We start from the raw sequence: 57037 nt of genomic DNA on the forward strand, positions 1-57037 counted from the left end.
CGCGCGAAACCGGGCCGATGCGCCTGCGCCGCTCGCGCCTCCCGTTCGCGTTCATGCGCCGGGCGTCGCGCCGCCCGTCAAGCTGGCAAAGGCGAGCCCACCGCCGCCGCGCGTGCCACCGGCCGCGCGTCCGGTGCAGGACACGCTCGATGGCGGATGGGACCGGCGCCTGGGCCGCGGCATGATCGGACCGGATGCCAGCCTGGACCTGCACGGTCACACGCTGGAGAGCGCGCATGCGATGCTGGAGGCGGGGCTGGCGCGAGCGATCGCGCGGGGCGACCGGCTGTTGCTGCTGATCACCGGCAAGCCGCCGCGTCCGGATGCGCGCGGCCCCTATGCCCGTGGCGCGATCCGTGCCGCGGTGCCGGGATGGATCGCGGCGTCGCCGCATGGCGACCGTATCGCGGCGGTCCGCAACGCGCATCCGCGCCATGGCGGGCAGGGTGCGCTCTACATCGTCCTGCGCCGGGATCGGCAGGTATCGCGACTTAAATCTTAACCAATGACCCCTAGCATTGCCGGTTGTCGCCAGTGGGGGCGGGCAAACGGAGGGTCGCGACGTCGCGATGAACGGATTTTCGCTCAAGAGCCGTGCGATCGCGTTCGCGATCTGCGCCGGGGCGTTCGTGTTCATCCTGGCGCTCGCTGCGACGTCGCGCGGGCATTATGACGTCGCGAGCGCCGCTCGCGCACTGATCGCCGCGATCATCTGCGCCGCGATGTGCTGGGCCTATGCCGAACGCTCGATCGCAGTGACGGCGGAAGCGATCGATGCGGCGATCGATCGGCTTGCCCGCGCCGCAGGGGGCGATCTGGAGAGCGAAATTCCGCCCCAGGTCGCGGAATGCGTGCCGCCGCTGGCCGAGGCGATGAACGGGTTGTTCCAGCAGCTTCACGCCAATCTTGAGAGTGTTCAGCGGCTGGCGCTGTTCGATCCGGTGACCTCGCTCCCGAACCGGGTGCATTTCCGCCGCAGTTGCGAGCGGATGCTGGCCGATATGCCCGCCGACACGATGGCGGCGCTGTTCTTCATCGATCTCGACCGCTTCAAGGCGGTCAACGACACGCTGGGCCATGCGGTCGGCGATCAGCTGCTCGCGATGGTCGCCAACCGTCTGCGCGCGGTGGGCGATCGGTTTTCGGTCGAGGATGCGCAGGGACCGTTGATCGGCCGCTTGTCCGGTGACGAGTTCACGATGTTCTTCCCAACCCTCGCCCAGATCGGCGACGCGGACCGGGTGGGACGCGCGATCCTGTTCGCGCTTTCCGAAACCTTTGACCTGGCCGATCAGGAGGTATCGATCGGCGCATCGGTGGGGATCGCGATCCGGCCGGTCCACGGCACCACGCTGACCGATCTCATGCGCGCCGCCGACGCGGCGATGTACCACGCCAAGGCGCAGGGGCGCGGCCGGGCCGAGCATTTCACCGAACGGCTGGCCGCCGAGATCGCCGAACGGGCGCAGCTGGAAAGCGACCTGCGCGGGGCGGTGGAGCGTCAGCAGTTCGAGCTGGTGTATCAGCCGCAGGTCGGCGTCGCCGGCGGCGGGATCGTCGCCGCCGAAGCGTTGCTGCGCTGGCGCCATCCGGAGCGCGGCCTTTGCCTGCCGGCGACGTTCATCGACAGGGCCGAGGAGACCGGCCTGATCGTCGAGATCGGCGAGTGGGTGATCGAGAATGTCGCCGCGACCATCGCCCGCTGGGGCGAGATGGGGATCGAGCAGCGGATGGCGGTGAATATCAGCCCGCGCCAGCTCGACCATGCCGCCTTCTTCCACCGGCTTCGCGCCGCGATGCAGGCGGCCGGTGCGCCCGCGCATCTGCTGGAGATCGAGATCACCGAAACGCTGGCGATGCATTGTTCGAGTGACGTGATCGAGGCGATCGCCGCGCTGCGCGCCGACGGGGCGACGATCGCGGTCGATGATTTCGGAACCGGCTATTCCAATCTCGCGCGGTTGCGTGACCTGCCGCTCGACCGGGTGAAGCTGGACCGCAGCCTGGTCGAGCATGTCGCCACCAGCGCCGAGGCGCGGACGATCGTCCAGGCGGTGATCGGCCTGATCCACGGGCTGGGCTGCGAAGTCGTGGCGGAGGGGATCGAGACGGCCGCGCAGTTGGAAGTGCTGCGCGTGATCGGATGCGACATCCTCCAGGGATTCTACATCGCCGAGCCGATGGCAGAGGCGGAATTCCTGGAATGGGCGCGGCAATTGCCCGCCTACCCGACCCGCGCCGCCGGCTGATCAGGCGAAGACGCGCCGCAGAATCTCTGCATAGATCGAGGTCAACCCATGCAGGTCGTCGATCGCCACCGCCTCGTCCAGCTTGTGCATCGTTGCGTTGAGCAGGCCGAATTCCACCACCGGGCATAGCCGCGACAGGAAGCGCGCGTCGGACGTTCCGCCACTGGTCGACAGATCGGCGGTCACCCCGGTTTCCGCGCGGATCGCGCCGCGCACGATTTCCGAAAGCGGGCCGGGTTCGGTCAGGAACGCCTCGCCATAGACGCGGCCATGGACACGTGCCGCCGGCGCGTGGCTGTGGACGATCGCCTCGATCCGTTCGACCAGATCCGCACCGCGATGCAGGTCGTTGAACCGGATGCTGATCCGTGCGGCGGCGTGTCCGGGAATGACGTTGGTGGCGCGGTTGCCCACCGCCAGATCGATGATCTCGATATTCGATGGCTGGAACCAGTCGGTTCCCCGGTCCAGCACGATCGCGTCGATCTCCGCCAGCGCGCGGACGAGCCGCGGGACCGGATTGTCGGCGAGATGGGGGTAGGCGACATGCCCCTGGCGTCCGGGAAGGTCGATGTCGATGACGGTCGATCCGCGCCGCCCGATCTTGATCGTGTCGCCCAGCCGGCTGGTGCTGGTCGGCTCGCCGACCAGGCACATATCGGGGCAGATGCTCGCCGTCGCCATCCGCTCCATGATCGCAAGCGTCCCGAACGTCGCCGGCCCTTCCTCATCGCCGGTGATCAGCAGGCTGAGCGTGCCGGTTGCGGGAAGGCGCGCAGTCGCGGCGGTAAAGGCGGCGATCGCGCCCTTCATGTCCACCGCGCCGCGCCCATAAAGCAGGTCGCCGCGAATTTCGGGGACGAATGCGTCGCTCCCCCAGCCATCGCCGGGCGGCACGACGTCGAGATGGCCGGCAAAGGCGAAATGGGGTCCCGGCCCCGCCCGGCGCACCGCCAGAAGATTCTCGACCGGCCCGTCGGGCGCGTCGCCGGCGACGAACCGGTCGATGGCGAAACCCAGCGGGCGCAGCGCATCGGCCAGCACGTCGAACACAGCGCCGCGCGCCGGCGTCACGCTGGGCGCGGCGATCAGGGACTTGGTGAGTTCGACGACGTCGGGCAAGGAAGCGCTCCCATGGATGGAGGCTCCATTGCCCAAGCTCGCGCTCGATACAATCCCGCAGACCAACGCCACCGGCTATCCACCCGAATATGCGGCGGTGGTCGCGGGGCGCTGGTATCGCCGGCTCGCCCCGGCGGCGGGGCTGGAGGATTTCGGCGTGAGCCATGTGGTGCTGAAGCCCGGCGCCTGGTCCGCGCAACGCCATTGGCATACAGGCGAGGACGAACTGGTGGTGATGATCGCGGGCGAGGCGGTGCTGGTGGACGACGGCGGCGAGACGGTGATGCGCGCCGGCGATATCGCCGCCTTTCCCAAGAATGACGGCAACGGCCATGTCCTCCAGAATCGCGGGGAGGCGGATTGCGTGTTCGTCGCGATCGGTCGATCCGCCGAAAGCGCCTGTTACTATCCGGACATCGACATGCACCTGGCGCCGGGCGCCGGGTATCGGCGCAAGGACGGGTCCGCATTCTGATCGCGTCGCGCCATTGCCAATCCCTGTCCGGATCGCCTAGCGCCCCGGGCGTGATCGGAGACTTTCATCGTCGGGACCTGGCCGCATTGCGCGAGGCGGGTCGCTATCGCGCGCTGGCGCCGCGCACGGGGGTCGATTTCGCCTCCAACGACTATCTGGGCCTGGCCGGCGACCCGGCATTGCGCGCGGCGGTGACCGATGCTGCCGCGCGCGGGGTGGCGGTGGGATCGGGCGGCTCGCGACTGCTGCGCGGCAACGACCCCGAGATCGAGGCGCTGGAGGTCGAGGCGGCGGCGCGTTTCGGGTGCGAGGCCGCGCTGTATCTGTCGAGCGGGTTCGCCGCCAACACCGCGTTGATCGCGACCCTGCCGCAGCCGGGCGACCTGATCGTCCATGACGCGCTGATCCATGCCAGCGTCCATGACGGATTGAGGCTGGCACGGGCCGATCACGTCGCCGCGGCGCATAATGATGCGCAGGCGTTCGAGGATGCGATTTCGGCGTGGCGCGCGCGGGGCGGCACGGGGACCGCGTGGATCGCCGTGGAGAGCCTGTACTCGATGGATGGCGACCGCGCGCCGCTGGCGGAACTGGCCGCGATCGCGGACCGGCATGACGCGATGTTGCTGATCGACGAGGCGCATGCGACCGGCGTGTGGGGCGCGGGCGGACGCGGGCTTGCCGCCGGACTTGACGGGCGCGCGAATATTGTGACGCTGCGCACCTGCGGAAAGGCGCTGGGGTGCGAGGGCGCGCTGATCTGTGGCCCGCGGGTGATGGCGGATTTCCTGGTCAATCGCGCGCGACCCTTCATCTTCTCGACCGCGCCGTCCCCCCTGATGGCGGCGGCAGTACGCGCCGCGCTGTCGCTCGCGCTCGACGACCCGCAGCGGCGCGAGGCGCTGTTCCACCTGATCGCGCATGCCGAACGGGTGCTGGCGCCGCTTGGCGTGACCGTGACCGGATCGCAGATCCTGCCGCTGGTGATCGGCGAGGATCGGGCGACGATGGCGCGTGCGGAGGCGTTGCAGCACGCGGGATTCGACGTGCGCGGTATCCGTCCCCCCACCGTTCCGCCGGGGACGTCGCGATTGCGCATCTCGCTGACCCGCAACGTCGAAGCGGACGATATCGACCAGCTGGCACGGGCGCTGCGATGATCGTCGTCACTGGCACCGATACCGGGGTGGGCAAGACCGTCGCTTCGGCGGCGCTCGCCCACGCGCTGAACGCGACCTATTGGAAGCCGGTGCAGGCCGGGCTGGACGAGGAAACCGACCGTCAGGTCGTCGCGCGGCTGGCCGGGGTGGCGACGCTTGCCGAGGCGTATCGCCTGACCACCCCCTGTTCGCCGCATCTGGCTGCGGAGATCGACGGGGTCTCGATCGATCCCGCTCGCCTGACACCACCGCCGGGGCGGGTGGTGATCGAGGGTGCGGGCGGGGCGCTGGTCCCGCTGACCCGCGACCTGCTCTATGCCGATCTGTTCGCGCGCTGGGGCCTGCCGGTGGTCATCGTCGCGCGGACCGCGCTCGGGACGATCAACCACAGCCTGTTGACGATCGAGGCGCTGCGCAGCCGCAGTGTGCCGATCGCCGGCGTGCTGTTTTCCGGGTCGGAGGTCGCCGACAGCCAGGCGACGATCTGTGCGATGGGGGGCGTCCGGTCGCTGGGCCGGCTGCCGCTGCTCGACCCGCTGACCGCGACTGCGGTGCGGGAAGCCGCGTCCGGCCTCGATCTGGCGGGACTGGCATGACCTCGCCCGTCTGGCACCCCTTCACCCAGCATGGGCTGGACGAGCCGATCCCGCTGGTCACCCATGCCGAGGGCGCCGCGCTGTACACCGCCGACGGGCGGCGGGTGATCGACGCGATTTCGTCCTGGTGGGTGACGACGCACGGCCATCGCCACCCGCGCATCATGGCGGCGATCCGCGAACAGGCGGACCGGCTCGACCAACTGATCTTTGCCGGCTGGACGCACGAGCCGGCGGAGACGGTCGCGCGCGAACTGGTGGCGATGATGCCGCGCCCGCTCGATCACGTCTTCTTCTCGGACAGCGGATCGACCAGCGTCGAGGTGGCGCTCAAGATGGCGCTGGGTCATTTCGCCAATCGCGGCGAGGACCGCAGCCGCATCGTCGTGATGGAAAGCAGCTATCATGGCGATACCGTCGGCGGCATGTCGATCGGCGCGCGCGGCGTGTTCAGCCGCAGCTACGCCCCGTTGCTGTTCGATGTCGAACGGATCCCCTTTCCCGAACAGGATCGCGCGGCGCTGACGCTCGATGCGCTTGAGCGGGCGTGCATGGCGCGGCCTGCGCCGGCCGCGCTGATCGTCGAGCCGATGATCCTGGGGTCCGGGGGCATGCGCATCTACCGGCCAGGCGTGCTGCGTGCGATGCGGGACATCTGTGCCGCCCATGGCGTGCTGTTCATCGCCGATGAGGTGATGACCGGATGGGGCCGGACGGGCGCGCTGCTGGCGTGCGAATGGGCGCAGGTCGTCCCCGACATCCTGTGCCTCTCCAAGGGGCTGACCGGCGGGTCGCTGCCGCTGGCGGTGACGATGGCGAGCGGCGAGATTTTCGAATCGCACCGATCGACGGACCGGGCGCGGATGTTCTTCCACTCCTCAAGCTACACCGCCAATCCGATCGCCTGTGCGGCAGCGGCGGCGAACCTCGCGATCTGGCGCGAGGAGCCGGTGCGCGAGCGGATTGCCGACCTGGTCCGGCGCCAGACCGAAATGTCCGCACCGCTGGAACGAAAGGTCAACAATCTCAGACAGATCGGGACGATTGTCGCAATGGAGGTTCAGGACGCACAGGGCGCCTATCTCTCTGCACTCGGCCCGCGCCTGCTCGCCTTTTTTCGGGAGCGGGACGTGCTGCTGCGCCCGCTGGGCAACACCATCTACGTCATGCCGCCCTATTGCATTTCGGATGCCGACCTCACGCGCATCTATGCCGTGATCGGGGAAGCGGTCGCCGCCGTCGCTTAGGCCCGGATCAGGCGATCCCGCGATGGGATCGTGCGCCGACGCTGGCGGTTCGTCATTCGGTAAAGGCCGTGCTAACCATATCTTCGAGTCTGCGGGGGTGGCGGCTTGATCGTCCTGTTTCGAATTCTGGTTGCGGCGGCGGCGCTCACCTTTATCGGCTGGGCGGCACCGCTGACGCTGTCGGCGGCCCAGCCGCGCCCGCTGGTCAAGCGGATCGCCATCACCTTCGACGATACGCCGCGCGGGGCCGGCGCGTTCCTGACCCTGGAGGAGCGCGGGCCGAGGCTGCTGGCGGCGCTGGAGAAAGCGGGGGTGATGCAGGCTGCCTTCTTCGTCAATCCGGGTCGTATCCAGAGCCAGCGCGACGGCGCGCTGGTCCGCGCCTATGAGACGGCGGGGCATGTGCTCGCGGATCACACCTATACCCATCCGGGTCTGTCGCGGGTCAGCGCCGAACGGTTCCTTGCGGATATCGACAAGTCGCAGGCGTGGCTTCGCGAACGGCCGACCTATCGCCCCTGGTTCCGCTTTCCCTATCTGGACGAAGGGGGGCATGATCTGGCCAAACGCGATGCGGTGCGCGCCGGGCTGAAGGCGCGTGGCCTGACCAACGGCTATGTCACCTGCGACGGCTATGACTGGAACATGGAACGGCTGACGCTCGCGGCGAAGCGGGCGGGGCGACCCATCGACATGGCGGCGCTGCGCGACCTGTATGTCGAGACGCATGTCGGCGCGGCGGAGTTTGCCGACCAGTTGGCGGTGCGCGCGACCGGGCGGCATCCGGCGCAGGTGCTGTTGCTGCACGAGACCGACCTGGCGGCGCTGTTCCTGCCCGATATGGTCGCGGGGCTGCGCAAGGCGGGATGGACGATCGTCACCGCCGATGAAGCATATGACGATCCGATCGCGCGGCGCGATCCGGAGGTCGCCTTCGCCAACGGGACGCGGATCCAGATGCTGGCATGGGAAAAGGGTCTGAAGGGGTCGCGCTGGTATGATCGCACCGACGGCAAGCTGGCCGACCGGCTGTTCGAGGCGCGGGTGATGCATCCCGGGGCGGCGGCGGGGGCCGTGGGAGTGGCGGCGCAGTGAAATGGCTGATCGCCGTGCTGATGTGCCTGTTGCTCGCGCTGCCGGTCTCTGCCGAAAAGCGGATCGCGCTGACGTTCGATGACGTGCCGCGCCAGCCGGGCGGATTCATGGACGCCGATGCGCGCGCCGGGCGCCTGGTTCGCGCGCTGCGTCGGGCGGGCGTCAGGCAGGCGGCGTTTTTCGTGACCGTCGGCAATCTCGGTCAGCCGGGAACCGGCAATGGTGCTGCGCATATCGCCCGATATGTGCGGGCGGGGCATGTCATTGCCAATCACAGCTTTGCCCATCAACGGTTGAGCGGGATGACGGCGGCGGCGTATCTGGCCGATATCGACCGGGCGCAGGTGTGGCTTCAGGGCAGGCCGGGGCTGCGCCCCTGGTTCCGCTTTCCGTTTCTGGACGAGGGCGGTCGGGACAAGGCGAAGCGGGACGCGGTGCGCGCCGGCCTGGCCGCGCGCGGCCTGTCGAACGGATATGTGACGGCCGAAGCATCGGACTGGAACATCGACGCGCTGGCCAGCGCCGCGCGCCAGGCGGGCAAGCGGATCGATATGGCGGCGCTGCGCGACCTGTATGTCGAAAGCCATGTGGAGGCGGCCGAATTCTATGACGCGCTGGCGGTGAAGACGCTGGGCCGGTCGCCGGTGCATGTCATGCTGCTCCACGAAACCGATCTGGCGGCGCTGTTCGTCGGCGATCTGGTGCGGGCGCTGCGGGCGAGAGGGTGGCGAATCGTGACCGCCGACACCGCCTATGCGGACCCGATCGCGAAGCTGCGGCCGGACACGCCGGCGGCTCAGGGGACATTGACCGAGGCGCTGGCATGGGAAAAGGGGCTGCCCGCGCCCCGCTGGTATGCGCGCAACGACCTGCGCATCGCCGACCCGCTGTTCCGCGAGCGCGTGCTGGGGGAGGCGCCTGCGGCTACATCGGCTCCTGACGTCCCTTGAGTTCGTCCTCCACCACGCGCTGCTGTGGGGAGCCGTAGCGCGGCTTCGTGTCGCGGACGGAGCAGCCCGGACTGTCTTCGCAGATCCCGACGGCAAAGGTGTTCAGCCCCTCTGCGCTGGTGCAGGCCGCGAACAGCAGCAGCGGAGCGAGGACAAGAAGGCGCGGATATCGCATGGAAGGTCCCCCGGGTGTCGAAGGCCGATGCATGGCATGACGGCGCGTGCGGTTCTCCCGACGAATTCGGTCGCGGGGGATCGCATGGGGGCCGCTTTGCGCTAGGCGTGGTCGATACCGAATCAATGTTGCGAGAGGAATGAGATATGGCGCGCGTGGGGTTCATCGGCCTTGGCAACATGGGCGGCGGGATGGCGGCCAATCTCGCAAAGGCGGGGCATGATGTGCATGCCTTCGACCTGAGCGAAGAGGCGCTGGCGCGCGCATCGGCGGCGGGTTGCCTGGCGGTTGGCAGCGCGGCGGAAGCGGCGAAGGGCGCCGAGGCGGTGGTGACGATGCTGCCCGCCGGCCGCCACGTCACCCAGGTCTATGAAGAGAGCGTGTTCGGCGCGGCCCAGCCGGGCGCGATCCTGATCGACTGTTCGACGATCGATGTCTCGACCGCGCGGCGCAATGCCGATGCCGCTCAGGCGAAGGGGTTGCTGGCCGTCGATGCCCCCGTTTCCGGCGGCATCGCGGCGGCCGCGGGCGGGACGCTGACATTCATGGTCGGCGGCGGCGACGCCGCGTTCGAGAAGGCGGAGCCGTTTCTGTCCGACATGGGCAAGGCGGTGATCCATGCCGGCGGCAACGGTGCGGGGCAGGCGGCCAAGATCTGCAACAACATGCTGCTCGGCGCGACGATGGTCGCGACGTGCGAGGCGTTTCTGCTGGCCAGAAAGCTGGGCCTGGATCCGCAGACATTCTACGACATCAGTTCGGTGTCGTCGGGGCAGAGCTGGTCGATGACGAGCTATGCGCCGCTGCCCGGCGTGGGGCCGCAATCGCCGGCGGACAACGACTATGCGGGCGGCTTCGCGGCCGCACTGATGCTGAAGGACCTGAAGCTGGCGATGGAGGCGGCGGAGGGCGCGAACGTGGCGACCCCGATGGGCGCGCGCGCGGCCGAACTCTACACCAAATTCGCCGATCAGGGGCATGCCGGAATGGATTTTTCCGGCATCATCCGCATGCTGGAAGCCGGCGGCGAAGGCTGACCGTTACGGAACCGCATCCGCTTCAAGCCCGTTAGGGGGGTATGGATGCGGTCACCATTTTGTGGAAACAGCTGAACGCGATGTGGACGTCGGCGGTGGCGTCGGTGCCGATGCTCGTCATCGCTCTGGTCGTTCTTGTCATCACCTGGATCGTCGCGCGGTTCGCCCGAAGGATCGCCGACAGGCTGACCGCGCGCACCCACATGCGCGCCAGCCTGCAACAGCTGGTCGAAACGGTTGTCGGTATCGGCATCTGGGTGATCGGCCTGATGGTCGCGGCGACGATCGTGCTGCCGGGGCTGACTCCGGCCAGCCTGCTGGCCGGGCTGGGGATCGGCACGGTGGCGATCGGATTCGCGTTTCAGGACATCTTCCAGAACTTCCTCGCCGGCGTGCTCATCATGATCCGCAAGAAGATGCGGATCGGCGACCTGATCGAATGCGGCGATATTCTGGGCAAGGTCGAACATATCAGCCTGCGTGAGACGCATGTCCGCAAGCTTTCCAACGAACTGACGATCGTTCCCAATTCGAAGCTGTTCAAGGAACCCGTGCAGATCATCACCGACGAGGATGAGCGGCGGCACGAGATTGTGGCCGGCGTCTCCTACGACACCGATCTGGACGCGGCGCGCGAGGTGATCCTGGAGGCGGTGCGCAGCGCCGAGGGGGTGAATACCGACAAGCGGATCGACGTGTTCGCGCGCGAATTCAATTCGAGTTCGATCGATTTCACGGTGCGCTGGTGGGCCGGATCAAAGCCGATCGACATGCATCGCACCCGTGACGCGGTGATCCGATCGATCAAGCGCGCGCTGGATGACAAGGGAATCGAGATTCCGTTCCCCTATCTCACCCACACGTTCAAGGAGCCGATGCGCATCGCGCCCGAGCCGGACGCGATGCGCGAGGCTGCGGAATAGGCGTTACCGCCCGCCCGCGGTCGAGGACCCGGCGCAGCTGTCGCCCGGTCCCGCGTCGAGGTCGAGACACCGTCCGTCGATCCCGTCCTTCGCCACCGGAAGGCCGATGACGGCGGCGAGGGTCGGAAGGATATCGACCGTCTCGACGCTGAGCGGCTGTTCGAAGCCGGTCATGCCCTTTCGCCAGAACAGGATCGGCACGCGCCGGTCATAATCCCAGAAGCTGCCATGGGTCGCCACCGCGCCGCCGGGGACCGGAATCGGCGTGACCCGTGGCTTCAGCGCGACCACGAAGTCACCCGAGCGCGGCGGATAGAAGGACGCCTTTGCCCGGGTCAGCAGCGACCAGGTTTCCGGCGGGCCGACAGGTTCGGGAGCGGCCATGATCTCTGCCCGGGTGAACACGGCGGCGACCTGGGGATGGGCGCGATAGGCGGCGATCGCCGCCGCCTGCACCCTGGCCCGTTGTTTCGCGTCGAGCTTCGGATCGAGATAGATGTCGCCGAAATTGCCGCCCCAGAGCAGCCGCTGTCCGGTAAGTCCGAGTTTCGGGGCGATCCGTTCGCCCATCGCCTTCGCCGACAGGCCGATATCCGCGCGCGCCGCCTCCGGTGCGCCGTGCAGCCGGTTGCGCTCCGGCAGGTCATGGCCGCCATGATCGGCGGTCAGCACGACGACATAATCGACGCCGCTCGCATCGAGCGTGTCGAAGAAGGTGCCGAGTTCGCGGTCGAGGCTGGCGAGCTGAATGCACATCTCGGTGCCTTCGGTGCCATAGCCATGACCGACATAGTCGGTGGCGGAGGCGCCGACGATCAACAGATCGGTGGCCGGCCCGCGCCCCAGCTTCATCTCGTCGAACTCGGCGGCGGCGAGCGCCAGGATCGCGCTGTCGAATTCGGGCGAGGCGCGAAACGCATTGCGGTCGCCAGCCTCTCGCGCGAAGCGGCCGGTGCCGACGGTCCGGGTGCCGGCGGTGATCGCCTGATCGTGCGGCTTGCAGAAATCGGGCAGCTCGCGCGCCGGCTGGGCCAGGGCGATGCGATCGGCGATTGCGGTGTTGGCGCGCGCGACGATCGGCTGAACAGGCCGGTCGGCATAGCTCACGAAACTCTTGCCGCCCCACCACCATATCTGGTCGGGGACATGGCCGCCCATCATCACCGCCGCGCGATCCTTTCCGGCGACCGAGACGACGCGATTGGCCGGGTTCGCCGCCTTCATCCGGTCGCCCAGCGTCGGCACCATCAGATGGCGGGGCGAAACCGTATAGTTGCTCGACGTGCTGCCCGGCACGGCTTCATCCTCGGCGCAATAAACGGTTTTGTCCTCCCGCGCGCTTTTCACGTCGATCCAGTCATTGGCGATGATGCCGGTATGTGCCGGTCGGTTTCCGGTCAGGATCGTCGAATGGCCGGGGCAGGTTTCGGTTGCCGCATGGCTTTGATAGCCCGACGGGAACACGGCGCCCTTTGCCAGCCGGGCGAGGCCGCCGGTGAAGTGACTGCGATATTCCGCGAACAGGTCTGCGGAAAACTGATCGACCGAGATCGCGACGACCAGCTTGGGCGGCGGCGATGGTGGGGCGGGTGTGGTGGGAGCGGTTTCCTGTGCGGCAGCGGGGGCGGCGAGCAACAGGGCGGCGGCGAGCGTGCGAAACATCTTTCCTCCGGATGGCAAATCGAGCCGCCGCCGCTATGTTCCTTTCGCTTCGAAACGGCAAGGACGCGTGATGCGCAGATTGGGTTTCCTGTTGATCGCGTGGCTGTGCGCGCTGGCCGCGCCGATGGCGCATGCGCAGCAGCCGGAGACGAACAATCTGCGTGTCGCGCTGGTCGCGGAAACCGACGCGCCGGCGCCCGGCACGCGCGTCACCCTGGCATTCGTCGCCGATCCCAGGCCGGGCTGGCATGGATATTGGAAAAATCCCGGGGATGCCGGTCTGGAGACGCGGCTCGACTGGACCCTGCCAAAGGGCGTGACCGCCGGCGATCTTCGCTATCCGGTGCCGACCCGCCTGATGATCGCGGGGATCATGAATTATGTCTATAAGGGACCCTATACGCTGCTGGCCGATCTGGTCGTTCCGCAGGGCCTGACGCCCGGTACGTCGCTGCCGGTCGCGGTGCGTGCCGACTATCTCGTCTGTACCGATCAGCTGTGCGTTCCGGAGACCAAGCAACTCGCGATCCGGCTGACCGTGGGCGACGGATCGATCGCGCCGGATCGCCGTGCGCGGTTCGATGCGTGGCGGCAACGCCTGCCCCAGCCGCTGGGAAGCGCGGCGGCCTTCGCGATCGACAGGGATGCGGCGCGGATCGCCATTCCCTTTCCCGCCGACGCACAGCTTGGCGAGGACGCCTATTTCTATCCGCTCACGGCCGATGCGCTCACCTACGCCGCGCCGCAGCGCCTGACCCGCGACGGCGACCGGCTGTTGATCGAGACAAAGGCCGGTACGCAGCCCCCCGCCCGGATCGACGGCGTGCTGGCGACCGCGCCGCATCGCGGGCTGGCGGTTCACGCGGAGCGCGGCGCCGTGGCCGCCGGGAACGGGGGCGCGATCGACTGGCCGGCGGCGTTGACCGCCCTCGGCGGCGCGCTGCTGGGCGGGTTGCTGCTCAACGTCATGCCGTGCGTCTTCCCGATCCTGAGCCTGAAGGCGCTCAGCCTGGCGAAGAGTGGAGAGAGTGCGGGCCACGCCCGGCGCGAGGCGCTGGCCTATACCGCCGGCGTGGTGCTGGTGGTGCTGGCACTGGGCGGTGTGATGCTGGGCCTGCGTGCGGCGGGAAGCAGCGCGGGCTGGGCGTTCCAGTTGCAGGATCCGCGGGTGATCCTGTTCCTGCTGCTGCTGGTGTTCGCCATCGCGCTCAATCTGGCCGGGCTGTTCGAACTGATGCCGCCCCGTCTGGCCGGAAGGCTGGCGGGTGCCGGGTCGGGCGGCGCGTTCATGACCGGCGCGCTGGCCGCGTTCATCGCGACGCCCTGTACCGGACCGTTCATGGGGGTGGCGCTGGGCGCGGCGCTGGTGTTGCCCTGGGTCGCGGCGCTGCTGGTGTTTCTGGGCCTGGGCCTGGGGCTGGCGCTGCCCTTCCTGCTGCTCGGCTTCGTGCCGGCGCTGCGGCGCGCGCTGCCGCGACCGGGCGCGTGGATGGGCGGGTTTCGACGGCTGCTGTCGATCCCGATGTTCCTGACCGCGATCGCCCTCGCCTGGGTGCTGGGCGGGCAGACCGGAACGGACGGCATGGCGTTCGGGCTGATGATGGCGCTGGCGATCGGCCTGGTCCTGTGGGGCATGGGCCGCCGGCAGATACGCGGGCTGGGCAACGGGATCGCGCTGCCGATGTGCCTGGTCGTCGCGGCGGTCGGCATGTGGCAGATCGCCCGGTTCGAAGGGCCGGGCGCCGCTCGCGCGATGGCATCGGGGGCGGAGCCGTTCAGCGAGGCACGCCTCACCGCGCTGCGCGCACGGGGCGCACCGGTCTTCGTCTATTTCACCGCCGACTGGTGCGTGACGTGCAAGGTGAATGAAAAGGCGGTGATCGAGACCGATGCGGTGCGCAATGCATTCGCGGCGGGCGGGGTCGCCGTACTGGCCGGCGACTGGACGGACGGCGATCCGGCGATGGGCCGCTTCATTCAGCGGCACAACCGCGCGGGCGTGCCGCTCTATCTCTGGTATCCGAAAGCGGCGGACGAACCACGGGTCTTGCCCCAATTGCTCACACGGGGCATGTTGACCGCGCTCGCCGGGACTTGAGCACGCGCCGGGACGCGCCGCGCCATCGTGCCGACGACGAACGGACATGCGCGACCGCGCGTAGCGGACACCGAATGCGCTTTTCTCCCCCGTTATAGGGGGCGGGGGAGAGGAGAAGGCCGGGGACGCGTTCCCCGGCCTTTTTCCGTGAATGACGCGGGTGTGACAGCAACCCCCTTGTGCAGCGCAGCGAAGCGTTGCAGCATGGGAACCGCAAGGCGCTGTGGCGGTTGGAGGATGAATGGGGGAAACGAAGCCATTCGATGAAATCTGGGGACTTGGCGGTCCGGATGCGCCGCGCGCCGAATTCGCCGAACTCGCCCGATGGATGGACGAAACCTCCGAAGCCGAACTCTCTCGCCGACAGCAGGCCGCCGAAGCCACTTTCCGACAGCTGGGCATCACCTTCGCCGTATATGGCGACACCGACGCGAGCGAACGCATCATTCCGTTCGACATCGTGCCGCGCATCTTCATGCACGACGAATGGCAGCGCCTGTCCGAGGGGCTGATCCAGCGGGTCGAGGCGATCAACGCGTTCCTTGAGGATATTTACGGCGAGCGGCGCATCCTGCGCGAGGGGGTGCTGCCGCCCGAGCTGATTCTGAACAACGACCAGTTCCGCCCCGAAGTCGCCGGGATCCGGCCGCCGCACGGGATCTGGGCGCATATCTGTGGCATCGATCTGGTGCGCACGGGGCCGGACGATTTCTGGGTGCTGGAAGATAACGCCCGCACCCCGTCCGGCGTCAGCTACATGCTGGAAAATCGCGAGGCGATGATCCGCCTCTGCCCGGAACTCTTTCGCAGCTTTCGTGTCGCGGCGGTGGACAGCTATAGCGACATGCTGCGCGAGACCATGCGATCGGTGGTCCCGGATCAGGGCAACGCCCATCCGGTATGCGTCGTGCTGACGCCGGGCCATTTCAATTCCGCCTATTACGAACACAGTTTCCTGGCCGACACGATGGGGGTCGAGCTGGTCGAGCCGGCTGATCTGGCCGTCGATGACGACATGGTGTTCATGCGGACGATCGGCGGGCTGGTGAAGGTCGATGTCATCTATCGCCGCATCGACGACGATTTCCTCGACCCGCTGGTGTTCCGTCCGGATTCGATGCTGGGCGTTCCGGGACTCATCGCCGCGTACCGCGCGGGCAACGTCGCGCTGATGAACGCGCCGGGCAACGGCATTGCCGACGACAAGGCGATCTACAGCTACATGCCGGAAATCGTGAAATTCTATTCGGGCGGCGAGGCGAAGCTGCCCAACGTCCAGACATGGCGGTGCCGTGAGCCCGAGGCGCTTCGCTACACGCTCGACAATCTCGACAGGCTGGTGGTGAAGCTGGTCGATGGATCGGGCGGCTATGGCATGCTGGTCGGACCGACCGCCAGCCGCGAGGAGATCGAGAAGTTCCGCGCCGCGCTGGTCGCGGAGCCGCATCGCTATATCGCGCAACCCACGCTCGCGCTCTCGACCGTGCCGACGATGACCGAAAAGGGGATCGCTCCCCGCCATGTCGATTTCCGGCCGTTCGTGCTGACCGGGTCCGACGGCATTCGCGTCGTTCCCGGCGGGTTGACCCGCGTGGCGCTCCGCGAGGGATCGCTGGTCGTCAATTCGAGCCAGGGGGGCGGGACGAAAGACAGCTTCGTGCTGCTGCCCGAGGGGCGGCAGACCCAGTCGCAGGTGCAGTCATGAGGATGTTGTCGCGCACTGCCGCCGCGCTCTACTGGCTTGGCCGCTATGTCGAGCGGGCCGATTTCACCGCACGGCTGGTCGAGGCGACGGTGCGGCTCGATGCGCTGTCGGCGCGACCGGCCGGCGAAGCGGCATGGGCGAGCGCGCTGATCGTCACCTATAACGAAGACGCGTTCGCGGCGACGGGCCAGAACATCACCCAGCAGCCGGTTGCCCATTTCCTGACGCTCGACATGACTCATCCCGGATCGATCGTCCGCTGCCTCGAACAGGCGCGGTATAATGCCCGGGCGGTGCGCACGGCGCTGACCCGTGAGGCATGGACCGCGGTCAACCGGCTGTGGCTGTTGTTCGCCAATCGCCTGAGCCCGGGCGGCGCCTCCGCGACGCTCAACCTGTGCGAAGGCGTGAAGGCAGAGGCGCGCGGGTTCGAGGGGGCTATCCACCGGATGATGCACAATCAGGCGACGATGCTGATCCAGCTCGGCGCCGCGATCGAGCGGGCGGACAACACCGCGCGCCTTCTCGACGTCAAATATCACCTGTTGCTGCCCGAAGGGGAGGTGGTGGGCGGCGTGGTCGATCGCGATCAGTGGACGACGATCCTCCAGACCGTATCGGCGGTCACCGCCTATCGCTGGCTCTACAGCGACGGGTTGCAGCCGGCGAACGTCATCGATCTGCTGATCACCCGCGCCGAATTGCCGCGAAGCCTGGCCGGGTGTGTCGAGGAGGTGGTCGAACAGCTGAACGCGCTGGCCAAGCGGAACGGATTGCAGGGCGAGGCCGACCGCATGGCGCGGGCGCGGATCGCGCGCATGCAGAAAACGCGCGCGCATGAGGTGATCGTCAGCGGCCTGCACGAATATCTGCAAGCCTTCATCCGCGAGAATGCGATGCTGGACGCGGCTATCGCGCGCCAGTTCCGCTTCATCTAAGGAGGCCGGCATGCGCCTCGCCGTCGAACATCGCACCGTCTATCGCTTCAGTCAGCCGCAGACACGGCTGGTCCAGATGCTGCGGCTGACCCCCGGCGACACATTCGACCAGACGGTCCTGTCCTGGCGCATCGACGTCGATTGCGATGTTCGACTGAGGGACATGATCGACGGTTTCGGGAACAAGGTGACGATGCTCTATGCCGAGGGGCCGATCGACGCGATCGAGATCACCGTCGAGGGACAGGTGCTGACCACCGAATCGAATGGCGTCGTGCGCGGGTCCAGCGAGCCGCTGCCCGAAGGGCTGTTCCTGCGGACCACGCCGCGCACCCTTGCCGGCCCCGCGCTCAAGGCCTTTGCCGCCGACGCGGCAGTGGGCCATGGACTGGAAGCGCTGCACCGCTGGAACCTTGCGATCGCGGGGCGCTTCCCCCTGGCCGGCGACCGGCCCGACGGGGGCCAGACCGCCGGCGAAGCGTTCGATGCGGCAAACCCGACATCGCGCGACCTGGCGCATATCTTCATCGCCGGCGCGCGCGGCGCGGGGGTTCCGGCGCGCTACGTCAGCGGCTACCGCCAGGGCGTGGATGAGGCGTGCGCTCCCCATGGCTGGGCGGAGGCATGGGTGGACGATCTGGGCTGGGTGGGGTTCGACCCGTCCGCCGGCGTCAGTCCGGACGAGGCCTATGTCCGCGCGGCCGTCGGCCTCGATGCCGTCGGCGCGGCGCCGATCGCGGGATCGCGGCTGGGCGAGGGGGGCGAGGAAATGTCGGTCGATCTGCATGTCGATCGGCTGGGTTCCGACGCCTGACGGGCGAGTGACCAGGCCAGATCGACGCCGGTGAGCCAGGCATCGCGATTGTCGCGCCGCTCGCGAACCGAACACGCACCCAAGACACCGCACACCCAAGACGAGGAGGCCCCGGAGCCAGGCCGGCATCATGCTTTCCGACGGGATCGGGAGGACCGTGCGCGGCCGGATTCGCCTCCGGCTATTCCGTCAGACGAGTTCACGCGCCGGTGCGGGCGCGGCGGGAAGGGGCTCCGCAACCTCCTCAAGACGCGACCAGCCGTTCGGGCCGAGCACTTCCAGCGGGCGATAGCGGGTCTTGTACGCCATCCGGTCGCTGCCCTTCACCCAATAGCCGAGATAGACATAGGGAAGGTCGGCGGCGCGGGCGCGCATGATGTGATCCATGATGATGACATTGCCCAGGCCGGGCCGATCGGCATTGTCGGCATCGAAGAAGCTGTAGATCATCGACAGGCCGTCGCACTGCCGATCGGTGATGCACGCGCCAACCAGCGCCCCGCCGCGCTCGGGCGGCTCGCGATATTCGATGACGTAGGTGCCGACCGGCGACTGTTCGACCATGTCGGAATAGTCGGTTTCGTCCATCGCGGTCATGCCGCCGGTGGGGTGGCGGGCGTTGAGATAGCGCCGCAGAAGGTCGAACTGCTCCTCGGTCGCCCAGGGGCGGCAGGCGGTGACCACCAGATCCGAATGGCGGCGCATCAGCTTGCGCTGGGTCGCGTTCGGACGAAAGCCGTCGGTGACCACCCTGACGGAAAGGCAGGCGTTGCAGCCCACGCAGCTCGGCCGATAGGCGACCGACTGGCTGCGGCGAAACCCGATGCGGCCGAGCGCATCGTTGAGTTCGCCGGCATGCGGCCCCGACAATTCGGTAAAGATCTTTCGCTCCTGCTTTCCCGGAAGATAGGGGCAGGGCGAAGGGCTTGTGACGAAAAATCGTGGAAACCGCGTAAGTGCCGTCACCCCAAATGCCCCTCAATCCAATTCAGCGGACCAACCGCGATGCCGGGCATTATGCAGGGCCGAAATCGTGATGAAAAGCCGATTCACCATGAAAGTGGGTTAACGCCGAACCCACCATTTGCAGGGCGTCGCGAGGCGGCCGGACGACCTCTAGCGCGCGGCGGATTCGCGAGGGAATAGCGGCGGGACTCGGTTCGCCGCACGGATGATTCGGTTCGTCCCCAAGCTGTGGAAAACGCGCGCGCGCGGCGGTCAGGCGAGTTCGACCGGGCGCACCTCATAGCCGGCGGTCTGAAGCGCGGCGATCAGGCGCTCAAGATGCGCACGGTCGCGCGTTTCGCATTCGACGTCCAGGCTCAGGCCCTTGGCCGGCAGGTTGGTAAAGATGCGCTGGTGCGACAGCTCCAGGATGTTGACCGCCTGTTCCTGAAAGATCTTCGCGACCTGGTAGAGCGCGCCGGGGCGATCCTGCAACCGGATGCGCAGCCGCGCGAGCCGACCCGACCGGGCGAGATCGCGCAACAGCACGTTGGCGAGCAGCCGGGTGTCGATATTGCCGCCGGTCAGGACGATGCCGACGGTCTTGCCGCGAAACCGTTCGGGATAGGTGAACAGCGCGGCCAGGCCGCTGGCCCCCGCGCCCTCGACCACCGTCTTTTCGATCTGGAGCATCAGGCTGACCGATTCCTCCAGGCTGCGTTCGCTCACCAGGATGATGTCATCGACCAGCGCTTCGACCACCTGGGCGGTCAGGCCGCCGGGTTCCTTGACCGCGATCCCCTCGGCCAGCGTGTCGCCGCCGGCGGGAAGGTTCGTTCCCTTCACCCGGTTGTACATCGGCGGATAGAGTTCGGCCTCGACCCCGATCACCTCGATCGGGTGATCGGCGGCCTTCGCCACCGTCGCCATGCCGGAAATCAGGCCACCGCCACCGATCGGGACGATCAGCGTGTCGATCGCCGGCGCGTCGGCGAGCATCTCCAGCGCGACCGTACCCTGGCCTGCCATGACGCGCGGATCGTCAAAGGGGTGGACGAAGGTGTAGCCGTTGCTCGCCTCCAGCTGGCGCGCATGCGCATAGGCGTCGTCATAGGTCTCGCCCTCAAGGATCACGGACGCGCCATGCCCCTCGGTCTGGGTCACCTTCACCGTCGGGGTCGGCTTGGGCATGACGATCGTCACCGGGATGCCGAGGCGATGGCCATGATAGGCAAGCCCCTGGGCGTGATTGCCCGCCGACGCGGCGATAACGCCCTTTGCCCGCGCCGCATCGTCGAGCTGAAGCAGCGTGTTGAGCGCCCCGCGCTCCTTATAGGCGGCGGTGAACTGAAGGTTTTCGAACTTCAGCCAGACCTGCGCCCCGCTCATTTCCGACAGCGTCTTGCTGTGTAGCGTCGGGGTATGCACCACCGCGCCGGCGATCCGCTCCGCCGCAGCGCGGACGTCGGCCAGGGAGATCGAAAGGGGGGTGCGTGCGGGCGCTGCCTGGGTAGCCATCGCCGGCCCCTAGACCATCTGGCGCATCGGGGGAACACCGCCTATTCGCTTATGCGAACAAGCGGAGCTTTCCTGCCCGCCAGCCGGAGAATGATGTGCGCCTTCCCGTCTCGCTTGCCCTGATCGTCGCGGCGCTGTTGCCCCTGCCGGCCCTTGCCGACGCGCTGGTCGAAAATGTCGATGGCATGACGCTGGACGAAAAAGGGGAGGTCGTCCGGTTCAACGGGATCGTCATCGGGTCTGACGGCAAGGTCGTGAAGCTGCTCAAGCGCAGCGACAAGCGGCCCGAGCGCCCCGACTGGAAAGAGGATCTGAAGGGGCGGACGGTCATCCCGGGCATGATCGACGCGCACGGCCATGTGATGGATCTGGGGTTCCGCGCGCTGGCGCTGGACCTGTCCGCGACGAAGTCTCTCGCCGAGGCGCAGGAGGCGATCCGCCGCTACGCGCTGGCCAACGCGACGCGGCCGTGGCTGGTCGGCGGCGGGTGGAATCAGGAGGTCTGGGGGCTGGGCCGCTTTCCGACCGCTGCGGAGCTCGACGTGGCGACCGGCGACAAGCCGGCCTGGTTCGAACGCGCCGACGGCCATGCCGGCTGGGCGAACAGCGCGGCGATGCGCCTGGCCGGGATCACCGCGGCGACCAAGGCGCCGGCTGGCGGGCGGATCGAGATGGTCGCGGGGAAGCCGGGTGGCGTGTTCGTCGATGCGGCGAAGGCGCTGATCACCAGGGTGTTGCCCAATCCCACGCCGCGCGACCGCAACTCTGCCTTCATCAAGGCGCAGGACATCCTGCTGGCCAATGGCGTGACCGCGACCGCCGATATGGGAACCAGCCTGGAGGACTGGCTGACCTATCGCCGGATGGGCGACCTTGGCATCCTGCGCATGCGCATCATGAGCTATGCGCGCGGGGTCGATGTGGCGTTGCAGGTGGCGGGCAGCGGACCGACGCCGTGGCTGTATGACGACAAGCTGCGGATGGGCGGCATCAAGCTATATGCTGACGGCGCGCTGGGATCGCGTGGCGCGTGGTTGAAGGCGCCCTATGCCGATGCGCCGGGCAATCGCGGCCTGCCGTTCCTGGCCGACGACCAGCTGCTCAACCTGATGAGCCGGGGGGCGATGGACGATTTCCAGATCGCGGTTCACGCGATCGGCGACCGCGCCAACCAGCAGGTGCTGGATGCGATCGATGAGATGTCCGACACCTATAAGGGCGATCGGCGCTGGCGGATCGAACATGCCCAGATCGTCGATCCGGCGGACCTTCCCCGGTTCGGCAAGCATGGCATCGTCGCGTCGATGCAGCCGGTACACCAGACCAGCGACCGGACGATGGCGGAGGCGCGGTTGGGGCCGGCGCGGCTGGCCGGCGCCTATGCCTGGAAATCGATGCTGCGGAACGGGGCGACGCTGGTATTCGGGTCTGACTATCCCGTCGAAAGCCCCAACCCCTTCGCCGGATGGGCGGCGGCCTTCACCCGCCAGGACGCCGACGGCCAGCCATTTGGCGGATGGCGTCCCGAAGAGGCGGTGACCCGCGATCAGGCATGGCGCGCCTTCACCATCGACGCGGCCTATGCCGGCTTCGCGGAAAAGCGGTTCGGCCATCTGGCACCGGGGATGCGCGCCGATTTCATCGTCGTGGATCGCGACCCGACGCTCGCCTCGCCCAGCGATCTTCGCGCGACCGTGGTGCTCGAAACCTGGGTCGGCGGGGAGCGGGTATACCGCCGTAGCGACGCCGCGAAGGCGGGCGCGGAGCGATAGGGGCGTTCGCGCGGCGACGCCTGCCGCTCCTTTTGTCATTCCCGAACGCCGCGCTAGACTGTCTCCATGCGCTGGATTGTGGAAGGGGCCGTCATGGCGCTGGCCATGCAGACGCCTGCGGAACGCTGGGCGCCAGGCGCGCTGGCCGATGCCGCACTGGCGCGGGGCGACGATGCGGCCGCGTTCAGCACGCTTAAGGTCGAATTGCGCACATGCGAAGTCGCGGATCGGCGCGCCGACGATTGCCTGCACCTGTTGTTCCTGATCGCGAATGCCGCGACGGGGGCCGGCCAGCCGGGTGAAGGCGAGCGCTATGCGCGGCGCGCGCTGGCGATGGCCGAGGCGGTGCCGGGCGCGGGCAGAGACGTCGCGACCGCGCTCAACAACCTTGCGAACGCGCTCGAGCAACAGGCCAAATTCGCCGAGGCGGAATCCGCCTACCGGCGCGCGATCTCGATCTGGGAGGCGGGCGGACCGGGCGACGCGGCGGATGTCGGCACCGGGTTGAGCAATCTGGGGACCCTGCTGGCGAAGCAGGGCCGGATCGCCGAGTCCGAGGCCATGTTGCGCCGCGCGCTCGCACTGTTCCGCGCCGCGCGTCCGGCGCGCCCGTCGGACGTCCGGATCGCCAGCAACAACCTGGCGACCGCGCTGATCGATCAGGCGCGCTATCCGGAAGCGGAGACTCTGCTGCGGGGCGTGTTGCGCGATGCCGAGGCGCAACGTTCGCCGGGCGACCCTGGCGTGGCCACCGCCTATGACAATCTGGCGGTGGCGCTGGACGAGCAGGGGCGGCTGGGCGATGCCGAGCCGATGTTTCGCCGCGCGTTGCAGCTGCGCCGCCGCTGGCTTCCCACCGGCCACCCGCTGATCGTCACCAGCCTCAATAATCTGGCGGGCAATCTCAATCGCCAGAAACGGCTGGGCGAGGCGGAGGGGCTGCTGCGGGAGGCGCTGGTGCTGACCGAACGGAGCGTTCCTGCCGGCCATCCGGCGATCGGCATGCGCGCCCATAACCTGGCGTTCAATCTGGTCGATCAGCAGCGATTTGGCGAAGCCGAACCGCTGTATCGCAGGGCGATCGCGCTGTTCGTGGCGGCATTCGCGCCCGATCATCCGGCGATTGCGACCGCGCGCCACAGCCTGGCGATATGCGTGGACGCACAGGGCCGGCATGACGAGGCGGAGCGGCTGTTTCGCGCCGCGCTGGCGGTGCGCGCGCGCTTCCCCTCGACGCACCCGCGCCGGATCGACACGCTCCGCGATCTTGGCATGAATCTGATCCGGCGTGGCCAGCCCGGCGCGGAGGCGCGCTCGCTCCTTCGCGCTGCGCAGAGCGGCGTGCTGGAGCGGATGGCGGGCGCCACCGGCTTCACGTCGGCCGCGCAGGCCGAGCTGCGCAACTATCGGCCGCTCTTCACCGGGGTGGTGCGCATGTCGTGGCTCCTGGCATCTGCGGAACGGGACGGGTCGATCAGCGTGCGGGCGGGTGCCGCGCTTGCGCGACCGCGTTCACGCCGCTAGGGGGTCGCGCATTCGCAAGGACCCGGTGAAATTCCGGGTGGCTATTCCAGCCGCCGATCCGCTGGACAACATCACACATGCAGAGAGTTCGCGTCGCATGACGGCGCCATGTGCCTTGTTGTGGAAATTCGATGCCCATTTCATTTCAGCAGTATCGCCGTCAGTGGTTCACCGACGGCACCGCCGCCCGCCGTGACATCATGGCCGGCATCGTCGTCGCGCTTGCGCTGATTCCGGAAGCGATCGGCTTTTCGATCATCGCCGGGGTGGACCCCCGGGTCGGCCTCTATGCCTCTGTTGCGATCGCGATGGTCATCGCCTTTACCGGCGGGCGCAGCGGCATGATCTCCGCCGCCACCGCCGCAGTTGCGGTCCTGGTCGTTCCGCTGGTGCGCGATCATGGCGTCGAATATCTGTTCGCCGCGACCATCCTGATGGGGGCGATCCAGATTCTTGCCGGGCTCCTGCGGCTCGACCTGCTGATGCAGTTCGTGTCGCGTTCGGTGATCACCGGCTTCGTCAACGCGCTGGCGATCCTGATCTTCATGGCGCAGCTGCCCCAGCTGATCCATGTCGGGTGGCAGACCTATGCGATGGTCGCCGGTGGGCTGGCGATCATCTACCTGCTGCCGCGCGTGACGACGGCGGTTCCTTCGCCGCTGGTCGCGATCCTGGTGCTGTCGGCGATCAGCATCGGGCTGGACCTGCCGGTACATACAGTGGGCGATATGGGCGCGCTGCCCCAGGGGTTGCCCAGCCTGGTGCTGCCGGATGTGCCGCTCACCTGGGAAACGCTGCGCATCATCCTTCCCTATTCGGCGGCGATGGCGGCGGTCGGCCTGCTCGAAAGCCTGCTGACCGCGCAGATCGTCGATGACATGACCCATAGCGACAGCGACAAGCGCCGCGAATGTGGCGGGCAGGGCGGGGCGAATATCGTCGCCGCGCTGTTCGGTGGCATGGGCGGTTGCGCGATGATCGGCCAGTCGGTGATCAACGTCACCTCGGGCGGGCGTGGGCGCCTGTCGACCTTTACCGCCGGGGCGATGCTGCTGTTCCTGCTCGCGGTGCTTGGCCCGTTCGTCGGGCGGGTGCCGATGCCGGCGCTGGTCGCGGTGATGATCATGGTGTCGATCGGCACGTTCAGCTGGAACTCGATCGCCAATCTGCGGCGTCATCCGCCGACATCGTCGGTGGTGATGCTGACCACCGTGGTCGTCGTGGTGGCGACCCATGACCTGTCGCTGGGCGTGCTGTCGGGCGTGCTGCTGTCGGGCGTGTTCTTTGCCGGCAAGGTGCAGCGGATGTTCTCGGTCGAGCGCGAGCGGTCGGCGGACGGGCAGGCGACGACGTTCCGGGTCACGGGACAGATTTTCTTCGCCTCGGTCGAGCGCTTCACCCGTGCGTTTCAGGAGGATGTGGCGGCGCCGCACGTCGTGATCGACGTGTCGCCCGCGCATTTCTGGGACATTTCGGCTGTGGGCGCGCTCGACAAGATCGTCTCCCGCCTGCGTCGCGAGGGGCGCAGCGTCGAGGTGATCGGCTACAACCGCGCGAGCGCCGATCTGGTCGATCGTTTCGCGCTGCATGACAAGACGGGCGTCGAAACGGGCCTGGCTCCGCATTGACGCCGCGCGGACACGAAAATGGCCGCGGCTCCGTGAAGGACCCGCGGCCACACGCCCCCGCGTGAATGGGGTGACCGGTGCGGACTGCCGGCGGTCAGGCGACCTCGGCGATCGGCTCCTCCGCGCCGTCCGGCTCGCGCAGCACATAGCCGCGACCCCAGACGGTCTCGATATAATTTTCGCCGTCGCACGCCATGCTGAGCTTCTTGCGCAGCTTGCAGATAAAGACGTCGATGATCTTCAGTTCCGGCTCGTCCATCCCGCCATACAGGTGGTTCAGGAACATTTCCTTGGTCAGCGTCGTACCCTTGCGGAGCGAGAGAAGCTCCAGCATCGCATATTCCTTGCCGGTCAGATGCACGCGCGCGCCATCGACCTCGACGGTCTTCGCGTCGAGATTGACCGCCAGCTTGCCGGTGCGGATGACCGACTGGCTATGCCCCTTGCTGCGACGCACGACGGCATGGATGCGGGCGACCAGTTCCTCACGATGGAACGGCTTGGTGACATAATCGTCGGCGCCGAAGCCGAAGCTGCGGACCTTGCTGTCCATCTCGTTGATCCCCGACAGGATCAGCACCGGCGTCTGGACCCGCGCGACGCGCAGTTTCTTCAGCACGTCATAGCCGTGCATATCGGGCAGGTTCAGGTCGAGCAGGATGATGTCGTAATCATACAGCTTGCCCAGATCGAGGCCTTCCTCGCCCAGATCGGTGGTATAGACATTGAAACCTTCGGTGGTGAGCATCAGTTCGATCGCCTTGGCGGTCGTCGGCTCGTCTTCGATCAGCAGCACGCGCATCGCGGGTTCCCCTCTGCCCGTTGCAAGCCCCCTGTGACCGGCAACGCGACTGATTCATTAACCTAAGCAGGTCTGAAGGCAAAAGGTTAATTTTGTTCTAACCGGCCTGACTCCACGAGTCGCGGTCGATTCGGCTGCGTATCGGATGGGCGATAGGCGCCGCGCGCCGGCTGCGGATAGCGCCAATGAACTTTTCGGTTCCCATAACCCCCTTTTATGGTGTGCAGCGAAATTTTGCGTTTGCGAACGCCGCGCCGGCATGATTACTTCGCATTTTCGGGGGACGGCGACGCGAAGGCGCGGGCCGATCGAAAAGGGGGTCATCATGAAGTTCAAGGCAGCGCTTTTCCTGTCGGCGTGCGTTCTGGCGCATCCGGCTCTCGCGCAGGACGGGCCAACCTCGGTCGCGGACGATCCGACGCCCGCGGCGGGGACCGAAATCCTGGTCACCGGCTCGCGCATCAAGCAGGACCCGACCAAGAGCGCGTTGCCACTGCAAATCTTCACGACCGAGGATTTCGCCCGCGAAGGCATCAACAGCCCCGAACAGCTCGTCTCGCTGCTCAGCACCAACGGCAACGGTCCGGACAATCTGGCATCGAACACCGATGTGGTGGGCGGCGCCCAGCGCGGCACCAACGGCCTGTCGTCGGCCAACCTGCGCGGCCAGGGCGCGGCATCGACCCTGATCCTGCTGAACGGGCGGCGCGTTGCGGCCCACGGCCTTCAGGGGTCGGCGGTCGACGTCAACCAGATCCCGTTCGCCGCGATCGAGCGGGTCGAGGTGCTGAAGGACGGCGCATCGGCGATTTACGGCACCGACGCGATCGGCGGCGTGATGAACTTCATCACCAAGACGAATTTCAAGGGCGTGACGCTCAACGGCTTCACCGACATCACCCAGCGCGGTGACTCGCCGATCTATCGCCTGTCCGCGACGGCGGGGTTCGGCGATCTGAAGGAGAACGGCTTCAACGTCATGGCCGCGATCAGCAAGAGCTGGAACGGCATCCTGCGGGGTGAGAATCGCGATTTCGTCAACGGCAACCAGCCCAATCGCGGCCTGTCGATCGATACGCGCGGCACGCCGATCGCGACCGCGTTCGCCAATGGTGCCAACGCCCTGTTCGCGCCGACCGGCAGCCTGCTCAGCGGCGTTCCGCTGTTGATCCCCGGCACCACGATCACCGCGAACGGTGGCATCAACTATCTTGACCTGCCGGGTGGCGCGGGATGCGAATCCTTCGACGGCGGCATGGCCTATGACGATGCGCTATGGGCGAACTCGAGCGCGCGTTACGCCTGCGCCTGGGACACCGGCCGCGCCGCGATCCTTCAGCAGCCGCTCGAAACGCTGACCTATTATGGCCGCGCCACCCTGGCGCTGGGCCAGCATCAGCTCTACGCGGAAATCACCGGGTCCGACGCTGATTCCTCGAAGCAGTTCTCGTCGAACCAATATGCCGGCAACACCAGCACGACGCCGCTTTATTACCCGCTGAACGCGACGACCGCGGCGACCTATAACCAGGTGTACAACGCGCTGGTCGCCGTGTTCCCGTCGATCGCGGCGAACTATGGCAAGCCGATCGCCTATCGCTGGCGCTGCACCGTCTGCGGCCCGCGCGAGTACAAGACCAACAGCAAGACGCTGCGCGGTGCGATCGGGCTTGAAGGGCCGCTGTTCGGCGACTGGGACTATCGGACCGGCGCGTCCTATGCGCGCAGCGAATCCAGTTCCGTTCTCGGCAGCGGCTATGCCTATCGCGGGATTTTCTCGTCGAGCGCGCGTGCCGCAGCGTCGGGCATTCCGGGCGCGGTGTCGGGGGGCATCGACACCCGCGCGCCGACCGCACCCGGCGCGACCGCGCCCGGCATCGTCGGCCTGTTGAACAGTGGCATTCTGAACCCGTTCTCGATCACCCAGAGTGATGCCGCGCTGGCCGCGCTCAAGGCGGTGTCGGCCGAGGGCGTGACGCTGTATGGCGGCAAATATGAGGTGACGCAGTTCGACGCGTCGATCTCCGGGTCGCTCTTCGCGCTTCCGGGCGGCAACGTCCAGCTGGCCGTGGGCGTCGATTACCGCCGTGAAACCTACAGCTTCAACGGGTCGGCCGAGGCCGAGCTGAACCGGCCGGAAATCTTCAACGTCGCGTTCGACAACGCCAATGCGCTGACGCCCAAGCATCGCGACGTGAAGGCCGCCTATGCCGAATTGCTGATCCCGGTGTTCGAGCCGCTCGAAATCTCGGTCGCCGGGCGCGTCGATGATTACACCGGCTTTGGCAGCACCTTCAATCCGAAGATCACCGCCCGGTTCCAGCCGGTCGACTGGCTGATGTTCCGCGGATCGTACAACACCGGTTTCCGCGTGCCGACGTTCAACCAGATCTTCAACGGCGTCACCCAGTCGCCCAATCCGGGCAACACGCTGGTCGATTACACCACCTGTCCGTCGCGCACGGTCAATCCGGCGGTGCCGGGTTGCGCCGCGATCACGCCGGACACGCTGACCGGCGGCAATGTGAACCTCGGCCCGGAAACGTCGAAGCAATATAGCGTCGGCGTGGTCTTCAAGCCGGCACCCCGGTTCAGCGCCTCGTTCGACTTCTGGTCGATCGCGGTGGACGACACCATCGGATCGCTGTCGATCACCCAGTTGCTCGACAACGCGTCCTACTTCCCAAGCCGTATCATCCGCACCAACGGCATCATCACCCTGCTCGACCTGCGTACCGACAATATCGGATCGCGGCGTACCCAGGGGCTTGAGGTCGCGCTGCGCGGTGGTGTCGATGTCGGCAATGGCGTGGTGACGGCCGGGCTGGACGGGACGCTGTTGCTCAAGAAGCGCGAGAAGCTGCTGCCCAACGCGCCCTATGGCGGCAGCCTGATCGGCCTGTTCACCTTCTCGGGCGATCTGGGCCTGCGCTGGAAGCACAATGCCTATCTGACCTATACCAACGACAAGTTCACCGCGACCTTCTCGCAGATCTTCCGCAAGGGGTACAAGAACTACGCCCTGCCGGGCATCGCGAACGGCACGGTGACGCGGCCCGACTATAATGAGTATGTCAACGACTATATCATCTACAACATGTCGGTCGGCTATGAGGTGAACAAGCAGTTCCGCATCGTCGGCGGCGTGAAGAACGTGTTCGACACCGATCCGCCGTTCGCGATCACCTATGACAGCAACTACGGTTCGGGCAGTTCGTGGGAGCCGCGCGTCGCGGATCCGCGCGGCCGTTCCTTCACCATCTCGGTCGAGGCGAAGTTCTGATCTGACGGGACCCAAGCAGGCTGGGGCCGGTCCGCGACGCCGCGGGCCGGCCCTTTTTTACGTCGATCGGGCGGCCGACGCACAGAGCCGGCGAAACCGGTCCGCGAGGAACGCCATCACCAACTCCACCCGCGCCGGGCGTAGCGGGCTGGGCGGCGTCATCATGTGCAGGGCGATGCTGCTGGACGACCAGTCGGACAGCAGTTCGACCAGCGACCCATCGCCAAGTTCGCGATCGACGATGAAGTCGGGCAGGCGCGCGATGCCAAGACCCGCGCGCAACGCCGGCAGCATCGCTTCGCCATTGTCGGTGATCAACGGGCCGGCGGGGCGGACCGCCGCCTCCTCACCGCCGGCGTGCCGGAAATGCCAGGCGCCGATCGCATTCGCGTAGAGAAAACAGGCGTGGCTGGCGAGATCGGCGGGATGACGCGGCGTGCCGTGCCGGGCAAGATAGGCGGGCGCGGCGACGACCCGCGTCGTCACCGGAGCCAGCCGCTGTGCGCGCAGCGAACTGTCGGGCAGGTCGGCGATCCGCAGCGCGATGTCGAACCCCTCGGCAACGATATCGACCCGGGCGTCGGACAGGCGCAGGTCGATCTCGATCCCCGGATGCGCGGCGACCAGGTCCGCGATCGCGTCCGCGACATGACTGATCCCGAAGGTGATCGGCGCGGCGATGCGGACAAGGCCCGAGGGTGCGCGCGCGGCATCGAGCGCCTGCTCCTCGGCCGCCTGTGCCTCCGCCAGGATCCGGGCCGCGCGTTCGGCGAGCGCGGTGCCGCTGTCGGTCAGCGTGAGGCGACGCGAGGTACGATGGAAGAGCGAGGTGCCAAGCTGTGCCTCCAGCCGCGAAATCGCCTTCGACACCGTCGCCTTGCTGACCCCGATCGCGTCGGCCGCTGCGCTGAACGAGTGATGCTCGACCACGCAGGCAAAGATCGCCCAGGCTTCGAAATCCGGGAGCCGCATCGCCGTCCTCCAGCAAAAAGGAAACGATCAGTTTCGAATGTTTCCATTTACGCGCTGATCGCATGACCTATCTAGGCGGTCAACAAGGAGTTCGAGATGATCGAGAAACGACCGTTCGACAGCCTGGGCCATGCCGATCACGGGTGGCTCAATGCCCGCCATCACTTCAGCTTCGCGAACTATTATGACCCCGACCGGATGGGATGGGGCGCGATCCGCGTGTGGAATGACGACGAGATCGCCGCGAATAGCGGGTTCCCGCCGCATCCGCACCGCGACATGGAAATCATCACCTATGTTCGCACCGGGGCCATCACCCACCAGGATTCGATGGGCAATACCGGACGGACCGGCGCCGGCGACGTGCAGGTGATGAGCGCCGGAACGGGCGTGCGGCACGCCGAATATAATCTGGAGCCGGAAACGACGACGCTGTTTCAGATCTGGGTGGAACCACGCGCCAGCGGCGGCGCGCCGAGCTGGGGAGCGAAGCCCTTTCCCAAGGGCGCGCGATCGGGCCGGTTCGTGACGCTGGCGAGCGGATATGACGAGGATGGCGACGCGCTGCGCATTCGTGCCGATGCCCGTGTGCTGGGCGCCACGCTCAAGGCGGGCGAACGCGCAACCTACACGGTCGGCGAGGGGCGGCACGCCTATCTCGTCCCCGCGATCGGCCGGATCGAGATCGACGGCGCGTCGTTCGATGCGCGTGACGGCGCCGCGCTGACGGGCGGCACGTACGAAATCGTGGCGATCGAGGACGCCGAAATCGTCCTGGTCGATGCCGACTGACCCCCTGGGACGGCCCGGCACGCTCCCCCCGGTGCCGGGCCGTTCCACCCCTTTTTCCTGCGACGGAGACGTTTTCATGACCAAGGTTCTGGTTCTTTATTATTCTTCCTATGGCCATATCGAGACGATGGCCGAAGCGGTCGCCGAAGGCGCGCGCGCCGGCGGTGCGCAGGTCGATATCCTGCGGGTGCCGGAAACGGCGCCCGAAGAGGTGGTGAAGGCGGCGCATTTCAAGACCGGGTCGCCCCACGCCGTCATCGACGGCCCTCAGACGCTGAAGGAGTATGACGCGATCATCGTCGGCGCGCCGACCCGGTTCGGCCGGATGCCGAGCCAGATGGCGGCATTCTGGGATACCGCCGGCGGCCTGTGGCAATCGGGCGCGTTGCACGGAAAGGTCGGCGGCGCGTTCACATCGACCGCGACCCAGCATGGCGGCAACGAGATGACGCTGTTCAACATCATCACCAACCTGTTGCATTTCGGCCTGACCATTGTCGGGCTGGATTATGGCCATGCCGATCAGATGAAGATCGATCAGGTGCTGGGCGGCGCCCCCTATGGCGCGACGACCGTGGCCGGCGGGGACGGCAGCCGTCAGCCGAGCGAGATCGACCGGGCCGGCGCCCGCTATCAGGGCAGGCGGATCGCGGAAACCGCCGCGAAGCTGGCAGCCTGAAACAGAGGCGGCGATGCAGCCCTCGCTCTTCGTGTCGCACGGATCGCCAATGATCATGTTCGAACCCGGCCCGGCGCGCACGTTCCTCGCCGGGCTGGCCGGACAGGTCGAACGGCCGGACGCGATCCTGATGATCTCCGCGCATCACGACATGGCGGGCGCGGTGGTCACGGCGGGCGAGGCGCCGTCCACGATCCATGATTTCGGCGGCTTCCCGCAGGCGCTGTTCGATCTGACCTACCCCGCCGCGGGCAGCCCCGCGCTTGCCGCCGACGTCGCGCTGCTGCTCCGCGCTCGCGGGGTTCCGGTCGCGCTCGATACGGAGCGCGGGTTCGATCACGGGGCATGGGTCCCGCTGATGCTGGGATGGCCCGACGCCCAGGTGCCGGTGGTGCAGCTGTCGATCAGCAGCGCGCACGCCCCCGACTGGCATTTCCGCCTGGGCGCGCTGTTGAAACCGCTGCGCGCGCGCAACGTCCTGATCATCGGGTCGGGCAGCCTGACGCACAATCTGCGCGAAATCGTACTGACGGGCGGCGATCACGATGCGGCGGTACCCGAATGGGTCGCCGCGTTCAGCGACTGGATCGCCGCCCGCATCGCGGCGGGCGATGTCGATGCTCTGCTTCATGTTCATGAGCGTGCGCCGCATGTCCGGCGCAACCATCCGACGATGGATCATCTGTTGCCGCTCTATACCGCGATGGGCGCGGGCGGAGCGCATGCCGAGCGGCTGCATCACAGCTATACCTATGGGGTGCTGGCAATGGATGCCTATCGATTCGATTGACCCGCGGTTCGTTGGGATGACGAAACAGCTTCCTCAACCCCCGCACCGGGCCTAGCCTGTCGGTCCCACAATGGAGGGACTAGCGAAATGGCAACGACGAAATTGCGGATAGCCGCCTTCGCCCTGGCGCATCTCACCGGAATCGGCGCGATCATGGTATCGGCGCCGGCCGCTGCGCAGAATATCGAACCCGGCACGAACGGCCGAAACGTGACCTCTGCCGACTATCCCGGCGGTCGTTTCGTCGCGGCTGGCAATGGGGATTGGGTCGAACTCGATGCGCGCGGGCGCGTCGCGTTCCGCTTTCGGGAAACGGCGCGCGATGCCTGGTCGGTCTATCTGACCGATGCGGGGCGTGGCATCGACATTCAGATCGATATCTTTCGCAAGATGATCACGATCGCCGAAAATCGCGGTCCCCGCAGGGATCTGTACCGGATCACCAGCGCGGGGCGCAGCGGCCCCTATTACCGGGACGAGCGCCCGGGTGGGCGCGAGGGGGATCGGGGCGGCGATCGGGGCGGCGGGGACCGTGACGGTCGCGGCGGCTGGCGCGACCGCTGGCCCACCTTCGATATCCTGGCAGGTCCGATCTGGAACCAGGGGGACGCGGTCAACAAATGTCGCGCACTCGCCGAACGGGCCGGCGGCGAATGGACCGGCCAGTGGCGCACCCTGATCAACGGTCGCGAATCGGTCTGCGAGATTCGGTTCGCACGACGTTAGGCACGCGCGACGGCGGCCCGCGCGATAAACGCGGCCGCCGTCGCGAAAAGTGTTCGGCCCCGGCACCGTCTTCACCAGTTGGAAAGCCTCCCGCGCTAGTTTTCGCGCTGTGGGCAGGGCTGAAACGCCGGTAGAAGGACGGAGCCGGGTGTTGATCGGGGCGAAATATCGTTCGCAGCGAAGGGCTGGAGATCGCCAGGGACCCGGTGCGGCCCCCGAAACGGCGTGCGCGCTGCTGACCTCGGTCGAGGGACTTTGCACCAACTGGTTCTGGGCTACGGACGAACACGGCCGCATCACCTATGTCAGCGACTGGGTGGCAAAGGAATTTTCCGCCGTCGATGCCGAACTCGTCGGTCGGACGCTGGCCGATATCTTCAAGGTCGAGACCCAGACGACCGAGATGGGCAAGTCGATCGGATTCCTGCTCGCCAAGCGCAAGGCATTCCGGGCGATCAACGCGCGCTGCTCGCACGATCCGGACGAACGGATCTGGACGATTTCGGGCAATCCGCAGTTCGACGGATCGGGCGCATTCACCGGTTTTCACGGCGTCGGCGCGGACATCACTGCGGTCCAGGAATCGGCGCAGGAAATCGCCCGGCTGGCCAGCTACGACGCCCTCACCGGCCTGCGCAACCGGCGCGGAACGATCTCGCTGGTCGAACAGGCGCTGGCCGCGTCGGCGAAATCGGAAGGGCCGTTCGCGATCCTGCTCGTCGATCTCGACCGGTTCAAGCAGATCAACGATACATTGGGGCATCCGGTCGGCGATCAGCTGCTGGTGCAGGTGGCCGAGCGGCTGTCGCGCGTGATCAAATATGCCGATTGCGTCGGGCGGATCGGTGGCGACGAATTCCAGATCGTGCTGACCGATGCGCCGCCCCGCGAAGAGCTGTCGAAGCTGGCCGACGAGATCATCGCGGCGGTGTCTCGCCCCTATTTCGTCGGTGACAGCCGTTGCGTGATCGGCGCGTCGGTGGGGATCGTGATCGGTCCGCAGGACGGCGAAATGTCAGAGGATCTGGCGCGCAACGCCGATCTTGCGCTCTATGCCGCGAAGGCGGCGGGGAAGGGGTGCCACCGCTTCTTTCAGCCCGACATGCTGGAGGCCGCAGAGGATCGCCGTCAGCTGGAACAGGACCTGATCGACGCGCTGGAGCGTGGCGAGCTGGAGGTCAATTATCAGCCGCTGGTCAGCGCCACGGACAATCAGGTCAAGGGGTTCGAGGCGCTGCTGCGCTGGAACCACCCCGATCGTGGCCGTATTTCGCCTGCGCTGTTCATTCCGATTGCCGAGGAAACCAACCTCATCGCGCGCCTGGGCGAATGGGTGTTGCGGCAGGCGTGCATCGATGCGGCGAGCTGGCCGGGCAATTTGCGCGTGGCGGTCAACGTCTCGCCCATTCAGTTCGCCAATCCGAACCTCACGCAGACGGTGGTCAGTGCGCTCGCCCATTCCGGCCTGCGCGCGGATCGGCTTGAGCTGGAGATCACCGAAAGCGTCTTCATCGATGGGGGCAAGGAGACCGACCAGACCTTCGCCGCGCTCAAGAAGATCGGCGTCCGGCTGGCGCTGGACGATTTCGGGACCGGCTATTCCTCGCTCGGCTATCTGAAGAGCGCGCCGTTCGACAAGATCAAGATCGACCAGAGTTTCGTGCGGGGCGCGGGAGATCCCAAATCGCGGAACAGCGCGATCATCACCTCCATCGTCGCGCTGGCCCAGGCGCTGGGCATGGAAACCACCGCCGAGGGCGTCGAGTCCGTCGATCAGCTCCAGGCGATGCGCGCGCTGGGCGTCAGCCTGATCCAGGGATATCTGTACAGCCTGCCGGTGCCGGCAAGCGCCGTCGCGACCAACGTGTCGGGCGGCCGGTGGGAGATCAAGCCGATCGGTCCGGCCCGGCAGCGCGAAAACCGGGTCGCGACCTTCCGCCGGATCGGCGCGGTGCATGGCGATCATTATTATCCGGTCATTCTGCGCAACCTGTCGCCCACCGGCGCCCTGATCGAGGGCATGGTGAACGTGCCGGTGGGAACGCGGTTCGTGATCGATTTCGGCGATCGGCAATGGATGCTGGCGACGGTTCGTCGTTCCTATGGCGATCACCAGGGCGTCGAGTTCGACGAACCGCTGGTCGGGGATGAGGAAACGGGCTTTCGCACCCGCTATCGCGTCTCCGCGATGACCGCCGCGCAGCTCGGCCTGGTTGGCGGACGGGCGGAGGAGCGGATGCAGCACGAGCCGCTTGGCCGCGCGATCTCCAACGCCGCCTTCCCGACATTTCAGAACTCGTTGCGCTGACCGCATCCACTTCCGCCGTTGCAAGGGCGCGACGCAGCGCGCAAAGCGGGCGCCATGATCCAGGATCGGGTGCTGTTCATCGATGGTGAGGCGATCGTGATCGACAAGCCTGCGGGCCTGCCGGTCGATCCGCCGCGCGACGGCTCGCTCAGCCTCGAAAATCACCTTGCCAACCTGACCTTTGGCTTTCGCCGCTGGCCGACGGCGGTGCATCGGCTCGACCGGGATACCAGCGGGTGCCTGCTGCTCGCCCGCAACCCCAAGGCGCATGCCCGGTTCCAGCAGGCGTTCGAGGCCGGCAACGTCACCAAACGCTATCTCGCGGTGATCGACGGTGTTCCGGACGCCCCGTCAGGGACGATCGACCTGCCGCTCGCCAAGGTATCGAGCGCGGCGCGCGGATGGCGGATGACCGGCGATGGCGACGGGCGACTGGGCGGCAAGGCGGCGCGCACCCGCTGGCGTTTGCTGGATACGCGGGATGGGCGCGCGTTCATCGCTTTCTACCCCGAAACCGGGCGGACGCATCAGATCCGTGTTCATGCCGCCGAAGGGCTGGGCATCCCGATCACCGGCGATCCGGTCTATGGCGTCGCGGGCGGGCGGCCGATGATGTTGCATGCCGCGCAACTCACGGTGCCACGCCCGGGCAAGCGCGATGTCCATGCCGAAGCGCCGACCCCGATCGCCTTTCGCGAGTTGGGCTTTGCCGGGGGCGGGGGCGATGGCTGAACTGCCCGAAGACGCGATCGTCGAGGAGAAGTTTCTGGCGGCCTCCGGCCCGGGCGGGCAGAATGTCAACAAGGTGGCGACGGCGGTGCAGTTGCGTGTCGATGTGTTTCGGCTGGGACTGGCGCCCTATGCGTATCGCAAGCTGAAGGAACTCGCCGGATCGCGGATGACGGCGGCGGGCGAACTGGTGATTACCGCGCGCAAGTTTCGGACGCAGGAGGCCAATCGGCAGGATGCGCGGGCGCGGGTGGTCGAATTGATCGTGCAATCCTGCCAGCGCGATGCGCGCCGCATCCGTACCAAGCCAAGCAAGGCGGCGAAGGCGCGGCGCGTCGATGAAAAAAAGGGACGGTCGGCGGTAAAGGCGGGCCGGGGCAAGGTACGGATCGACTGAACGTGCAACGGACGCCACTGTGCGGCGTTGTGGGCGGTATGCGCAATGCTTTCCTCCTTGCCGTGCCGGCGGTGCTTGCCGCCTGTTCGGGCGAACCGGCGCTCAAGGATCCGACGCAGAACAATTCGGTCGCCGCGGAGCCGCTCGGCATGCCGGACGCCGGACAACCGGCGCCGCCTTCCAGCGCGACGCCCGCGCCGGTTGCGGAAATCCCGGAGGCGTTTCGGGGCGAGTGGAATCGCGTCGCCGCCGATTGCGGCACCGACCGTAACGCAAGTCGCCTGCGCGTCGAGGCCGGGTCGCTTCGCTTCTACGAAAGCAGCGGCACGGTCGAAGACGTGGCCGGGAAGGGGCGGACGATCACCGTCCGCGCACGCTATTCCGGCGAGGGACAGACCGAAGAACGGACCACCCGGTTCAGCCTGTCGCAGGACGGAAAGACCCTGCGATCGGAGGGGATGGATCGGGTTCGCTGCCGCTGACCCCTTGCGTGCGGGGGCAGTCCGCGCCACCTGCGCCACCATGTACAGTTTCGACATCGCCGCCGGCTCAAAGGCCGAACTCTATCGCGATCTCCATGCCGCGCTCGACGCGTTGACGGCGGGCGAGAGCGACGCCGTCGCGAACATGGCGAATGCCGCATCGCTGATCTGGCAGGTTCTTCCCGATCTCAACTGGGCCGGATTCTACCGTAATGTGGGCGGCGAACTGGTACTCGGCCCGTTTCAGGGAAAGGCGGCCTGCATCCGCATCCCGTTCGGCAAGGGCGTGTGCGGCACCGCCGCAGCGACGCGGGCGACGCAGCTGGTCGCCGACGTCCATGCCTTTCCTGGCCACATCGCCTGTGATGCGGCGAGCAGCGCCGAACTGGTCGTGCCGGTGATCCATGGCGACGCGCTGGTCGGCGTCCTTGACCTCGACAGCCCGACCGCGAACCGGTTCGATGCCGAGGATGCGGCCGGGTGCGAGGCGCTGATCCGCCTGCTCGCACCGCGTATCGCGGGCTGAGCCTGGCCCAGATCGGGACTTTTTTAACCATGACCTGCGGTGGAGACGGGCGGCGCGATTTGTTAAAATCCGCTTAAGAGGCGCACCTTCCGTCCCTGCACCAGGTTGGCTGCGCCTCACCGGAGGAGTAGCCGTGACGCGTAACCTGACCCTGATCGCCCTTGGCCTTGCCGGCCTGTCCCTGGCCACGCCTGCCAGTGCGCAGCGTGTGTGGCGCGATGGGCAGTGGGTGACGCGATCACGGGTTCAGCAGCCGCCGGTGGTGGCGCCCGGTCCGGTGGCCGCGCCGCAGGCCGGTGCTCGCTGGGGCGGGAAGATCGGCGGGCGCTGGTATGCGGGGATGCAGGCGCCGGGTGGCTGGTCCGCCTATCGCCGGCCGGTGCGCGGCTGGACCATTCCCGGCTATTGGATGGGCGGGAGCTTCGGCATTTCGGACTGGTCGAGCTGGGGACTTTCCAGCCCGCCCTACGGCTATTTCTGGGTCCGTTATTATGATGACGCGGTGCTGGTCGATCGGGGCGGGCGCGTCTGGGATTCGGTTAGCGGGATCGACTGGGACGGCGCCGGTTACGCGGGCGGGGGCGGCTATGCCGCTGCCGGCGGTTATGCAGCCGCGGCCGCTGCGGCCGGCGGCGGTGGTGGCGCCGGGGGATATCCCGGCTATGGCGCCAGCTATCCCCCGCCGCAGCCCATTCCCGCACAGCCATACCCGGGGGGGTATGCGCCGCCGCCGAGGGCCTATGCCCCGCCGGCGGCGCAACGCTGTGCCTCGTCCTGCGGTTATCAGGGCGGGTACGCCGCTGGCGGCTATGCTCAGGGCGGCTATGCGACCAGTGGTGGCTATGCCGCCGGCAGCGGCTATGCGGGCGGCTATTATTATGGCGGCCCGACCACCACGACCATCGTGATCCAGTCCGCGCCGGTCGTCACCACCACCACGGTCACCGAAGAAGTGATCGAGGAAGAGGAACGCGTGGTCACCTATCGCGCCGCGCCGACCAAGCTGGTGCGCCGGGTGCCGACCAAGACGGTGCGCCGTCCCGCCCCACGATCAAAGACCTGTTACTGCCGCTGACGGCGATCAGGGGCGCGGAGGCCGCGTTCCAAAGGTCACGATGCTCTCGCTGCCATCGGCGGCGACCGAGGCGACGCCGATGAAGTGATCATCGACCGGTACGTCCTTCAGCGTCGTTTCGGTCAGGCCGGCGACGCCGCGCACATCGCTCCACCGCTGGCTGTCGTTGCGCCGCCAATAGACACGATAGCCGGCCGCGCCCGGGACCGCCTTCCACGTCACCTTCGTGTCCATGCTGAGCGCGCCGTCCAGCGTCACCTGGACCGGTGCGGCCGGGGCGGCGGCGAGGCGCCGGATCGTCGCGACGTTGATCGCGGTGACTTTCGCGAGATAGGGGAAATCCATCTTGTCGATCGTATCGCCATAGACACGGCCGTTTTCGGTTCGCAGATCCTGATGCTGCTGATCGTAATTTTCGGCACCGACCGAGAAACGGACGGCGGGATAGCCCAGGCGCAGGAACGGCTCATGATCGCCGCCGCGTCCGAACCGGTCCGGCCGCCGCACCATGAAGACGTCGAGCGCGGCGGGATCGTCCTTGCGCAGATCGTCGGCGATGCCGTCGATCGCCTTGGCCAGCGCGCGGCTCGGCCCGTCATCCTCGCCGCCATCGGCGCGTCGCTTCAGCTGTTCCTCGATCGATTCGGAGGCGCGGATCCCTTCCGAAAAGACGCGGACGCGATCGGCGACGCGCACGCCATTCTGTCCCATGGTATTGCCGACAATGTCGTTGTTGAGCACCGCCACCACGTCCCAGCCGCGCTCCTTCGCGGTTTCGGCGAGCAGCGTCGCGCCCCACAATCCCTGCTCCTCACCGGACAGGACGGCATAGACGATCGTCGCCTTGAACTTCTGCTTCGAGAGGATGCGGGCCGCCTCGAGGACCAGCGCGACGCCGGAGGCATCGTCATTCGCGCCCGGGGCATCGCGCTTGATGTCCATGACGTCGCTGACGCGGCTGTCGATATGGCCCTGGACGATGATGACGCGCTTGGGATCCTCACCCGCCTGAAAGCCCAGGACATCCACCACCTCGACCCCGTCCGGAGCGCGGGGGCCGGTGAAGGTGCGGGCGATCTTCGCGACCTCGATACAGGCGCAGGCGTCGGCGATCCGGTTGAGTTCGGACGCCGCCCAGGCGCGCGCGGCGCCGATGCCGCGCTTCGGATCGCTCGCGGACGAGAGCGTATGGCGGGTGCCGAATCCGACCAGCTTCTCGACGCTGGATTTCAGTCGCTCCGGGCTGGGGGCGTCGGCGGGCGCCTGTTGGGCGACGGCGGGGGCTGCGGCGAGCAGCGCGAGCAGGGGAAGGGTGCGCATGGCGGTCAGCTTAGCCGGTCGATCGCGTCGCGGTCGAGGCTTCCCGGAATGATCATCAGCGGAACCGGCAATGCCGCCATGTCCCCGGCGAAATGGCTGACCAGCGGGCCGGGCGGCCCATCGGCCTTTGCGCCCAGCACCAGTGCGGCGATGTCGGGATTTTCGGCGATCAGATCGCGGATTATCCGGGGGCCGTCGCCCTCGCGCACGGTGATGCGCGGCTTGAGCCCCGCTTCGGCGATCAGCGTGCCGGCGGCGGCGGCGACCAGTGCCTCGGCACGCTGGCGCGCCTCATCCTCGATCGTCGCCATCACACCGCCCCATTGCACGAAATCGGGTTTCGGGATCAGCGCCAGGATCTCGACCTCGCCCCCGGTCTTTACCGCGCGGCGCGCCGCGAAGCGGAGCGCGATCTGTGCCTCGTCGCTTTCGTCGATGACCACCAGATAGGTACGCATGAAACCACTCCCCGCCATTTTCTCTGATTGGTGACGTGCGAATGCGGTTCGTGCAAGTCCGCGGGCTTGACCCGCGCCGCCCGGCGCGCGAGGAGGGCGCGAAACCAACAGCCTGCGACAGGACCCTCCCCACCCATGTCGATCGAGATCAAGATGCCCGCGCTTTCCCCGACCATGGAGGAGGGGACGCTCGCCAAATGGCTGGTGAAGGAGGGCGATTCGGTCAAGGCGGGCGACCTGATGGCCGAGATCGAGACCGACAAGGCGACGATGGAGTTCGAGGCGGTGGATGAGGGGACGATCGCGAAGATCGTTATTCCCGAGGGTACGGACGGGGTGAAGGTCGGCGCGGTGATCGCCGTGCTGGCGGGTGAGGGTGAAGACGTGGCGTCGGTGGAAGCGCCGACAGCGCCCCCCCCCAAGGCCGAAGTCGCCAAGACTGAACCCAAGGACGCCGCCCCCGACACGCCGGCACCGGCACCCACGCCAGCACCCACGCCGGCCGCTTCGCTTGGCGACGACCGCGTAAAGGCAAGCCCGCTCGCCCGCAGGATCGCCTCGGAAAAGGGGATCGATCTGGCGAATGTCGCGGGGTCCGGCCCGGGTGGGCGCGTGGTCAAGGCCGATATCGACAATGCCAAGCCCGGCGCGGCCCCCGCCGCCCGGACCCCGGAGACACCCGCCGCGCCTGCCGCAAGTGCGCCCGCCGCCGCGCCCGCGTCGGTCTGGTATGACGAGAGCATCCCGCACGAGGCGGAAAAGCTGTCGAACATCCGCAAGACGATCGCGCGCCGCCTGACCGAGGCGAAGCAGACGATTCCGCACATCTACCTGACGGTGGATATCCAGCTGGACGCGCTGCTCAAGCTGCGCGGGCAGTTGAACAAGAGCCTGGAGAACCGGGGCGTGAAGCTGTCGGTCAACGACATGCTGATCAAGGCGCTGGCGGTCGCATTGACCCAGGTGCCGAAGTGCAACGTGACCTTTGCCGGCGACAAGCTGATCACCTATCGCCGCGCGGACATCTCGGTCGCGGTATCGACCCCGACCGGCCTGATCACCCCGATCATCCGCGATGCCGCGAATATCGGGCTGGCCAGCATCTCGACCCAGATGAAGGAACTGGCGGACCGGGCCAAGGACGGGAAGCTGAAGCCCGAGGAATATCAGGGCGGAACCGCCAGCATCTCGAACATGGGCATGTTCGGCATCAAGCAGTTCGACGCGGTCATCAACCCGCCCCAGGCGATGATCCTGGCGGTCGGCGCGGGGGAGAAGCGGCCCTATATCGTCGATGACGCACTGGGCGTCGCGACCGTCATGAGCGCTACCGGCAGTTTCGACCACCGCGCCGTGGACGGCGCGGACGGCGCGGAATTGATGAAGGTGTTCAAGGCGCTCGTCGAATCGCCGATGGGCCTGCTGGCCTGAGGCGCGGATGCGCGTTCTTGTCGAAGCGCTGCATATCGCTGCGGGGATCGCTGCCGCGCTGGTGATCGGTGGCACCATGGCCTGGGCCTATCCACTGGGCGCCCGCGACATCTGGATGGTGACTGCGGTGGCGGTCCTGTGCGTCATTCTGATGGGTATCGGGCCGATGCGCCGCGCCGCGCGCGCCACCCGTGCGCAACGGGACGGCGATGATGAGTGATCGCATTCCGCCGGCGCGCGAACCGACGATCCGGGTCAGCACCATGCCCGCCGACGCGAACGCCTATGGCGATATTTTCGGTGGATGGCTGGTCGGGCAGATGGACATGGCGGCGGGACTTGTCGCGGCGCGCCGCGCGCGTGGGCGTGCGGTGACGATCGCGATGAACGGAATGCAGTTTCATGCGCCGGTGTTCGTCGGCGACGAAGTGTCGGTCTATGCCGATCTGGTGCGGGTCGGGCGATCGTCGATGCAGATCGCGGTCGAGGCATGGCGCCGCGGTCGCCATGGCGAGGAACGCGAACTGGTGACCGAAGCAAATTTCACCTTCGTCGCGGTGGGCGAGGATCGCCGCCCGCGCCCAGTGGACGAACTGATATGAGCTGGCTGATCTTTGCGTTGCGCCGGTTCCTGTTGCCGGCCCTGGTGGCGGGGGTCGTCGCGACCCTGATCCTCTATTGGGTCCTGGAGACGGAGGGCGGCTATACCGACTGGATGAGCATGGCGATGCTGGCCGGCATCGCGCTCGCGTGTTTCGTCGTCTGTGCGCCGCTGTTCTGGCTGCTCTATCGTGCGCGTTTGCCGCTGATCGTGAACATCGCTGCGGTGCTGGTGATGGGCGTGGTGGCGGGCGCTCTCGGCATGGCGCTGATCGTCGTTTACTGGGTCGAGGCGAGCGACGCGTTCGGCTTCAACCATCTGGGTATCCCCGCCGGTGTGGCGGCTGCGGTAACCTGGATATTCTTCAATTTCGATCTTTTGAGGGCCGGTGGCCGAGGAGACAATCGTGGCTGAATCCTATGACGTGATCGTGCTCGGGTCAGGCCCCGGCGGCTATGTCGCGGCGATCCGCGCGAGCCAGCTTGGCCTGAAGACCGCGATCGTCGAGCGCGAACTGCTGGGCGGCATCTGCCTGAACTGGGGATGCATCCCGACCAAGGCGCTGCTCCGCTCGGCCGAAATCTATCACTTCATGCAGCATGCCAAGGATTATGGCCTGGCCGCAGAAAAGATCAGCGCGGATCTGGACGCGGTGGTCAAACGTTCGCGCGGGGTCGCCAAACAGCTTAATCAGGGCGTCACGCATCTGATGAAGAAGAACAAGGTGGCCGTGCATATGGGTATCGGCAAACTGGCCGGGAAGGGCAGGCTGACGGTCACCGACAAGGACGGGAAGACCACCGAACTCACCGCAAAGAACATCATTCTGGCGACCGGCGCCCGCGCCCGCGACCTGCCGAACCTGCCCGCCGACGGCAAGCGCGTATGGACGTATCGCCACGCAATGACCCCGCCCGAGATGCCGAAGAAGCTGCTGGTCATCGGATCGGGCGCGATCGGAATCGAATTCGCCAGCTTCTACAACGACATGGGTGCCGAGGTGACGGTGGTCGAAATGCTCGACCGCATCGTCCCGGTCGAGGATGCCGATATTTCCGCGCATCTGGAAAAGGCGCTGAAGAAACAGGGCATGACGATCATGACCGGCGCAAAGATCGACAAGATTGCGGCCGACGGCAATGGCGTCAAGGCGACGATCACCGGCAAGGACGGCAAGGCGGTGGACGGCGCGTTCAGCCATGTGATCGTCGCGATCGGCATCGTGCCGAACACCGCCGATATCGGCCTGAAAGAGGCGGGTGTCGCGATGGACGATCGCGGTTTCCTGAAGACCGACGGCGCGTGCCGCACCAATATCGACGGCGTGTGGGCGATCGGCGACATCACCGCACCGCCCTGGCTGGCGCACAAGGCGAGCCATGAGGGCGTCATCGCGGCAGAGGCGATCGCCGGCGGACATCCGCATGCGATGGATCCGCGCAACATTCCGGGCTGTACCTATTGCCACCCCCAGATCGCGAGCGTCGGCCTGACCGAGGCGAAGGCGAAGGAGGCGGGTTATCAGGTGAAGGTCGGCAACTTCCCCTTCATCGGCAACGGCAAGGCGATCGCGCTGGGTGAGCCGGACGGGTTCGTGAAAACCGTGTTCGACGCGAAGACCGGCGAGTTGCTGGGCGCTCACATGATCGGCGCGGAAGTGACCGAGATGATCCAGGGCTATACGGTCGGCAAGACGCTGGAAACGACCGAGGCGGAACTCATGGAGACCGTCTTCCCGCATCCCACGATCAGCGAGACGATGCACGAGGCTGTGCTGGCGGCATATGGCCGCGCATTGCATATCTGAACCGCGCACGCGGCGGCACGCCGGCATCGCGCTGGCGACCGCCACGGGCTGTCTCGCGGCGAGCCTGGCGCTGTTCTGGCCCGGCTATGCCATGTTCGACAGCGTTGCCCAGTTCGGGGAGGTGCTGTCCGGACGATATGACGACTGGCATCCGCCGGTCATGGCGCGCTTATGGGCGCTGCTTCACGGCATGTTCGGCGGTGGGGCCGGCCCGATGCTGGCCGTGCATCTGGCGCTCTATTGGACGGGGTTCGGCCTGATCGCCGGTGCGCTGGCGCGGGACGCGCGGCGGCGCGCGGCGGTGGCCGTCATCGCCATTGGCCTGTGTCCGCTGTTCCTCGGCTGGCAGGCGACGGTCCTGAAGGACGCCGGCATGGCCGGTGCGCTGATTGCGGCGAGCGGCCTTTTGTGTTGGTGGCGGATCGATGGGCGGCCGATGCCCCGGGCGGCATGGGCGGTGGTCTGGCTGTTGTTGGTCTATGCCGCGCTGGTGCGGGCCAATGCGGTGTTCGCGGTGGTGCCGTTTGCCGTTCTGGCGTCGGCGCCCGCGCTCTCGCCGATGCGAAAGGCGGTGCTGATCGGGGTGGGCATCGTGTTGACGATCGCGCTGTCGGGTCCGGTCAATCATATCCTGTTGCGGGCCGCGCCGACCGGGGTGCAACAGAGCGAGGCGCTGTACGACCTGTCCGGGATCGCGGTACGGGTGACGCGTGCGGAGACAATTGGCCTTACTCCGGGCGAGCGCCAGGCGCTGATCGAAAAGCGGTGCGTGAAGCCGTTTTTCTGGGACCCGATCGGGGCGCCGGACCGGTGTCAGGCGGTGGTGGCGCGGTTGCGGTCGCAGACGGTGGGGTCGCTCTATGCGACGCTGGCTCAGGCGGTGCTGCACCACCCCGTCGCCTATGCGCAGCACCGCATCGCGCATCTCAATTCGACGATGCGGCTATGGGTTCCGTTTCGCTGGCCCAATGGCGCACCGCCGGAGGAATCGGAGCCGAACAGCCTGGGCCTCGTCACGCCGGGCGTGGCGGCGGGCGGCTGGCAGCGCATTGGCGGGTGGGTGGCGGAGACGCCGTTGGGTTGGCCCTTTGCCTGGTGCATCGTCGCGCTGACCATGCTGGTCGCCCTGCGCCCGGCGCCGACGGGGCCGACGCGCGGGCTGGTGATCGCGCTGGCGGGGTCGGCGGTCGGGCAATGGCTCAGCTTCGCGGTGCTGAGTATCGCCTCGGACCTTCGCTATCACCTGTGGGCGATGATCGCGACCGCGCTGGCGGTGGTAATCGGTGCAAAGGCGGGGGCGCTCGACCGGCGGGCGGTGCGGGTCGGCGCGGCCGTGCTGCTGGCGGGATGCGCGGTCGCACTGGCGGCACGGCTCACGCAGCCGCTCCCGCCCGACAGCTATCAGGGGATGCTGGGTTAGAAATGGCGGACGGGCCGGGCCGGAACCGCCGGCCCGGTCCGTTTCATCCGACGTTCGACTGACCGAAATTGGGCGTCACGACTTCCGCTGCCGGTGCCGCCAGGCCCTGGCTTTCGCTCCTGGATGCTTCCGCCGCGGCGGTGCTCAGATGCTTCAGCCTGCCGTCGATATGGCCGCCATTTTCGATCGTGATATTTTCATATTCGACATCGCCGGTGATCTTTGCCGTGCGCTCGATCGTCAGTTCCCGAACGCGGACCGTGCCTTCGATCGCGCCGGCCAGTCGGGCGCTTTCGGCCGTGACGCTGCCGAAAATCTGGCTGTCTGCGCCCTGGGCGAGGCTGCCGCAATCGACGTCGCCTTCGATCCGCCCTTCGATATGCAGTTCGGCACTCGCCTTCACGTTTCCGCTGATGACGATGTCGGGACCGATCACCGAAAACATGCCGCGACGCGAGTTGCCGCCGCTGCTGGGCTGCATCGGCGGTGCCGGCGGTACGGCCGGCCGGTTATCGCGCGAACGGTTGCTATTGAACATCTGAAAATCCCCTAATCCCCGGATTCGACGGCGCGAATGTAACATGGGCCACCTCCGTGGGAAGCCACGGATTCGGCGCGGTGCGTTTCAGAAGGGGATTGTCGTTCGCGGCGACCGCGCGGGCGGAATGCACGGAAAACCAGCATGCGAGCAGGACCGTTAAGGCCGCGAAACAGTCGCCAGGCCCCGGCAGGGGGCCGGATGAGGCCGGAACAAGAAGCGCAAGTGCGCTGCACTGCACCAGAATTGCGACGAGCCGACGCGCCTGCGTGCATGAAAGCGAGAGCAGCAATGCGGGGGCGAGAACCCCCGCGCCCAGGCCGGGGACGAACGCGGCGACCAGCAGCGCGCCGGTGAGGGCGATCCGCCCGATCGAATCGCGTCGCGAGGAAGCTCTGGCGGCGTGCCAGCCGAGGGCGCCGGCGATGAGCGCGCCCCAGAGCGCATCCAGTTCGACCGCGAACCCAAATCGATCGACCAGGGTGGTGATCGCAGGCCCGGTCGGGGCAGGCAGCAACCCGCACAGCAGCGCCGCCACCGCCCCGCCAAGCGCGGCGAGGGCATTGGCGCCGGGGCGGGCGGGCCGGGGCAGGGCAATCGCGAACGTCACCCGATCGCCATCGCACACGACAGGTTTCGATCCAGTTGACCGCTTGCCCGCACCTGCGTATAGGCGCCCGCGTTCCGAACGGGCTTTGCCGCGAGGGACAAGAGCTGAACGTTGCTGGAGACGCATCAGGCCCAGGAGGTCGCAAGACCGCCGGGGGCCTTTTCGTATTCGCTCGTAAAGGGCTTCAGCAAAGTAACCAATGGAAGGTGAAGGGCTTCATGCCGACGATTAACCAGCTGGTCCGCAAGGGCCGCGTTTTGCAGAAGGCCAAGAGCAAGGTCCCTGCGATGGAGCAGAACCCGCAGAAGCGCGGCGTCTGCACCCGTGTCTATACCACGACCCCGAAAAAGCCGAACTCGGCGCTGCGCAAGGTTGCGAAGGTCCGCCTGACCAACAGCCGCGAAGTGATCAGCTACATCCCGGGCGAGGGCCACAATCTGCAAGAGCACTCCGTGGTGCTGATCCGCGGCGGCCGTGTGCGCGACCTTCCGGGTGTGCGCTACCATGTGCTGCGCGGCGTGCTCGACACGCAGGGCGTCAAGGATCGCAAGCAGAGCCGCTCGAAGTACGGCGCCAAGCGTCCGAAGTAATCTACAGCCAGAGTAGGCCCCGGACAGGTTCCGGACCGGTCGAAGTTCTAGAAGGAAATCTAAGATGGCTCGTCGTCGTCGTCCCGAGAAGCGGGAAATCCTGCCGGACCCGAAGTTCGGAGATATCGTCCTTTCCAAGTTCATGAACAGCGTCATGCTGGACGGGAAGAAGTCCATCGCCGAAGGCATCGTCTATTCGGCGCTCGACACCGTTGAGGCGCGCGCGAAGCGTGACCCGATCGGCGTGTTCCATGACGCGCTGAACAACATCAAGCCGGGCATCGAAGTCCGCTCCCGCCGCGTCGGCGGCGCGACCTATCAGGTGCCGGTCGAAGTCCGTCCGGACCGCCGCCAGGCGCTCGCCATCCGCTGGCTGATCGACGCCGCGCGCGAGCGCAACGAAAAGACGATGGTGGACCGTCTGTCGGGCGAACTGCTCGACGCAAGCAACAACCGGGGCAACGCCGTCAAGAAGCGCGAAGACACGCATCGCATGGCCGAAGCGAACCGCGCGTTCAGCCACTATCGCTGGTAAGAATGTACCCGCCGGTTCACGCCGGCGGGTGGCGCTGGTAACTTTCCTACCTATCTATGGGGGAGCCGGATCGCCCGGCTTCCCAACTTCTCAAGGAACCTGATCATGGCCCGCAGCCATCCGCTCGAGATGTATCGCAACTTCGGCATCATGGCGCATATCGACGCCGGCAAGACGACGACGACCGAGCGGATTCTCTTCTACACCGGCAAGTCGCACAAGATCGGCGAAGTCCACGACGGCGCCGCGACCATGGACTGGATGGAGCAGGAGCAGGAGCGCGGCATCACGATCACGTCCGCCGCGACCACCGCGTTCTGGAACGACAAGCGCCTGAACATCATCGACACTCCGGGCCACGTCGACTTCACCATCGAAGTCGAGCGTTCGCTGCGCGTGCTCGACGGCGCGGTCGTCGTGCTCGACGGCGTTGCCGGCGTTGAGCCGCAGTCGGAGACGGTGTGGCGCCAGGCGGACAAGTACAAGGTGCCGCGGATGTGCTTCATCAACAAGCTCGACCGTACCGGCGCCAATTTCGAATTCTGCGTTCAGTCGATCATCGATCGTCTGGGCGCGACCCCGGCCGTCCTCTACATCCCGATCGGGATCGAGAGCGACCTGATCGGCCTGGTCGATCTGGTCGAGAGCCGGGCGATCGTGTGGAAGAATGACGGCCTGGGCGCCGAATTCGAATATAAGGAAATCCCGGCGGATCTGGTCGACAAGGCCGCCGAATGGCGCAACAAGCTGATCGAACTCGTCGTCGAACAGGACGATGACGTGATGGAAGCGTATCTGGAAGGCAACGAGCCGGATGCCGCGACGCTGAAGAAGCTGATCCGCAAGGGTACGCTGGGCCATGCGTTCGTGCCGGTGCTGTGCGGTTCGGCGTTCAAGAACAAGGGCGTTCAGCCGCTGCTCGACGCGGTGGTCGATTACCTGCCCAGCCCGCTCGACGTTCCCGCGATCAACGGCGTCAAGCTTGACGGCGTGACCGAGGATACGCGCCCCTCGTCCGACGATGCGCCGTTCAGCGCGCTGGCGTTCAAGATCATGAACGACCCGTTTGTCGGCACCCTGACCTTTGCCCGTGTCTATTCGGGCAAGCTGGAAAAGGGCAGCTACCTGAACTCGGTCAAGGACAAGAAGGAAAAGATCGGCCGTATGCTCCTCATGCACGCGAACACGCGTGAGGACATCGACATGGCCTATGCTGGCGACATCGTCGCGATCGCGGGCCTGAAGGAAACGACGACCGGCGACACGCTGTGCGACGCCAGCGCGCCGATCATCCTGGAGCGCATGGAGTTCCCGGAACCGGTGATCGAGCTGTCGGTCGAGCCGAAGACCAAGGCCGACCAGGAGAAGATGGGCATCGCGCTCAATCGCCTGGCCGCCGAGGATCCCTCGTTCCGCGTATCGACCGACCATGAATCGGGCCAGACGATCATCAAGGGCATGGGCGAGCTTCACCTCGACATCCTGGTCGATCGCATGAAGCGCGAGTTCAAGGTCGAGGCGAATGTCGGTGCGCCGCAGGTGGCGTATCGCGAATATCTCGCCAAGCCGGTCGAACTGACCTACACCCACAAGAAGCAGTCGGGCGGCTCGGGCCAGTTCGGCGAGGTCAAGGTGCAGGTCCAGCCGGGTGAGCGCGGTTCGGGCTTCCAGTTCTTCGACGAGATCAAGGGCGGCAATATTCCGCGCGAATATATCCCGTCGGTCGAAAAGGGCTTCCGCGAGACGGCCGAGACGGGGTCGCTGATCGGCTTCCCGATCATCGATTTCGAAGTGCATCTGATCGACGGCAAGTATCATGACGTCGACTCCTCGGCGCTGGCGTTCGAAATCTGTGCGCGTGGCGCGATGCGCGAAGCCGCGCAGAAGGCGGGCATCAAGCTGCTCGAGCCGATCATGAAGGTCGAGGTCGTGACCCCGGAAGAATATCTGGGCGACGTCATCGGCGACATGAACAGCCGTCGTGGCCAGATCCAGGGTACGGATAGCCGGGGCAACGCGCAGACGGTGGACGCGATGGTGCCGCTGGCGAACATGTTCGGCTATGTGAACCAGCTGCGTTCGTTCACTCAGGGGCGTGCGCAGTACAGCATGCAGTTCTCGCATTATGACGAAGTGCCTGCGAACGTGGCCGAGGAAGTGAAGGCCAAGCTGGCGTAAGGCCGTTCGCGGTTCCGGGTTGGCCGAAACCGCCAAACAAACAGGTCGCCAAGGCTGGCGCAATCCGAATTGACCCGCTATGGGGCCGCGTTCTCGCGATTCCCGTAGCGGTCCGGGAAACTGAAATCAGAAGGTAGGAAACAATGGCGAAGGCAAAATTCGAGCGGAACAAGCCGCACCTCAACATCGGCACCATCGGTCACGTCGATCACGGCAAGACCTCGCTGACCGCGGCGATCACCAAGGTCCTGGCGGAAGAGGGCCTGTCCGAGAAGGTCGATTTCGAGAACATCGACAAGGCGCCGGAAGAGCGTGAGCGCGGCATCACCATCTCGACCGCGCACGTCGAGTATGAGACGGCCAACCGTCACTATGCGCACGTCGATTGCCCGGGCCACGCCGACTATGTGAAGAACATGATCACCGGCGCCGCGCAGATGGACGGCGCGATCCTGGTCGTGTCGGCCGCCGACGGCCCGATGCCGCAGACCAAGGAGCACATCCTGCTCGCCAAGCAGGTCGGCGTGCCGACGATGGTCGTGTTCCTGAACAAGGTCGATCAGGTCGATGACGAGGAAATCCTCGAGCTGGTCGAAATGGAAATCCGCGAAGAGCTGAGCAAGCGCGACTTCGACGGCGACAATATTCCGATCATCCGCGGTTCGGCGCTCGCCGCGCTGGAAAGCCGTGATGAGAATATCGGCAAGGAAGCCGTGCTGGCGCTCATGGCCGCCGTCGACGAATCGATCCCCGAGCCGGATCGTCCGCTCGACAAGCCGTTCATGATGCCGATCGAAGACGTGTTCTCGATCTCGGGCCGCGGCACCGTCGTGACCGGCCGCGTCGAGACCGGCATCGTCAAGGTCGGCGAGGAAGTCGAGATCGTCGGTATCCACCCGACCGTCCGCAAGACGACCGTGACCGGCGTCGAAATGTTCCGCAAGCTGCTCGACCAGGGCCAGGCCGGCGACAACATCGGCGCGCTGATCCGTGGCGTCGGCCGTGACGAGGTGGAGCGTGGCCAGGTGCTCGCGAAGCCGGGTTCGATCACCCCGCACACCGACTTCCAGTCGGAAGTGTACGTCCTGTCGAAGGACGAGGGTGGCCGTCACACGCCGTTCTTCGCGAACTATCGTCCGCAGTTCTACTTCCGCACCACCGACGTGACCGGCACGATCGAGCTGCCCTCGGGTACCGAAATGGTCATGCCGGGCGACAACGTCGCGCTGGGCGTGAAGCTGATCGCGCCGATCGCGATGGATGTTGGCCAGCGCTTCACGATCCGTGAAGGCGGCCGCACCGTCGGCGCCGGCGTCGTGAGCGGCATCGACAAGTAATCCTCGCCCGCAAGGGTTGAAGATCGAAAGGCCCGGCTTCCCCCAGGGGAGGCCGGGCTTTTTCGTTAGGCTATTCTTCGCCCGCATTTTCGCTCATAGTTTTTGTGAGCTACGGGAGGGTGGTGGATGGAAGTGGCGATTGTAATCGGGTTGGTCGTTGCTGCGGTTTTCGTCCTCCCCAACCTGCTGGCGGATGATAAAACCAAGTTGTTTCGTCGAGTGTGGTCTAGCGAACGGGCGCGACCGACAGACGCGATTGTTGATGCTCAGCATGTCGCGGTTAAAAAGCTGCTCGCGATGTATGGCGTGAGGGATGGTGATGATCCTCACGCATTGCGAAAATCGGTCGCGTCGCTGATGGCGGACGCTCTGATTTTCGACAGAAAACATCCTCGGAATGGCGGAGTCGAAGTCACCGCGGTGCTGGCCCGACACATTCGTATCCGGTTCCCAAATATCGGTGCTGATAAATAGATCAGTTTTGCGTGGCACTGGGCCGCTTCACCCCTCTCCCGCTTTCGCGGGAGAGGGAGGGGCCCGCCGCGTAGCGGTGGGAGGGTGAGGGTCTACTTCTTCAATGGCCAAAGAAGAAGACCCTCCCCAACCCCTCCCGCGAAAGCGGGAGGGGCTATTTGTGGTTGGCGGTGGTTGGCTTATCGAGAGTGCAATGTATCCGGTTCGGCGGCAGATCAATCGGCATGCTTCGCGGCTGCGGCGCGAGCGGACGGATGCGGAGAATGCGTTCTGGCAGGCGGCGCGCAATCGTCAGATCGACGGGTTCAAGTTTCGGTTTCAGCACTCGATCGGGCCGTATCTCGCGGATTTTGCCTGCCTCGAGGCGATGTTGATCGTCGAGATCGATGGTGGGCAGCATGATGCGGTGGTCGATGCGGTCCGTACGGCGTTTCTGGAAGGGCAGGGGTTCCGGGTTCTGCGGTTCTGGAACAATGAGGTTTTGAGCAATCTCGACGGGGTGGTTGTGGTCGTTCGCGCAGCGTTGGCTGGGCATTAGGGAAAAGAAGAAGACCCTCCCCAAACCCCTCCCACGAAAGCGGGAGGGGCTAAGTGGGTGGCGCGCGAGAATATCCTGCTTCACCCCCTTGCCATCCCTCCATCCTCCCTGTAATGGCGCGCCTTCGTTTTAGCGTACAACCAGCAAGAGCCTCGGCAACGAGGCCCGCTCTTTCGCATTGGTAGGGTCATGGACAACAATATCCGTATTCGCCTGAAGGCGTTCGATCATCGCGTGCTCGATCAGGCGACCGGCGACATCGCCGACACCGCCCGCCGCACCGGCGCTCTCATCCGTGGCCCGATCCCGCTTCCGACGAAGATCGAGAAGTTCACGGTCAACCGTGGCCCCCATATCGACAAGAAGTCGCGCGAGCAGTTCGAAGTGCGCACCTACAAGCGCATGCTCGACATCGTGCAGCCGACCCCGCAGACGGTCGATGCGCTGATGAAGCTCGACCTGGCCGCGGGCGTCGATGTCGAGATCAAGCTGGCGTAAGCCGGTGCAGTCGCTCCCTCCACGCTTCGCCGCAAAGCGGGGGTGAGGGGGTGGACAGGGAAGCAAAGCTGCCGTAAAGGCGCGCCTTCCCAAACGAGATTCGCGATTCCACCGGAATCGTGCAGGGTTGGCCGGATCGATCCCGATCCTTGTGACGACCCGGAGCGAAAGCTCAAAACGACATAGGGATACCGCCGGGCTTCGGCCCGGGTCTGCGTCCCCCGTCTTTCCGCGCCGCAAGGCATGGAATTCAGCCCGGACGGGGGCTCGCATCGCATATTCGGGCTGAGTCGGGTTCCCACCAAGGTATTACTTTGGTGGGCGCCCATCACGCACCCAAGGGAATGGTCCCGGGGTGCCTCTGTATGGAGTGAATGGATCATGCGCACTGGCGTGATCGCGAAGAAAATGGGGATGACCCGCCTGTTCCAGGACGACGGCCGCCACGTGCCGGTTACCGTTCTGGCTCTCGAAGGCGTCCAGGTCGTCGCCCGTCGCGAAAAGGATCGTGACGGCTACACCGCCGTCCAGCTTGGCGCCGGCAGCGCCAAGGCGAAGAATGTCGCCAAGCCGCAGCGCGGCGCGTTCGGCAAGGCCGAGGTCGAGCCGAAGGCGATCCTCGCCGAATTCCGTGTCGATGAAGATGGCATGCTGGACGTGGGCGCCGAGATTTCGGCCGACCATTATGTCGCCGGCCAGCTGGTCGATATTCAGGGGCGCACGCAGGGCAAGGGCTTTGCCGGCGGCATGAAGCGTTGGGGCTTCGGCGGTCTGCGCGCCACGCACGGCGTTTCGATCAGCCACCGCTCGCTGGGTTCGACGGGTAACCGTCAGGATCCCGGCCGCGTCTTCAAGAACAAGAAGATGGCCGGCCATATGGGCGACAAGAACCGTACCCAGCAGAATCTGGAAGTCGTCGGCACCGATGTCGAGCGCGGCCTGATCTTCGTGAAGGGCTCGGTCCCTGGTTCGAAGGGCGGCTGGCTGCTCGTCAAGGACGCGGTGAAGGTCGCGCGCCATGCCGACGCGCCGTTCCCGGCTGGCCTGAAGGCGGCCGCCAACAGCAACAACGCCCCTGCGGAAACCCCGGCCGAGACGGTCGAGGCTCCCGAGGCGACCGACGGCCAGGAGGGCTGAACGTGAAGGTCAAGGTTCAAACCCTCGACGCGAAGGCGTCCGGCGATGTGGAGCTCAACGATGCCGTGTTCGGCGTCGAGCCGCGCGCCGACATCCTGCACCGCGTCGTCACCTGGCAGCTGTGGAACCGTCGCGAGACGGCCCGCCCGACGCGCGAGCGTTCGGATGTCGCCCGCACCGGCAAGAAGTTCGGCCGCCAGAAGGGCGGCGGCACCGCCCGTCACGGCGACCGCAAGGCGCCGGTGTTCATCGGCGGTGGTAAGGCGCACGGCGCCCGCCTGCGCGATTTCAACATCTCGCTGAACAAGAAGGTTCGCGCGCTGGGCCTGAAGATGGCGCTTTCGAGCCATGCCAAGGCGGGTTCGCTGATCGTCCTCGACTCGTTCGAGGCCGAGAAGACCTCGGCGCTCAAGTCGCAGTTCGCTGGCCTGAAGGTCGGCAAGACGGCGCTGGTGATCGACGGTGAAGCCGGCAGCGGCTTCCTCGCCGCACGCAACCTGGCGGGCGTCAACGTCCTGCCGGCGGTGGGTGCCAACGTCTATGACATTCTGAAGCACGACACGCTGGTCCTGACCCGCGCTGCGGTCGAAAAGCTGGAGGCGCGGTTCAATGGCTAAGAAGCAGGAGCAGATCGATCCGCGTCACTATGACGTGATCGTCGCGCCGCACATCACCGAGAAGTCGACCCTCGTTTCCGAAGCGAATGCGGTCGTGTTCAAGGTGGCGAACGATGCGAGCAAGCCGCAGATCAAGGCTGCGGTCGAGGCGATCTTCGGCGTGGGTGTCACTGCGGTGAACACGATCGTCCAGAAGGGCAAGACGAAGCGCTGGAAGGGCAAGCCCTACACGCGCACCGACATGAAGAAGGCGATCGTCACGTTGAAGGACGGTGACTCGATCGACGTGACGCAGGGGGTCAACTGACCATGGCGCTCAAGAATTACAACCCGACCTCGCCGGCGCGGCGTGGCCTGATCCTGGTGGACCGTTCGGGTCTGCACAAGGGCGGCCCCGTCAAGGCGCTGACCGAGGGCAAGCGCAAGACCGGCGGTCGCAACAACAAGGGTCATGTGACCTCGCGCGGCATCGCCGGTGGCCACAAGCAGCGCTATCGCATCATCGATTTCAAGCGTCGCAAGTGGGACGTCGAGGGTACGGTCGAGCGGATCGAATATGATCCCAACCGCACCGCGTTCATCGCGCTGGTCAACTATGGCTCGGCCGAAACGCCGGACTATGCCTACATCATCGCGCCGCAGCGGCTTCAGGCCGGCGACAAGGTGATCGCGGCGAAGAAGACCGACGTGAAGCCGGGCAATGCGATGGAGATCGGCCAGGCGCCGGTCGGCACGATCGTCCACAATGTCGAGCTGAAGCCCGGCAAGGGTGGCCAGATCGCGCGTTCGGCCGGGACCTATGTCCAGGTCGTCGGTCGCGACCGCGGCATGGTGATCGTCCGCCTGAACTCGGGCGAGCAGCGCTATGTCCGCTCCGAGTGCATGTGCACGGTCGGCGCGGTGTCGAACCCGGACAATGGCAACACCAACCTTGCCAAGGCCGGCCGCAACCGCTGGCTGGGCAAGCGTCCGCTGACCCGCGGTGTCGCGAAGAACCCGGTCGATCACCCGCATGGCGGCGGTGAAGGCCGCACCTCGGGCGGCCGCCATCCGGTGACCCCCTGGGGCAAGCCGACCAAGGGTGCGCGCACCCGCCACAACAAGCAGACCGACAAGTTCATCATCCGGTCGCGTCACGCGAAGAAGAAGGGCTAACCGATGGCTCGTTCCGTTTGGAAGGGTCCTTTCGTGGACCTGCATCTCCTGAAAAAGGCCGAAACGGCGCAGGAGAATTCGGGCCGTGGCGGTCCGATCAAGACCTGGTCGCGTCGTTCGACCATCCTGCCGCAGTTCGTCGGCCTGACCTTCAACGTCTATAACGGCCGCAAGTTCGTGCCGGTGTCGGTGAACGAGGACATGGTCGGCATGAAGCTCGGCGAGTTCGCGCCGACCCGCTATTTCCCGGGTCACGCGGCCGACAAGAAGGGTAAGCGCTAATGTCGAAGCCCAAGGCTCCCCGTCGCGTCGGCGACAATGAGGCGCTGTCGGTCGGCACGCAGATCCGTGGTTCGGCGCAGAAGCTGAACCTGGTCGCGGGCCTGATCCGTGGCAAGCGCGCCGGCGATGCGATGAACATCCTTGCCTTCAGCAAGAAGGCGATGGCGGTGGACGCGCGCAAGGTGCTCGCCTCGGCGATCGCCAATGCCGAAAACAACCACAATCTCGATGTCGATGCGCTCGTCGTCGCCGAGGCGTCGGTCGGCAAGTCGATCACGATGAAGCGGTTCCACACCCGTGGTCGCGGCAAGTCGACG

General features: G+C 66.5%; 58 protein-coding genes and 1 other annotated feature (2 of these 59 only partly in view). Of the genes, 47 read left to right on the forward strand and 11 right to left on the reverse strand.

Annotated elements, in window-relative coordinates; all coding sequences use genetic code 11:
- Positions 1-502 carry the 3' portion of a Smr/MutS family protein gene (locus KF783_RS08040; RefSeq protein WP_294078060.1) on the forward strand. 56 nt of this gene lie to the left of the window's left edge, so the window shows 502 of its 558 coding nt (coding positions 57-558); the start codon falls outside the window, past its left edge; the stop codon is at positions 500-502.
- A gap of 67 nt (positions 503-569) precedes the next feature.
- Entirely contained in the window at positions 570-2249 is a 1680-nt protein-coding gene (locus KF783_RS08045) for an EAL domain-containing protein (RefSeq protein WP_294078062.1), read from the forward strand.
- Here KF783_RS08045 and dapE read toward each other — a convergent pair whose 3' ends face one another.
- Positions 2250-3371, reverse strand: coding sequence for a succinyl-diaminopimelate desuccinylase (gene dapE / locus KF783_RS08050; RefSeq protein ID WP_294078064.1), 1122 nt, complete (start codon positions 3369-3371; stop codon positions 2250-2252).
- Between the two features lie 28 nt (positions 3372-3399).
- Between dapE and KF783_RS08055 the strand changes: the two genes are divergently transcribed.
- The 6 genes from KF783_RS08055 to KF783_RS08080 all read left to right on the forward strand — a co-directional run bounded on the left by KF783_RS08055 (position 3400) and on the right by KF783_RS08080 (position 8894).
- Positions 3400-3846 (forward strand): cupin domain-containing protein, encoded by a 447-nt coding sequence (locus tag KF783_RS08055; RefSeq protein WP_294078349.1) that lies wholly within the window; start codon positions 3400-3402, stop codon positions 3844-3846.
- A gap of 53 nt (positions 3847-3899) precedes the next feature.
- Positions 3900-5006 (forward strand): 8-amino-7-oxononanoate synthase, encoded by a 1107-nt coding sequence (locus tag KF783_RS08060; RefSeq protein ID WP_294078350.1) that lies wholly within the window; start codon positions 3900-3902, stop codon positions 5004-5006.
- Positions 5003-5602: a dethiobiotin synthase gene (gene bioD / locus KF783_RS08065; RefSeq protein WP_294078066.1), complete on the forward strand. Its 600-nt coding sequence runs from the start codon at positions 5003-5005 to the stop codon at positions 5600-5602. Before KF783_RS08060 ends, bioD begins: the two co-directional genes overlap by 4 nt.
- Entirely contained in the window at positions 5599-6849 is a 1251-nt protein-coding gene (locus KF783_RS08070; RefSeq protein ID WP_294078067.1) for an adenosylmethionine--8-amino-7-oxononanoate transaminase, read from the forward strand. Before bioD ends, KF783_RS08070 begins: the two co-directional genes overlap by 4 nt.
- 105 nt (positions 6850-6954) lie before the next feature.
- Positions 6955-7944 (forward strand): polysaccharide deacetylase family protein, encoded by a 990-nt coding sequence (locus tag KF783_RS08075; protein WP_294078068.1) that lies wholly within the window; start codon positions 6955-6957, stop codon positions 7942-7944.
- A complete protein-coding gene (locus KF783_RS08080; RefSeq protein ID WP_294078070.1) occupies positions 7941-8894 on the forward strand; it encodes a polysaccharide deacetylase family protein in 954 nt (317 codons plus the stop codon). The genes KF783_RS08075 and KF783_RS08080 overlap by 4 nt, the downstream gene beginning before the upstream one ends.
- Here the strand turns inward: KF783_RS08080 and KF783_RS08085 are convergent.
- Positions 8869-9069 (reverse strand): hypothetical protein, encoded by a 201-nt coding sequence (locus KF783_RS08085; RefSeq protein ID WP_294078072.1) that lies wholly within the window; start codon positions 9067-9069, stop codon positions 8869-8871. The two genes, KF783_RS08080 and KF783_RS08085, sit on opposite strands and share 26 nt — an antisense overlap.
- A gap of 146 nt (positions 9070-9215) precedes the next feature.
- Between KF783_RS08085 and mmsB the strand changes: the two genes are divergently transcribed.
- A complete protein-coding gene (gene mmsB / locus KF783_RS08090) occupies positions 9216-10106 on the forward strand; it encodes a 3-hydroxyisobutyrate dehydrogenase (RefSeq protein ID WP_294078074.1) in 891 nt (296 codons plus the stop codon).
- Between the two features lie 41 nt (positions 10107-10147).
- On the forward strand, positions 10148-11029 hold the full coding sequence (locus KF783_RS08095) for a mechanosensitive ion channel (protein ID WP_294078075.1): 882 nt from the start codon (positions 10148-10150) through the stop codon (positions 11027-11029).
- 3 nt (positions 11030-11032) lie between these two features.
- Here the strand turns inward: KF783_RS08095 and KF783_RS08100 are convergent, their stop codons facing one another.
- On the reverse strand, positions 11033-12691 hold the full coding sequence (locus KF783_RS08100; RefSeq protein WP_294078077.1) for an alkaline phosphatase family protein: 1659 nt from the start codon (positions 12689-12691) through the stop codon (positions 11033-11035).
- A 70-nt stretch (positions 12692-12761) separates the two neighbouring features.
- Between KF783_RS08100 and KF783_RS08105 the strand changes: the two genes are divergently transcribed.
- The 4 genes from KF783_RS08105 (at position 12762) to KF783_RS08120 (ending at position 18246) form a co-directional block, all read left to right on the forward strand.
- On the forward strand, positions 12762-14789 hold the full coding sequence (locus KF783_RS08105; RefSeq protein ID WP_294078079.1) for a protein-disulfide reductase DsbD domain-containing protein: 2028 nt from the start codon (positions 12762-12764) through the stop codon (positions 14787-14789).
- A gap of 241 nt (positions 14790-15030) precedes the next feature.
- Entirely contained in the window at positions 15031-16494 is a 1464-nt protein-coding gene (locus KF783_RS08110; protein ID WP_294078081.1) for a circularly permuted type 2 ATP-grasp protein, read from the forward strand.
- A gap of 2 nt (positions 16495-16496) precedes the next feature.
- Positions 16497-17432 carry an alpha-E domain-containing protein gene (locus KF783_RS08115; protein WP_294078352.1) on the forward strand — a complete coding sequence of 312 codons (936 nt, stop codon included), beginning with the start codon at positions 16497-16499 and terminating at the stop codon, positions 17430-17432.
- A gap of 10 nt (positions 17433-17442) precedes the next feature.
- Positions 17443-18246, forward strand: a complete 804-nt coding sequence (locus KF783_RS08120; RefSeq protein WP_294078082.1) for a transglutaminase family protein — start codon at positions 17443-17445, stop codon at positions 18244-18246.
- A gap of 189 nt (positions 18247-18435) precedes the next feature.
- On the opposite strand, the gene KF783_RS08125 is transcribed toward KF783_RS08120, so the two are convergent.
- Positions 18436-19212 carry an arginyltransferase gene (locus KF783_RS08125; protein WP_294078084.1) on the reverse strand — a complete coding sequence of 259 codons (777 nt, stop codon included), beginning with the start codon at positions 19210-19212 and terminating at the stop codon, positions 18436-18438.
- A gap of 252 nt (positions 19213-19464) precedes the next feature.
- Complete coding sequence (locus KF783_RS08130) at positions 19465-20709, reverse strand: threonine ammonia-lyase (protein WP_294078086.1); 1245 nt, start codon at positions 20707-20709, stop codon at positions 19465-19467.
- A gap of 95 nt (positions 20710-20804) precedes the next feature.
- Between KF783_RS08130 and KF783_RS08135 the strand changes: the two genes are divergently transcribed.
- The 3 genes from KF783_RS08135 to KF783_RS08145 all read left to right on the forward strand — a co-directional run bounded on the left by KF783_RS08135 (position 20805) and on the right by KF783_RS08145 (position 25633).
- Positions 20805-22481 carry an amidohydrolase gene (locus tag KF783_RS08135; protein ID WP_294078087.1) on the forward strand — a complete coding sequence of 559 codons (1677 nt, stop codon included), beginning with the start codon at positions 20805-20807 and terminating at the stop codon, positions 22479-22481.
- Positions 22482-22574: 93 nt separating this feature from the next.
- Positions 22575-24005, forward strand: a complete 1431-nt coding sequence (locus KF783_RS08140; RefSeq protein ID WP_294078089.1) for a tetratricopeptide repeat protein — start codon at positions 22575-22577, stop codon at positions 24003-24005.
- A gap of 15 nt (positions 24006-24020) precedes the next feature.
- Positions 24021-24076 (forward strand) — a sequence feature (sul1 is cis-regulatory element that is thought to sense ions involved in sulfur or methionine metabolism; They are found in Alphaproteobacteria).
- Positions 24077-24136: 60 nt separating this feature from the next.
- On the forward strand, positions 24137-25633 hold the full coding sequence (locus tag KF783_RS08145) for a SulP family inorganic anion transporter (RefSeq protein ID WP_294078091.1): 1497 nt from the start codon (positions 24137-24139) through the stop codon (positions 25631-25633).
- A 94-nt stretch (positions 25634-25727) separates the two neighbouring features.
- On the opposite strand, the gene ctrA is transcribed toward KF783_RS08145, so the two are convergent.
- The gene (gene ctrA, locus KF783_RS08150) at positions 25728-26435 is read right to left on the reverse strand and encodes a response regulator transcription factor CtrA (RefSeq protein ID WP_294078093.1); all 708 of its coding nucleotides are present in this window, start codon (positions 26433-26435) and stop codon (positions 25728-25730) included.
- A gap of 325 nt (positions 26436-26760) precedes the next feature.
- Between ctrA and KF783_RS08155 the strand changes: the two genes are divergently transcribed.
- The gene (locus tag KF783_RS08155) at positions 26761-29718 is read left to right on the forward strand and encodes a TonB-dependent receptor (protein ID WP_294078094.1); all 2958 of its coding nucleotides are present in this window, start codon (positions 26761-26763) and stop codon (positions 29716-29718) included.
- Positions 29719-29775: 57 nt separating this feature from the next.
- On the opposite strand, the gene KF783_RS08160 is transcribed toward KF783_RS08155, so the two are convergent.
- Positions 29776-30690: a LysR family transcriptional regulator gene (locus KF783_RS08160; protein ID WP_294078096.1), complete on the reverse strand. Its 915-nt coding sequence runs from the start codon at positions 30688-30690 to the stop codon at positions 29776-29778.
- Between the two features lie 96 nt (positions 30691-30786).
- Between KF783_RS08160 and KF783_RS08165 the strand changes: the two genes are divergently transcribed.
- From KF783_RS08165 to KF783_RS08210, 10 genes are all read left to right on the forward strand, one after another.
- On the forward strand, positions 30787-31482 hold the full coding sequence (locus KF783_RS08165) for a pirin family protein (RefSeq protein WP_294078098.1): 696 nt from the start codon (positions 30787-30789) through the stop codon (positions 31480-31482).
- A 76-nt stretch (positions 31483-31558) separates the two neighbouring features.
- Complete coding sequence (gene wrbA / locus KF783_RS08170; RefSeq protein ID WP_294078100.1) at positions 31559-32161, forward strand: NAD(P)H:quinone oxidoreductase; 603 nt, start codon at positions 31559-31561, stop codon at positions 32159-32161.
- A gap of 13 nt (positions 32162-32174) precedes the next feature.
- Positions 32175-32951: a class III extradiol ring-cleavage dioxygenase gene (locus KF783_RS08175; RefSeq protein ID WP_294078102.1), complete on the forward strand. Its 777-nt coding sequence runs from the start codon at positions 32175-32177 to the stop codon at positions 32949-32951.
- An 87-nt stretch (positions 32952-33038) separates the two neighbouring features.
- Positions 33039-33677: a mannan-binding lectin gene (locus tag KF783_RS08180; RefSeq protein ID WP_294078103.1), complete on the forward strand. Its 639-nt coding sequence runs from the start codon at positions 33039-33041 to the stop codon at positions 33675-33677.
- Between the two features lie 148 nt (positions 33678-33825).
- Complete coding sequence (locus KF783_RS08185; protein WP_294078105.1) at positions 33826-35985, forward strand: EAL domain-containing protein; 2160 nt, start codon at positions 33826-33828, stop codon at positions 35983-35985.
- A 54-nt stretch (positions 35986-36039) separates the two neighbouring features.
- On the forward strand, positions 36040-36717 hold the full coding sequence (locus KF783_RS08190; protein ID WP_294078107.1) for an RluA family pseudouridine synthase: 678 nt from the start codon (positions 36040-36042) through the stop codon (positions 36715-36717).
- Positions 36710-37111, forward strand: coding sequence for an alternative ribosome rescue aminoacyl-tRNA hydrolase ArfB (gene arfB, locus KF783_RS08195; RefSeq protein WP_294078109.1), 402 nt, complete (start codon positions 36710-36712; stop codon positions 37109-37111). Before KF783_RS08190 ends, arfB begins: the two co-directional genes overlap by 8 nt.
- Positions 37112-37149: 38 nt before the next feature.
- Positions 37150-37593, forward strand: coding sequence for a hypothetical protein (locus KF783_RS08200; RefSeq protein WP_294078111.1), 444 nt, complete (start codon positions 37150-37152; stop codon positions 37591-37593).
- A gap of 40 nt (positions 37594-37633) precedes the next feature.
- Positions 37634-38119 carry a GAF domain-containing protein gene (locus KF783_RS08205; protein ID WP_294078113.1) on the forward strand — a complete coding sequence of 162 codons (486 nt, stop codon included), beginning with the start codon at positions 37634-37636 and terminating at the stop codon, positions 38117-38119.
- A 133-nt stretch (positions 38120-38252) separates the two neighbouring features.
- Positions 38253-39194 (forward strand): RcnB family protein, encoded by a 942-nt coding sequence (locus KF783_RS08210; RefSeq protein WP_294078115.1) that lies wholly within the window; start codon positions 38253-38255, stop codon positions 39192-39194.
- Positions 39195-39200: 6 nt separating this feature from the next.
- Here KF783_RS08210 and KF783_RS08215 read toward each other — a convergent pair whose 3' ends face one another.
- Both KF783_RS08215 and KF783_RS08220 read right to left on the reverse strand, forming a co-directional pair.
- On the reverse strand, positions 39201-40514 hold the full coding sequence (locus tag KF783_RS08215) for a M20/M25/M40 family metallo-hydrolase (RefSeq protein WP_294078118.1): 1314 nt from the start codon (positions 40512-40514) through the stop codon (positions 39201-39203).
- 5 nt (positions 40515-40519) lie between these two features.
- Positions 40520-40972: a universal stress protein gene (locus KF783_RS08220; protein ID WP_294078119.1), complete on the reverse strand. Its 453-nt coding sequence runs from the start codon at positions 40970-40972 to the stop codon at positions 40520-40522.
- Positions 40973-41107: 135 nt separating this feature from the next.
- Between KF783_RS08220 and KF783_RS08225 the strand changes: the two genes are divergently transcribed.
- From KF783_RS08225 to KF783_RS08250, 6 genes are read left to right on the forward strand one after another with little or no spacing between them, the layout of a single operon-like run.
- Entirely contained in the window at positions 41108-42403 is a 1296-nt protein-coding gene (locus KF783_RS08225) for a pyruvate dehydrogenase complex dihydrolipoamide acetyltransferase (protein WP_294078121.1), read from the forward strand.
- Positions 42404-42410: 7 nt separating this feature from the next.
- Positions 42411-42623, forward strand: coding sequence for a hypothetical protein (locus tag KF783_RS08230; protein WP_294078123.1), 213 nt, complete (start codon positions 42411-42413; stop codon positions 42621-42623).
- Positions 42616-43005 (forward strand): acyl-CoA thioesterase, encoded by a 390-nt coding sequence (locus KF783_RS08235; RefSeq protein WP_294078125.1) that lies wholly within the window; start codon positions 42616-42618, stop codon positions 43003-43005. The genes KF783_RS08230 and KF783_RS08235 overlap by 8 nt, the downstream gene beginning before the upstream one ends.
- Positions 43002-43418, forward strand: a complete 417-nt coding sequence (locus KF783_RS08240; protein WP_294078127.1) for a hypothetical protein — start codon at positions 43002-43004, stop codon at positions 43416-43418. The genes KF783_RS08235 and KF783_RS08240 overlap by 4 nt, the downstream gene beginning before the upstream one ends.
- A complete protein-coding gene (gene lpdA, locus KF783_RS08245; protein WP_294078129.1) occupies positions 43411-44811 on the forward strand; it encodes a dihydrolipoyl dehydrogenase in 1401 nt (466 codons plus the stop codon). The genes KF783_RS08240 and lpdA overlap by 8 nt, the downstream gene beginning before the upstream one ends.
- A complete protein-coding gene (locus KF783_RS08250) occupies positions 44789-46231 on the forward strand; it encodes a hypothetical protein (RefSeq protein ID WP_294078131.1) in 1443 nt (480 codons plus the stop codon). The genes lpdA and KF783_RS08250 overlap by 23 nt, the downstream gene beginning before the upstream one ends.
- A gap of 43 nt (positions 46232-46274) precedes the next feature.
- Here KF783_RS08250 and KF783_RS08255 read toward each other — a convergent pair whose 3' ends face one another.
- Together KF783_RS08255 and KF783_RS08260 are read right to left on the reverse strand one after the other, a co-directional pair.
- Positions 46275-46712 (reverse strand): polymer-forming cytoskeletal protein, encoded by a 438-nt coding sequence (locus KF783_RS08255; protein ID WP_294078133.1) that lies wholly within the window; start codon positions 46710-46712, stop codon positions 46275-46277.
- Between the two features lie 46 nt (positions 46713-46758).
- Positions 46759-47307 (reverse strand): hypothetical protein, encoded by a 549-nt coding sequence (locus KF783_RS08260; protein ID WP_294078135.1) that lies wholly within the window; start codon positions 47305-47307, stop codon positions 46759-46761.
- Positions 47308-47597: 290 nt separating this feature from the next.
- Here KF783_RS08260 and rpsL point away from each other — a divergent pair, with 290 nt between their 5' ends.
- The 13 genes from rpsL to rplV all read left to right on the forward strand — a co-directional run.
- Positions 47598-47969 carry a 30S ribosomal protein S12 gene (gene rpsL, locus KF783_RS08265; RefSeq protein ID WP_294078354.1) on the forward strand — a complete coding sequence of 124 codons (372 nt, stop codon included), beginning with the start codon at positions 47598-47600 and terminating at the stop codon, positions 47967-47969.
- 64 nt (positions 47970-48033) lie between these two features.
- Positions 48034-48504, forward strand: a complete 471-nt coding sequence (gene rpsG, locus KF783_RS08270; protein ID WP_294078137.1) for a 30S ribosomal protein S7 — start codon at positions 48034-48036, stop codon at positions 48502-48504.
- A 105-nt stretch (positions 48505-48609) separates the two neighbouring features.
- The gene (gene fusA, locus KF783_RS08275; protein ID WP_294078140.1) at positions 48610-50682 is read left to right on the forward strand and encodes an elongation factor G; all 2073 of its coding nucleotides are present in this window, start codon (positions 48610-48612) and stop codon (positions 50680-50682) included.
- Positions 50683-50825: 143 nt separating this feature from the next.
- Entirely contained in the window at positions 50826-52019 is a 1194-nt protein-coding gene (gene tuf / locus KF783_RS08280) for an elongation factor Tu (RefSeq protein WP_294078142.1), read from the forward strand.
- A gap of 126 nt (positions 52020-52145) precedes the next feature.
- The gene (locus tag KF783_RS08285) at positions 52146-52493 is read left to right on the forward strand and encodes a hypothetical protein (protein WP_294078144.1); all 348 of its coding nucleotides are present in this window, start codon (positions 52146-52148) and stop codon (positions 52491-52493) included.
- Between the two features lie 193 nt (positions 52494-52686).
- Complete coding sequence (locus tag KF783_RS08290; protein ID WP_294078146.1) at positions 52687-53031, forward strand: DUF559 domain-containing protein; 345 nt, start codon at positions 52687-52689, stop codon at positions 53029-53031.
- 189 nt (positions 53032-53220) lie between these two features.
- On the forward strand, positions 53221-53529 hold the full coding sequence (rpsJ, locus tag KF783_RS08295; protein ID WP_066574470.1) for a 30S ribosomal protein S10: 309 nt from the start codon (positions 53221-53223) through the stop codon (positions 53527-53529).
- A 381-nt stretch (positions 53530-53910) separates the two neighbouring features.
- A complete protein-coding gene (rplC, locus tag KF783_RS08300; protein ID WP_294078151.1) occupies positions 53911-54666 on the forward strand; it encodes a 50S ribosomal protein L3 in 756 nt (251 codons plus the stop codon).
- A gap of 2 nt (positions 54667-54668) precedes the next feature.
- A complete protein-coding gene (rplD, locus tag KF783_RS08305) occupies positions 54669-55283 on the forward strand; it encodes a 50S ribosomal protein L4 (protein WP_294078152.1) in 615 nt (204 codons plus the stop codon).
- The gene (locus KF783_RS08310) at positions 55276-55590 is read left to right on the forward strand and encodes a 50S ribosomal protein L23 (protein ID WP_294078154.1); all 315 of its coding nucleotides are present in this window, start codon (positions 55276-55278) and stop codon (positions 55588-55590) included. The genes rplD and KF783_RS08310 overlap by 8 nt, the downstream gene beginning before the upstream one ends.
- Positions 55591-55592: 2 nt before the next feature.
- The gene (rplB, locus tag KF783_RS08315; protein WP_294078156.1) at positions 55593-56438 is read left to right on the forward strand and encodes a 50S ribosomal protein L2; all 846 of its coding nucleotides are present in this window, start codon (positions 55593-55595) and stop codon (positions 56436-56438) included.
- A 3-nt stretch (positions 56439-56441) separates the two neighbouring features.
- Entirely contained in the window at positions 56442-56720 is a 279-nt protein-coding gene (gene rpsS / locus KF783_RS08320; RefSeq protein WP_265119407.1) for a 30S ribosomal protein S19, read from the forward strand.
- Positions 56720-57037: the 5' portion of a 50S ribosomal protein L22 gene (gene rplV, locus KF783_RS08325; RefSeq protein ID WP_294078162.1), read on the forward strand. Its footprint extends 63 nt past the window's final position; 318 of the gene's 381 nt are visible here — the first part of the coding sequence; it begins with the start codon at positions 56720-56722; its stop codon lies off the right edge, out of view. The genes rpsS and rplV overlap by 1 nt, the downstream gene beginning before the upstream one ends.

It is taken from the genome of Sphingomonas sp. (genome assembly GCF_019635455.1).
GTDB lineage: Bacteria > Pseudomonadota > Alphaproteobacteria > Sphingomonadales > Sphingomonadaceae > Sphingomonas.

Coding starts and splice junctions, on each gene's coding strand:
- KF783_RS08160 (WP_294078096.1), bottom strand. CDS start 30,690: ATGCGGCTCCCGGATTTCGAAGCCTGGGCGATCTTTGCCTGCGTGGTC.
- KF783_RS08070 (WP_294078067.1), top strand. CDS start 5,599: ATGACCTCGCCCGTCTGGCACCCCTTCACCCAGCATGGGCTGGACGAG.
- ctrA (WP_294078093.1), bottom strand. CDS start 26,435: ATGCGCGTGCTGCTGATCGAAGACGAGCCGACGACCGCCAAGGCGATC.
- KF783_RS08155 (WP_294078094.1), top strand. CDS start 26,761: ATGAAGTTCAAGGCAGCGCTTTTCCTGTCGGCGTGCGTTCTGGCGCAT.
- KF783_RS08225 (WP_294078121.1), top strand. CDS start 41,108: ATGTCGATCGAGATCAAGATGCCCGCGCTTTCCCCGACCATGGAGGAG.
- arfB (WP_294078109.1), top strand. CDS start 36,710: ATGGCTGAACTGCCCGAAGACGCGATCGTCGAGGAGAAGTTTCTGGCG.
- KF783_RS08310 (WP_294078154.1), top strand. CDS start 55,276: ATGGCTAAGAAGCAGGAGCAGATCGATCCGCGTCACTATGACGTGATC.
- rpsL (WP_294078354.1), top strand. CDS start 47,598: ATGCCGACGATTAACCAGCTGGTCCGCAAGGGCCGCGTTTTGCAGAAG.
- KF783_RS08095 (WP_294078075.1), top strand. CDS start 10,148: ATGGATGCGGTCACCATTTTGTGGAAACAGCTGAACGCGATGTGGACG.
- KF783_RS08145 (WP_294078091.1), top strand. CDS start 24,137: ATGCCCATTTCATTTCAGCAGTATCGCCGTCAGTGGTTCACCGACGGC.
- KF783_RS08215 (WP_294078118.1), bottom strand. CDS start 40,514: ATGCGCACCCTTCCCCTGCTCGCGCTGCTCGCCGCAGCCCCCGCCGTC.
- KF783_RS08175 (WP_294078102.1), top strand. CDS start 32,175: ATGCAGCCCTCGCTCTTCGTGTCGCACGGATCGCCAATGATCATGTTC.
- rplC (WP_294078151.1), top strand. CDS start 53,911: ATGCGCACTGGCGTGATCGCGAAGAAAATGGGGATGACCCGCCTGTTC.
- mmsB (WP_294078074.1), top strand. CDS start 9,216: ATGGCGCGCGTGGGGTTCATCGGCCTTGGCAACATGGGCGGCGGGATG.
- KF783_RS08205 (WP_294078113.1), top strand. CDS start 37,634: ATGTACAGTTTCGACATCGCCGCCGGCTCAAAGGCCGAACTCTATCGC.
- KF783_RS08180 (WP_294078103.1), top strand. CDS start 33,039: ATGGCAACGACGAAATTGCGGATAGCCGCCTTCGCCCTGGCGCATCTC.
- KF783_RS08140 (WP_294078089.1), top strand. CDS start 22,575: ATGGCGCTGGCCATGCAGACGCCTGCGGAACGCTGGGCGCCAGGCGCG.
- KF783_RS08115 (WP_294078352.1), top strand. CDS start 16,497: ATGTTGTCGCGCACTGCCGCCGCGCTCTACTGGCTTGGCCGCTATGTC.
- KF783_RS08165 (WP_294078098.1), top strand. CDS start 30,787: ATGATCGAGAAACGACCGTTCGACAGCCTGGGCCATGCCGATCACGGG.
- KF783_RS08120 (WP_294078082.1), top strand. CDS start 17,443: ATGCGCCTCGCCGTCGAACATCGCACCGTCTATCGCTTCAGTCAGCCG.
- KF783_RS08105 (WP_294078079.1), top strand. CDS start 12,762: ATGCGCAGATTGGGTTTCCTGTTGATCGCGTGGCTGTGCGCGCTGGCC.
- KF783_RS08085 (WP_294078072.1), bottom strand. CDS start 9,069: ATGCGATATCCGCGCCTTCTTGTCCTCGCTCCGCTGCTGCTGTTCGCG.
- rpsJ (WP_066574470.1), top strand. CDS start 53,221: ATGGACAACAATATCCGTATTCGCCTGAAGGCGTTCGATCATCGCGTG.
- bioD (WP_294078066.1), top strand. CDS start 5,003: ATGATCGTCGTCACTGGCACCGATACCGGGGTGGGCAAGACCGTCGCT.
- KF783_RS08230 (WP_294078123.1), top strand. CDS start 42,411: ATGCGCGTTCTTGTCGAAGCGCTGCATATCGCTGCGGGGATCGCTGCC.
- rpsG (WP_294078137.1), top strand. CDS start 48,034: ATGGCTCGTCGTCGTCGTCCCGAGAAGCGGGAAATCCTGCCGGACCCG.
- KF783_RS08200 (WP_294078111.1), top strand. CDS start 37,150: ATGCGCAATGCTTTCCTCCTTGCCGTGCCGGCGGTGCTTGCCGCCTGT.
- rpsS (WP_265119407.1), top strand. CDS start 56,442: ATGGCTCGTTCCGTTTGGAAGGGTCCTTTCGTGGACCTGCATCTCCTG.
- KF783_RS08190 (WP_294078107.1), top strand. CDS start 36,040: ATGATCCAGGATCGGGTGCTGTTCATCGATGGTGAGGCGATCGTGATC.
- tuf (WP_294078142.1), top strand. CDS start 50,826: ATGGCGAAGGCAAAATTCGAGCGGAACAAGCCGCACCTCAACATCGGC.
- KF783_RS08045 (WP_294078062.1), top strand. CDS start 570: ATGAACGGATTTTCGCTCAAGAGCCGTGCGATCGCGTTCGCGATCTGC.
- KF783_RS08285 (WP_294078144.1), top strand. CDS start 52,146: ATGGAAGTGGCGATTGTAATCGGGTTGGTCGTTGCTGCGGTTTTCGTC.
- wrbA (WP_294078100.1), top strand. CDS start 31,559: ATGACCAAGGTTCTGGTTCTTTATTATTCTTCCTATGGCCATATCGAG.
- KF783_RS08110 (WP_294078081.1), top strand. CDS start 15,031: ATGGGGGAAACGAAGCCATTCGATGAAATCTGGGGACTTGGCGGTCCG.
- KF783_RS08130 (WP_294078086.1), bottom strand. CDS start 20,709: ATGGCTACCCAGGCAGCGCCCGCACGCACCCCCCTTTCGATCTCCCTG.
- rplB (WP_294078156.1), top strand. CDS start 55,593: ATGGCGCTCAAGAATTACAACCCGACCTCGCCGGCGCGGCGTGGCCTG.
- KF783_RS08250 (WP_294078131.1), top strand. CDS start 44,789: ATGGCCGCGCATTGCATATCTGAACCGCGCACGCGGCGGCACGCCGGC.
- KF783_RS08290 (WP_294078146.1), top strand. CDS start 52,687: ATGTATCCGGTTCGGCGGCAGATCAATCGGCATGCTTCGCGGCTGCGG.
- KF783_RS08240 (WP_294078127.1), top strand. CDS start 43,002: ATGAGCTGGCTGATCTTTGCGTTGCGCCGGTTCCTGTTGCCGGCCCTG.
- KF783_RS08220 (WP_294078119.1), bottom strand. CDS start 40,972: ATGCGTACCTATCTGGTGGTCATCGACGAAAGCGACGAGGCACAGATC.
- KF783_RS08255 (WP_294078133.1), bottom strand. CDS start 46,712: ATGCAGCCCAGCAGCGGCGGCAACTCGCGTCGCGGCATGTTTTCGGTG.
- KF783_RS08100 (WP_294078077.1), bottom strand. CDS start 12,691: ATGTTTCGCACGCTCGCCGCCGCCCTGTTGCTCGCCGCCCCCGCTGCC.
- fusA (WP_294078140.1), top strand. CDS start 48,610: ATGGCCCGCAGCCATCCGCTCGAGATGTATCGCAACTTCGGCATCATG.
- KF783_RS08235 (WP_294078125.1), top strand. CDS start 42,616: ATGAGTGATCGCATTCCGCCGGCGCGCGAACCGACGATCCGGGTCAGC.